Consider the following 57,671-nt stretch of genomic DNA (forward strand, 5'->3'; position numbering starts at 1 on the left):
ATAAAAGTCGAATCCAACCACCACTCTAGTCCAATCCCTTTTACCAAATCATTTCCGGAAGTATCCTGAAAACTTAAGCCAAAATTATAGGTAACAGTTTCCGGTTCATGGTCGGGAAAGAGAAAACAGGAAGAAAAATTCATTATCACAAATACTAATAAGCCTGATATTTTTAACGTTTTCATAGCATTTATATTTACGGTTTAGTAATATAGAAATTTTGCCTTGAATGTTGGTAATTGCCATTGCCTGAATTTACATCGTTGAAAGCAAACCAGGCATCGTTTTTTCCACCCCAACCCCAATTCATATGGAAATACAGATAAACTATTCCGCCTAATAAGCCCGGAGAATTGATTGAATTCCAACCCGGGGTGAAAACTCCGTTTCCATTAGGTTGCCACTCTGTAAAATATTCTATCTGATTAGTTGTTAATCTACGCGCGCCATCGCAAATCCAGTAATGGCTATTGCCGATATATTCGAGAGACCCGGGAAGAAAAGAAAGATTGGTAGCATTACCTCCCATAATAACAGGTCTTTTATAAGTAAGAAGTTGTTTTTCTACTGATTCGTAGTTATGACTGGCGCGAGTCACGTTATAGCCGAGAAGTCTAATACCACTTTCCATATCGCCGGGAGTCGCCCAAGAACCGAAAGAATCATAATGCACGTTCACAAAACCACCAACAAGTCTAACCAAAGCAGCTTGGTCTGAACCTGATTTTGGAGATACAGGAATATTGTTCCAGTTGAAGGTATAACCGTTCAGTGTGAATGTTGAAGGATATTGATAATACTTCATGACTTGAGCAACCGCTATGGCGCCACAACCGGCGGAGTGGCCGTCACACAAATCATTAAAAGGCGGATTTTGATGCCATTGGGTAGACAACAAAGGGCCAACCTGTTCGTTCTTATATATATTTCTCCAACCAACAACTGAACAATTAAATGGTGATTTATTAAATTCTGCGCCATAACATAAATCTTCATATACCCCAAAAAATCCGGCATCTTCAAATATCTGTTTAGTTTGAGATAATGGTAAAAAATTCCAATCTTCGCCCATATATTGCATTTGGAGCTCATCACATCGATTCCAACAAGCTATCTGTCCATTGCTGGCACTTTTGAGCCGTGCATCCTGTGCTTCCCGAGGTGAAGAAATATCTGCTGTTTCGTAACTTTTCCAGAGATTTTGCATTGCAGTCTTAATCGTGTCATTTAATGCATCACTTGTTTTGATTGCTTCTTTTGTTTCCTCCAACCAGTCGGATATACCATCCATGTCGGGTGTTATCTCAAAAGAATTTTTGTCCGAGTAGGCCAAAACCGGATAATAATTTTTTGTAGTTCCCATGATAACAAATCCCCCATCCGGATAATTTATAATATACATTAAAGGGTTGCTACTTTCTCTTAATGTTTCAACCAAAGCACTACCTTTCTGAGCTTTCAAACCACTTCTTGTTGAAACATTACCTTCGGTTAGCTTACTGAAAAACAAATCAGCAACCGCTGTGGCCTTGTCCAAAGAAACAAATGTTTCTTCATTAACTTGGTCTGAAACCTCTTGCGTTTTTGCAAACTCATAATCTAAATTTAAGTCATCTATTTCGCTACATGCAAATAGTAAAATCGCAGTACATAGTAAGGCTACTACTTTTGAAGAAAAGGTTGTTTTCATGCGTAAATAATTTAGTTAAAAGTGTCGTTTATAGCCTGTGCGAAACAGGCATCTTGTCCCTTGTATTGAAAATAGTGAAAATCTGCTGTCTGGCTATTTCCGGTGCGGGGAAAGGCTATTATTAGTATTAACATTGCCAAACAGGTGTACAAGTCTTTTGTTCTCATATCTAAATTACATTACTTATAATTTACAGTTCTACATGAAAGGCGCTAAAATTGTCAAGCATCGGGACGAATATGCCGCTTTTGTTTATACCGGTTTCCTGACTCTGAAGGTGCTGTTTCATGTTTTATTTTCCGGCCTACCGGCTGCTTATAATTACAGAACCACTATCAAGCCTTTCGCTCCTTGCTGTTAATTTCATCTCACCTTCTTTCCCTTTTTTTCCTCGTATAATTACCAGTGCAAGCCCCCCAAAAGCACTACGCTCTTTTGACGCGAATAAAATCATATCAGCAGGATTTCCATTGTCGGTAGCAACAATTTCTCCGGTTCCCGAAATTTCAAACCATATTTTATTGTCAGCGTTTGGAACAAGATTTCCGTCGCTGTCTAAAATTCTTACCGTAACAAACGAAATATCTTTACCATCGGCATCAATTACATTTCTGTCTGCAGAAAGCGCTATTTTTACAGGTATACCTGTGGTTTTCACTTCATGAATAGCCCATTGCTTACCGTCTTTGTAAGCGACAGCTTTCAATATGCCAGGCTCATAAACAACACTATCCCAACGTAATCGGTATTCAAACTTATCTTTTTTCTTCTTTCCCAGCGATTTTCCGTTCAGAAAAAGTTCGGCTTCGTCGCCCGAGGTGAAAATATGAACAGGCGTTATCTGCCCTGTCCTGCTTTCCCAATTCCAATGCGGTAAAATGTGAACTGTCGGTAACTCGGGACGCCAACGCGATTGATAGAGATAAAATCTATCTTTTTTAAAACCTGCCAAATCAATTATTCCGCAATAGGAGCTACGTGAGGAATAATAAGGTGTTGGTTCACCTAAATGGTCCCAACCTGTCCAGACAAACTCGCCTGCGACAAACGGATGATTGTCTTGCATAGCAAAAACCTTGTCGGCTGACGAACCAAAAGGAGAGGTATAAAGTTCATAAGCACTTACTTGCCTCAGTGTATCATTTCCACCCGAACCTTCGCTTACAGGCGCGCTATTTCCTGCGAATACCGGGAAAAAATATGTACCGCGCGAACTGAGTGCCGAGGCTGTTTCACTACTGACAATCATTTTGTCGGGAAATTTCTGATGAAAAGCAGGATAAAGCGGTGGTGTTCTTATCCCCTTCAGATGAGAATATGCCGCCGCATCTCGTATTCCTTCGCCTTGATAGTTAAGTGAAATAATATCCATCGTTTGCGGGAAAGGCATATCAGGTTTGGCAAAATTCATCGAAGCGGTTGTTGGTCGTGTACTATCTTCGTCTTTTACAAGAGCCGCTAATTTCCATGCGACAGCCGCACCCGATTCGTCTGTGTACTGTTCGCCCACTTCATTGCCAAAACTCCATGCAATAATGGAAGGGTGATTTTTATCTCTGCGAATAAAAGCGCGGATGTCCGCTTCATACCAGTCGGGGAAAATAAGGTGGAAGTCAAGTGGATTTTTACCTTTTTCCCAACAATCGAAAATTTCGTCAATTACCAGAAACCCCATTCTATCAGTTAGTTCAAGTAATTCAGGTGCAGGAGGATTATGGGCCAAACGAATAGCATTACATCCTAATTCGCGTAACATTTCCAACTGTCGTTCAGCTGCCCGAAGATTGAACGCTGCGCCTAAAGCACCCAAATCGTGGTGCTGATTTACACCTTGAATGCGAATCTTTTCACCATTTATCAAAAGCCCTTCTTTTGCATCGAACTTAATATCCCGGATGCCGAATCTTGTTTCGTATGTATCAATTAATTTATTGTTTATGAATAATCGGTTTACAGCCAGATACATATTTTGCTCCTGTTGTGGATATACCCCCCAAAGCAAAGGATTCTTGATATTTACGGTATTTCTGATTTTCGATTTTTCTCTTGCCTCGATAACGATATTTTGCTTCGGAAAAGTTGCAACTTTATTTCCTGATATTTTTAAGTTATTGTCCAACCGATAAATGTCGGTCAGGATTTCGACGTCTTGATTTTTTGTTGAGTTATTGTCTATATCAATGGAAATAGTTATTGTAGCGGATTTCTCCGAAATATTTTCGGTCTTGATGAATGTTCCCCAATGTGCTACATGAACAGGGCTTATCTTTACGAGCCAAACATTGCGATAGATGCCTGCACCCGGATACCAGCGTGAAGAATTTGTAGGATTATCCAGCCGGATGGCCAACTGATTATCTCCTTCAAAATTCACAAAAGGTGTAAGATTAAGGCGAAAAGAATTGTAACCGTAAGGCCAGCCTCCAACCAGATTCCCATTGAGCCAAACCATTGCGTAAGACATCGCTCCGTCAATGTCGAGGTAAATCTCTTTGCCTGAATCACTTTTCGGAATGTCGATTTTCCGTCGATACCAAGCGACACCCTGAACCGGTAATCTTCCCATTCCACCACCGACAATAGCATTTTCTTCGGTGTAAAAAGGTTTGTCAATTGCCCAATCGTGTGGCAAATCGATATATTGCCAGTTACTATCATTAAAATCGTTTTTAACGAATGGGAAATCTTTGCCCGGATTACCGTCGGGACGCTCATAATGTTTATTTTTGTCTTTTATAAATTCGTTTGCTGTTGGCAAGATATACATTTTCAATGATTTATTCGAAGCGTTTCCATGATTTTGCAAAGTGGCGCGAGTATCGGCATCCTTAACATCGTTTTTGTCAAAAACAGCCGGGCGCTCATCATAAATCAAGCTGTCGGGATTGTTTTCATAACGAAAGAAACGCCAACCTTCATTAATGTCGATCTTCTCCCTGTTTTGCCCGAAGGCAAAGGAAACAGAACAAATTAAAATTAAAACGAATACGGATTTTTTTCTCATTATCTTTTGTATTGTAAGTGATTACAGATATTTATCGTTTATTAATGCATCTTGTCTTATCATACACTATTTGTCATATTTTACCAAATGTCGAGTGCCATTCGCTTCTTTTGTCCGGTTTACGGTGATTTCCCTACTGATCCTGAAATAATCAAAATCTGCATATCCTCCGGTATTTTTTGTTGCGTAATTGTATAATCCGAAACGATAGCCCATAAAATGGTCCAATGTGTAACTCATCTTCAAAGGTTTTCCTGCCGAGAACCACTTCTCCCCGTCAAGACTGTAATAAAAGTATGCCAAATTGGTTTTCTCCCTGAAATCACAATCTACTTTAAAGTAAACTATTTTTTCCCCGAAGGGGATTTCTTCCTGCTCTACCGGTTTGCCCGACGAGGTATTGTTCATATATATAGATTTCCGGCTACCGCTCACCTTTATTCCTATTTGCCCGTAATGGCTTTGCAAAAGGCACAAACCGGCAAAGTCACCGTCTTGCATTCCTGAAACATCCATTTTGATCGTTCCCGAACAAACGGGGCCAATGGTGCGCTGTGTCAGTGTGTTTCGTGCTAATTCGAGATTATTGTCGAGGCGTCCTGTCGTCAGGCGCAAATAACCGTTTTCCACTTTCCACAATGTATTGTCCGGATTGTGATTCCACTGCCATACAAGTGGTAAGGCCCGGTCGCCTTCTTTCCTGTCAAATTCGTCCGAATTCACAATCCCGGGTATTAACCCTTTATTACCGGGTAAGCCGGACTCTTCAGAGGCCTTATCACCGATGCCGATTTTTGGAAATCCGCTTTCCCAATTCATCGGAAGAAGATAGGGGATTCGCCCTACGGCTCCGTAATCGCGGAAAAGGTAAGCAAACCATTCCCCACCAGGCGTTTCGATAATACCGCCCTGCGCTATCCCTGAATTTTGGAAAGCCAGGCGGCCCTCCCATTTTCCATTCAGGCTGTCTGCCCGGTGAACAACTTCCGTCCGCATCCCGCCGCGAGGCCATGTTATATTGAAAAGATAGTATTTTCCACCGTGCCTGAAAAGTTGCGAACCTTCTGCTCCCAAAGCGATATCGTTGCCTGCCGGCGCGCTCGCATTTTCGATCAAAACACGGTTTGTGCCGGGCTTTATTCCCGAAAAATCGGGTTCGAGTTCAGTAATGGATAATTTTCCATTTCCGTAAATCATATAAACCTTACCATCATCGTCAAACCAAAGCGTGTGATCGTGCAGGGAAGGTGTAAACGTCCGTGTTTCCCACGGGCCGTTTTCAATATCGTCAGTGATATAAATATAAGTTTTGTTGGTAGTCTGTGAAAAAGTGGTAATGTAAAATTTCCCGTTGTGATAACGGATGCAACTTGCCCATGAACCGCGCCCGTAAGCGTTTTTGCCGTTGGTAAGATTCATCGCGTCGATATTGGCTAAGGTATCATAAGCGTAATTTACTATTTCCCAATCAATCAAATTACTCGATTTCATTATCGGAACACCCGGTACCATGTGCATCGTTGTGCTGCTCATATAGTAAGTGTCGCCGACACGTACCATCGACATATCGGGAACATCGGCAAAGATAAGCGGATTCTTTGCAGACTGGGCATTGACGAGCAATACAAAAAATAAAAAGAGAATGCTTAGATCGAGTTTTTTCATGGTTCGCTTAAAAATGGGGCTGCTTTATTCACAGCCCCTTATTTATCACAGTTTCAGTTTACCCGCGACTCTATTTATTATATCCCGGATTCTGGTAAGCCGCTTTTTCGGCATCACTCATGGTCATGGCATCGAGTTGTCCCTGCGGAATCGGACGCAGATAATGGAATGGTTGAATGTTGCGTTTGTATTCCACTTGTGTGTGATCACCTACAGCCGAGCCACAAATGGTGTATGAAGAGGCATATTCAGTCCATTTTTGCGTGCGTACCAAGTCGTACCAGCGGTAGCCTTCACCGTAGTATTCGCGGCTGCGTTCGGCTAGAATATAATCGATGTCGATATTGGCAGGAGTCGCCGCCGTCATGGCCGCACTGTTGTCTGCTATTTTTGTTCCGTCTCCACCCATGCTCCATTGTCCGTTGTTGCTGTATCTCCATTTTCCGGCGCGTACACGCAGTACATTTACCAGGTCGCGCGCACTCATTGAACCGGTCGCTCCCTTCACGGCGGCTTCGGCTGCGATCAGATATAGTTCAGAGAATTTGGCAATGTTCCACGGACGAGTGCTTCCACCATTCGGTTGTCCCAGACCTCCGGCGTTATCGGTACGGTAAGGACCCAGCTTCCAAAGGCCTGGATAAAAAATACGACTAATACCACTTGGGTTAATAACCCAGTCGGCCCGGCCCGGTAATGTACCGCCTCCTATGCTGCTGCTTCCAGCACCGCTTGGATACACCACATTCGGGTTTTCCTCATCCAGAAATGTGAAAATTGGTTCGCCGCTCTTTACCGGCATACCGTTAGCATTGATGACCGGATTTTGCCTACCCGCTACTTTATCCACGTTGCACGGGTATACAGTCACGAAAGTTCCATCATATCGGCTGTCGTTGGTTTTATCGGCAAAGGTGTTGGTAAATACTTTGTAAGGCGGGGCTAAAGCGGTCCAAGGACGGCCTCCCCACTGGACTGCTTCACGGTCGACAGAAGTTATACCAGAGCTCCTTACTAGGGTATAATTGCAGGTAGTAAACCACCCTGCGAAATTATCCGGTGCACCACCGGTAGCATACGATAAACTTGATCCATTGTAATATTCATCCTGGATGTGGTCGCTGTACAATACAATTTCATTATTGCGGTCGTTTTGAGCCAGATTTACATCGTAGAATGTAGGTTGTAACCTGAAAGGACCGGGATTACTGATTCCGTCGAGAGCGACATTATAGGCCTGCTGGAAGTACCAGGCGGCATCGTGCCCGTCCGGGTCGGTACGCTGACTATCAGGATAAGTCGGAATATTGCCGGGGTTTTGTAGCCACCAGCCGTAAGTCAAATAAGCTTTCGCCAAATACAGGCGAGCTGCTGTTTTGGTCACGCCTCCGGTAACACGGCCGGCATCGGGCAGATTGTCAATAGCTGTTTTCAGATCGGGGAAAACGGCTTGTGTATATACTTCAGGTACGGTGTTACGTACCGATGTCCGCGATGGAGTAGTATTGAATTTCAATACACCCGAACCCAGATCCAATGGTACTCCGCCAAAGGTTTGCACCAGCATAAAGTAGTCGAATGCCCGCCAGAAGCGTGCTTCCGAAATCAGAGATTCCGACTTGCCCGCAGCCGCCGCGTTTTCGATTATGCCACTGGCGGTATTGATATTGGAATATACTGCATTCCAAAGTGCATCCCCGCGACTGGTAGAAGCATTCAGGTTTGATGAAGAACCGATAGTCAGATCGGGATCTATACTGTTGCCATTGGAATTTTGTGCAAATGTATATTCATCTGTACCGGATTCACATACCATATAATAATATTGCCCGTAAAAATAGCGTGTATGCGCATACAGTGAAGTCAGCCCGCCCTGTATACCCTCTTCGGTTTTGAAGAAATCGGGGGTATAGTCGGTACGTGGTGTTTCATCCAAAATACTATTGGAACAGGAAACAGTCAATAAAGCTAAGACAACAGTCCCCAAAATGTTTTTGAAATTTATATTTTTCATATCTTAAGATTTGATATTAAATAATTAGAAAGATACATTCAAACCAAACAATAAGTTACGGGTTTGCGGCGTGTTTGTTCCTACCGTGAGCATCGTGTTTGCCCTGTAAGGGAGACTTCCGGTTACTGCCGCATTTTCGTTTCCATAAGAATTGGTCACCGGGTCCAAGCCTGTTTCTTTGTTATACGGAGAGAACAGTACAAATGCGTTCTGCAACGTAAAGTACAAGCGGGCGTTGCTGAGACCGATCTTTTTAAACCAGTTGGCGTTCGGGTCAAAATTGTAGCCTAGCGTAATTTGGCCTACCTTAAAGTAGGAAGCGTCAAAATATCCCAGCGTGCTGGAGTATCTCTGATTGTCTCCACTCATGGCTACACCCGGTTTCGGATATTTGGCACCGGTATTTTCCGGTGTCCAGTAATCTACTTTTACGTTTCCGCGACGTCCTGACAGCATATTCAGATAACCGTTGGTAGCGTGAAGCGTACTCACCAGAATACCGCCGTGCTGATAGGTACCAATGATATTCAAATCCCAGTTTTTGTAAGCGATCCGTGTTGTGAACCCGCCCTGCCAGTCGGGATCGGCGCTGATTACCTGACGATCGGCGGCGCCAATGGCTCTAACCGGTGTTCCGTCTGCATTGTAGTCGCCGGTATATTCCACTTTAATCATGCCTACGGACCCACTATTATTTTCTAAAATATCCAGATAAGGATCGCCTTCTTGCCACAATCCGATTTTTTTATAATCGAAAATAGAATTCACCGGATATCCTTCAAACCAACAGTTTGAAGGATCTTCCTTCTGTCCGGAGGCGAGTTCAGTGATTTTGTTTCGGTTGGTATAGAAGTTGACGCCGGCTTCCCACGACCATCCGTCCTTGTTGTCGAAAATGACACCGTTCAGGCTTATTTCAACGCCCTTGTTGCTCATCTTTCCGATATTGGCCAGATAACTGCCTACGCCGGCTGTAGAAGGCAGATTTACACTCTGAAGAATATCGTCGGTCCTGGCATCGTAATATTCGATTGTTCCCGACAGGCGGTTTTGCAAAAAGCTGAAATCTAAACCAAAGTTCCATGTTCTTGTATATTCCCAGTCTAACTCGGGGTTAGGAGTTGTGGCTACGTAGAAACCGGTGGTTTTGTCGTCACCGAAGTTGTATGGACGGGTACCCAGGCTTCCGAGTGTTGTGTAGGGGTTGATTGATTGGTTGGAAGTTATCCCCCAACCGATACGCAGTTTAAGGTTATCCAAGTAACCGGAGGTACTTTCCATAAAGCTTTCTTTCGCGATGTTCCAACCAGCGGAGAAGGCCGGGTAGCTGATCCATTTGTGTCCGGCCGCCAATACGGACGAGCCGTCCCAGCGCATAGAGGCTAGCAACATATAGCGTGAATCGTAGTCGTACATTACGCGGGCCATATACGATTGCAATCCGCGTTCCCAAAAGTCTTGGTTGTCGGGATTATATACAATTTTGTCGGATGGAGCACGCCCTATATTCCAATATTGGAACTGGTCGGACGGAAGATCGGTTGCGCTTACTAATGAGCGGTCGTAATGGCTTTGTTCGGATGCATATAAGCCGTTCAATGTCAGGTGATGCTTTCCAAACATTTTTTCGTAGGTAATCAGATGCTCGATAGCCCATTTGTAATATTGATTTTTGTCCAAAGAAGCGCTAGATGCCGCTGCCGTAGCACTGAAGACATTTGCCCCTCTATATTGTCCCCTTTGGTTGCTGCGATAATCCAGACCCAAAGTAAGTCGATAGCTCAAACCTTCTACTCCCGGAATCTTCACTTCTCCGTACAGCGAGTTATAGGAACCGAACCCGCGTTGATTGTCCGCATACGAATCGCCCAAATTCTCAACTGTATTACGCGTATAAGTCCAATAATCATCCATAAAAGAATGTATTGTAGGCTTCAAACTGCCATCTGCATTATACGGATTAATCAAAGGCGAAGTAGCCAGCGTATTATACAATCCGAGATTCTGTCCGTTGGTAATGTTATAGTTGTTGTTGGTAGTCAGCCCGAAACGCAGGTATTTGCCAATATTCTGGTCGATGGTGGCACGCAGGCTGATACGGCTGTAGTCTTGTCCCGGAACCAAGGATTGATCTTTGTAATAACCGGTACCTACATTGTAGCTGCCGGAATCGTTTCCTCCCGAAATGCTTACATAGTGATTTGTGGTTATACCATTTTTGAACATCAGATCCTGCCAGTCAGTATTTGTTCCCAGTACTTCATCGGTTCCCATTGTCGGGTTACCTTCTGTGTCTTTGTAGATTCCTGCATCTTTGCGCAGCTGGTACAGTTCATCTCCGTTCATCATTGGATACCGGTGATAAAGCGTTTTCACACCATAATATGCATCATAGGTTACTTTGGGTTTGGTTCCTATATTTCCTTTATAGGTGGTAACGATGACCACACCGCCCGCTCCGCGCGAACCATAAATAGCAGTAGCCGAAGCGTCCTTGAGGATGTCGATGCTTTTGATGTCGTTCGGGTTAATGTCCCCGATCGTTCCGCCAAAGGGTATTCCGTCCAGTACCACCAGCGGTGCGTTGTCTCCGGTAAGCGAGCGAGTACCGCGAATGCGGATTTGCATATCGGCGCCGGGCTTGGAATTTGCCTGCGACAATTGTACGCCTGCCACACGTCCTGCAAGGGCAGAAGTAACGTTTCCTGTCTGTATTTGACGGATTACATTCCCCTGCATGGAAGCCACCGAACCTGTCACAGCTTCTTTTCGTTGAGTACCATATCCTATTACCACTACTTCTTCGAGCATCTTGTTGTCCTCTTCGAGTATTACATCTATACGATTCCTGCCAGAAACGTTTATCGTCTGCATTACAAATCCGATAAACGAAAAAGTAAGTTTACATTGAGGGGATACTGAAATGGAAAATTTACCATCAGTATCGGTCATAGTACCATTAGTGGTACCCGATTCTACTACACTGACCCCGATAATGGGTTCTCCCGCAATATCTTTCACTACTCCATTTACAGAAATGTTTTGAGAAAAAGCTAAAGTCGGGATAAGAAAAAATAAAAATAAAAGTCTCAAAGACTTAAAAATTCTTGCATTTCTCATGATTAAGATTCATTATTTACTATTATTAATAGGTTATTTTCTTTTCGATTCTGGAAGTTCTAAGTTTTCATAGATATAAATAATTTAGAATTTAAGGTATGGCGCTGTATTAGTCAATCCGCTTAGATTTTATGTAGTACAAACTTATAAAGATCTATTTTTTTTATGCAGAATAAGTGTATCATATAATTTCGTCTGTGTAACATCCGCTTTTTAACTATAACATATACTTTTCTCTACGTTACATTCGCTTTTGAAAATTACATATTCCTTATTATTTTTTTATATTTGCATCTATACTGCTTCTAATATCTGGATAGCCATGACAACAAAGAACACGAGGATAAAAGTATTTGTTCTGATATGTATTTTTTTCCTTGTCGCAAATTCCTATATATTTTCACAAATAGGTAGATTCTATTCCCCTGACGAAGACTTATCAAACAGTCTTATTAATCAGGTATATCAGGATAAGAAAGGATTTGTGTGGATTGCGACCGAAAACGGATTGAATAAATTCGACGGAATGAAGTTCAATATCTACAAGCATTCATCCGAAGATTCAACCTCCCTGAAAAATAATTATGTACGAACCATATTCGAAGATAGCCCCGGTAATTTCTGGGTAGGATGTATCAATGGCCTGATGAAATATGACTGGGCGACGAATTCATTCAGGGAAATAAAAATGTACAAAGAAAGAAACCTGGTTTCGCCTCATATCACCCGCATGATAGAAACCCGGAATGGAGATGTTTGGGTGGCAACTTCGGGTCAAGGGATATTTCTCATCAAGAAAGGAGAAAGAGAATTTCGCGCGAATCTGCAACTGACAAACCTGCTGGTTAGTAATTATCTGAACTCGATTTTTGAAGATTCGAAAGGGAATCTTTGGATAGGTTCTGAAAATAACGGGCTGAATCTCTACAATCCTGTTACAGGTCAGATAAAAACGTTTACTGCCCCTGCTAATATAAGTAGCAATAATATTTCATCCATAACAGAAGACAAACAAGGTAATATATTTGTAGGCACATTAACAGGAGGGCTGAATAAGTATAATGAGCAGACAAAGACATTTGAAGCAATAGGTTCCGACAATAATGCGCAGTTACTGATTAAAGACTTGCTGCTGACCAAAGAAAATATATTGTATATAGGCACAGACGGGCAGGGATTGAAGCTATACAACAGGGAGAGGAATATTGTTGAAGATTATAAAATCAGTTCTGCTCCATTCGATTTTTCGAAAGGGAAAGTTCATTCGATTCTTCAGGACAGGGATAATAACTTTTGGCTTGGTATTTTTCAGAAAGGGATAATATTTATTCCCGGTACGGAGAAGAAGTTTGATTATTACGGATTCAAATCATTAAAGAATAACCCTATCGGTTCCAGTTCGGTAATGTCTATCTATAAAGACAGGGAAGGCATCACATGGGTAGGTACAGATAATGAAGGAATATACGGAATTAATAATAAAGGAGAAAGGATTGCTCACTTTATGCAGACTTCTTCACCGTCATCCATTTCAAATATCATACTTAGTATCTTTGAGGACTCTAACAGTAACATGTGGGTAGGTTCATATACTAAAGGACTGGCAAAACTCAACCGGAAGACGGGAAACTGTGAATATATTCCGGAATTGCTAAATGAAAAGATATACTGTATCGCCGAAGACAGCGAGAAGAACCTGTTGATAGGTACCTATGGTTCCGGCTTTTTCAGGTTGAATCTGGCAAGTGGGAAAATGACTCATTATGAATCGCGGAAAAGTGAGAATGATGACTTTTCTATAGATGAACTGAGTAATGATTGGATCAACGATATCCTGTTCGACAGTGAAGGGCTGATTTGGATCGCACATTATAAAGGAGTAAGTTGCTATAATCCGAAAAAGAACACCTTTTTGAATTATCTCAGTCAGAATACAATATTGCCACATACAGTGGCATATACCCTCTTTGAAGATAAGGACGGTAATATCTGGATAGGGACGTCCGACGGATTGAATATCTTTAATAAGAAAGAGCAATCGGTCAAAAGCTATTCGACCAGAGACGGATTACCCAACAATGTTATATGTGGTATACGGGAAGATAGTGAACGTAATATCTGGATAAGTACCTATTTTGGTATTAGCAAGTTTATTGCCAGCGAAAACCGCTTCATCAATTATTATACAGGTGACGGCTTACAGGGTAATGAATTCACTCGTGGAGCAAAGTTTGAGGATACATCCGGTAAAATATATTTTGGTGGTATTTATGGGGTCACCAGTTTTTATCCAAAGGATATAACCGAGGCCAAGAAAGAGTTAAAAGTGTTGATTACGGATTTCTTTCTATTCAACCGGGCAATAAAAATGGGAGATAAATCGGGCGGCAACGAGATTGTATCTACATCGGTTATGGATGCAGATCAGTTTACTTTGGCTTACACAGACAATACATTCAGTATAGAATTTTCGGCACTGGAATTTTCGAACCCTGAGCGCATTGTATATCAATATATGATTGAAGAAATCAGTCAGGACTGGCTTAATTCCTATCCCGGTATGGGACGTGTTACCTATACAAACCTGAATCCGGGGACATATACTTTCAAATTAAGGGCGAAAGACCATGATAATTATTCGGATGTAAAAACAATAAGGATAATAATTACACCTCCGTGGTATCAGTCTCCATGGGCATATGCCGCCTATGCAGTGTTGAGTGTCTTGTTGATTTTGTTTATTGCAAATTATATCTATACCCGTATCCGTCACCGTCAGGAGGAAATGAGGCGGCAGCATCTGGAACAGATAAATGAAGCCAAACTACAGTTTTTCATTAATATTTCGCATGAAATACGCACTCCGATGACTTTAATTATAAATCCATTGGAAAAGTTGTTATCGGAAAATAAAGATCAGAAGTTGCAAAAGACTTATGTGATGATATACCGGAACGGCCTGCGGATTCTTCGTCTTATAAACCAACTGATGGATGTTCGTAAACTGGATAAGGGACAAATGCAGTTGCATTTTAGAGAAACTGATATTATAGGATTTATAGACGACCTGATGATGACGTTTGAGTATTCAGCTCAAAGAAAGAATATCAGTTTCAATTTCAGGCATGAGGTGGATAAGCTGAATGTGTGGATCGATTTGAACAACTTCGATAAAGTCTTACTGAATATAATATCAAATGCTTTTAAATATACACCGGATAATGGTAATATAACTATTGATCTATCTACAGGCCAAGATGAAAATGTAAAGGGAGCATTGAGGAGATATTTTGAAATTTCAGTAACGGATAATGGTATAGGCATCGATAAGGGTAAAATAGAGCAGATTTTTGAACGTTTCTATCAGATAAGCAATGATTTTACTAATTCTAATTTCGGAACAGGTATAGGCTTGCATCTCTCTAAATCCTTAGTGGAGTTGCATCATGGAACCATCTTCGCCGAAAACAGACCGGACATGCCAGGTACTCGTTTTATAATACGGCTACCTTTGGGTAGCGATCATCTGGTAGCCAGGGAACTGGAAGATGGAGAAGAATATAAAGTTGCGGCCGAAAGAATTTCTCCGACCTATGTCTCGAATGAACTGCTGAATAAAATAGATGTTGAAGGTGGCGATAAAAAAATAAAACCCCGGACGAAATACAGGATTCTGGTAGTTGAAGATGAAGATGAAATCCGGGAATATATTAAGGATGAATTGTCGTCTGAATATCGGATTACAGCAAGTGAGAATGGAAAAGAGGCTCTCGATCTGATATTGACGGAAAAACCCGATCTGATAATCAGTGATGTGATGATGCCTGAAATGGATGGTATAACACTTTCACGTAAGGTGAAACAAAATATAAATATAAATCATATACCGATCATTCTGCTCACTGCAAAATCGACTCCCGAAAATAAAATAGAAGGTCTGGATATAGGCGCGGATGCTTACGTTTCCAAGCCTTTCAATACAGACCTATTGAAGAGTACCATAGCCAATCTGATTGAAAACAGGGAGCGGCTGAAGAATAAGTTCAGCGGACAACAGCAGCCCGAGGATAAAATACAAAAGATAGAACTGAAGTCTTCGGATGAGATACTTATGCAACGTATCATGAAGATTATAAACGAAAATCTTCCCAATCCCGAACTGAATGTGGAAATGTTGGCTATGAATGTAGGAATGAGCCGTGTACATATGCATCGCAAACTGAAAGAACTGACAAACCAGTCGGCCCGCGATTTTATAAAAGGTATCCGCTTGCGACAGGCGGCAACATTGCTCTCAGGTAAGAAACTTACTATTTCGGAAGTAGCCTATGCAATAGGGTTTTCTAATCTGTCTCATTTCTCTAATTCATTCAGGGAATTCTATGGAATGTCTCCAAAAGAGTATCTGTCTGCACATCTTTCTCCGCCGTCACAGAATGAGGAATAAATTCTGTTGAGATATAGAATAATCCTTATTTATTATTCTTTTACGATAAATGTTACAGGTGGAAAAGTAAATGAAACCATCATGTAAATGAAGTTTCGGCAAAGGCTCTATATTTGTTTACTCTACATTTCCACATCTGCAAAATACGCTAACTTATAAAAATAACTATTCATTGGTAAATTTAATCTTTTGAGAAATAGGGTTATCATAAATTAGTAAGGTAACCCTGTTTTTTTATATTAAATATTGCTGTCGGCGTTTACCGATGCTGACTTGGAGGTATAGATGATATCATCTTCTTCCGTCTGATGATTGTAGATTATGTGCGTGTTTATAAGTAAGTTGAATAAAGTATATATCTTAAGTCTTTATCTAAAGGAAGAAAAAACGCTAAAACTTTACTATTAATGCGTGTTTAAATAAACTATCCGGCATTTTTGTTTGTTTAGTTAAAGAAATTATCTTTGTACGAATTTAAAAAAAAGAAGTAAAATGAAAAATTTAGTAGAAAAATTACACAAGGATTTCGCAGACTTTGCTAAAGATGCAGCTGCACAGGTTGAGAGTGGAAACAAAGCTGCTGGACAGAGAGCAAGAAAAGTATCTCTTGAAATCGAGAAAGCTTTGAAAGAATTCCGCAAGAAATCTATTGAAGCAACAAAATAATAAAAGCAATAGCATTTATTTTAAAAAAACAGGATAGTCCTATGGACTATCCTGTTTTTTATAGTGTTTTTTCGAAACGTATATTTACAATTTAGAGAACGTCTATACACCTTTCCAGCTGCACACCCCGTGAGCCCTTAAGCAAAATATAGCTATCTGCGATAGGGTTCTCTTTCAGATAATACTTTAAACTGTCCAGATCCTTGAAACGCGGATAATCGGTTATAATACGACTAAAATTATCTCCTACGAATATAACCCTGTCAAAATTGTGATGGGATACATAGTCGGCTACTTTCTGATGTTCCAGATCCGTGTCCGGGCCTAACTCCTTCATATCACCCAAGATCAGTACTTTGTGATTTACGTCCATATGATCAAAGTTTTCAAGGGCTGCATGCATACTTGTCGGATTTGCGTTATATGCATCTATGATGAGCATATTCCTATCTGTTTCTTTTAGCTGTGAGCGGTTGTTTGTAGGCTGATATTCTTCAATTGCTTTGCATATTAAAGAGGCTTTTACACCCAGATATTTACCTATAGTAATAGCTGCTAATGCGTTAGATAAATTGTATTCTCCTATAAGATTAGTCTTAACCTTATTGCGTCTGGTGCCAAATTTCCATTCAAATTCGAGAAATGGCCTTATAGATAATACCTTTCCGGATATAAACAAGTCTTCTTCCAATCCGTAATATATGGATGTAATACCTTCCGACATTTCCCGTAGCAGGGAATTGTCATAATCGATAAAGATTTTTCCGTCTCTTGTACTCCTGATATATTCGTATAATTCGCCTTTGGCTTTGATCACATTTTCATATGAACCGAAGCCTTCTATGTGGGCATGGCCAATATTGGTAATGACTCCGTAATTAGGCATCGCCATTTCAGAAAGTACTTTTATCTCTCCTACATGGCTGGCTCCCATCTCTATAATAGCTATTTCATGCTCTTTTTTTATACGAAGCAGTGTCAATGGTACTCCAATATGATTGTTGAGGTTACCCTGAGTGGCAAGAACGTTATATTCCTGAGACAAGACAGAGGTGATTAATTCCTTGGTAGTTGTTTTGCCGTTTGTTCCTGTTATACCTATCACCGGAGTCTTTAGTTGTTTACGGTGGTGGTTTGCCAGTTTTTGCAATGTATCCAGGCAATCTTCTACCAATATAATATTGGGGCGTGTAGCATATTTCGACTCATCTACAATAGCATAACTACATCCCGAATCTATTGCTTTTTCGGCATACTCATTTCCATTAAAATTGGCGCCTTTCAGTGCAAAGAAAATAGAATCTTTTGGGCTGTTGCGTGTATCTGTTGAAACTTCCGGGTATTGTTTATAAATTTTATACAGTTCCGATATCTCCATAGCACTTTTAAGATGATGTTTTTTATAACAACGTTTATTTCTCTATTATTGTTTGGTCTTTGTATGAGTCTATAAGATTATTTAAGGCTACACGAATGTAACGTTAATTATTCATATAACGGATGTTTCTTAACGTTTTTTACTTTATGAAAAACTGGACTATATTCTTATTTTCAGTCTCAATAAAGCTATTTAATTGAGGGAATATTTATTGCGTTTTAATTATAATTTATACGAAACAAAATTTCAATATTACTGCCATTCTATATCTTTATTTCAAGAGACTCTTTCATACGAAACTAATAGTAAAAACCATAACGATTAATGCAGTTAAAAGAGTTTCATCAGACTTTCTTTATAGCTATTGCCAATAGGTAATTTTTTACCGGCTATATGAAGAATATTCTTATCTATCAGCTCTATATGCTTTATTGATATAATGTAAGATTTATGTATCCGGACAAACAAGTTGGATGGTAATTTTTTTTCCAGATCTTTTAAAGAAGCCAGAGAGGTTATTTTCTGTCTGGTGGTATGGAATGTGACGTACTCTCTTTGCCCTTCTATGTATATTAAATCCGGATAATTTATTTTGTAGATTTTATATCCGCTTTTTACTACAATATTATCTTCTTCCGGTTTTTCGGGTTGTACCTGAGGTCGGGCTTGACTTAGCAAAGGACTATTTGACGTATTGATTTCCTTTCTTTCAACGACTTTATTTATTGCTTGTAAAAAACGGGGAAAAGCTATCGGTTTCAGCAGATAATCGATTACATCCAGTTCGTAGCTTTCCACTGCATATTCCGAATATGCAGTTGTAAATATCACAAAAGGTGGATTTTTGAGGCTGCGTGCAAATTCGAGCCCTGTAATTTCCGGCATCTGTATATCGGATAACAAAATGTCAACTTTTTCTTTCCGTAAGATATCCATTGCTTCAAATACATTAGCCCCGGTTCCGGTCAGTTCGAGAAAAGGTAATTTTGAAACATATTCCGACAATAACTTGCGGGCATGATATTCATCGTCTACAATGAGTACTTTAAGCGTTTCCGTCATAACTTGCATTTTGTGAAGATTCAAAATCTATAGACAACTCAATTTTAAACGAATCCGGATTGTTGAATATTTCCAGGGAATATCTATTTTCGAAATAAAGATCAAGACGCCTTTTTACATTCTCAATCCCTATCCCGCCCCCATTAGCCAGAGGCTTATTTTTGATCAATGGCTGACTGTTTTCGGCAACGAAGTATATTTGTTTCTTTTCCACCTTCAACAGGATATGAATAAAGCTATTTTTATCAACTTCTAGAGGCGTATGTTTGAAGCAGTTCTCCACCAAGGGTTGGAAAATCATTGGAGGTACACAAATATTTGTATCTTCTTCGTTCTTGTATACAAAAGTTATATCCTTATCGTTCTCGAACCTGAGCTTTTGGAAATCAATAAAGTTATGTATATACTCAATGTCTTTCGATAGAGGTGTTAGTTCCGTTTCACAATCTTCCATTACATAACGCATCATCTGAGCCAGTTTCAACACATATCCTGATGTATATTCATCTTTGAAGTAGGTCATTGAGTATATGTTATTCAACGCATTAAATATAAAATGCGAATTAATCTGGGATTTCAGTACCCGTGCCTCCAGCATTTTCTTTTCGGATAAGAGCTTCTCTTTTAACCGGGCGTCTTCAGCACTTTTCCGGGAAAAGAAAATTATGTTGGCAATGGCATATATCAGTATAAAAATAGTCGTAAACCTTGAAATAGAAAAAACAAATTTAAACTCTTGATCTGTTTCTATAGCTAACTCTTTCAGCATATATAATTCAAATCGAGCGCAGATATTGGCAAATAATACAATCAATATAATCGAAAAGATGAAATAGAGGATTTTCCTTTCTTTTATGAGTAATCTGGGAATTAAGATATTGTGAGTTGTATAATATATTGCCACCATACAGATAAAGTTTAACGTACCTACTTTTAGCGACCATTCAACACTTATCCAAAGATTCTGTATAAATCCGACCGTATAGATAACCGACCAGATAAGAATCGACTGAGCTTTGGCGGATGAGCGTATATAGCTTAATATTTTATTCATATATGTAGTATTGGAAAAACTTATTAAATGTAATAATAATACGAATATAAAAGCAAATATATTCAACCAACCCGGCGATATTATCAGCCAAACCACTGAAATCTTCAATAAACAGACTTTTTCTAAGATTTTTATCTATAAAACCCGGTCGTTGAATGTTTTCAAAATATTGATACAGATAGTTTTGTGGTTGGTTGAATAATTTTTGGGATGTTCCAACCCTTTTCGAATTTTGCAATCAAATATAAGTGTACTTACAATCTCAATTTATAATGTAATGGATAAAGTTAAAATGATGAATATGAGGGGTGTGAATGTCGATTCACTAATTGGACATGTCTTTAAATTATGGATGAGAACCAAGAAACAGATATTGGATGAATTCGGCCTTACCGGACCTCAATATGAAGTGTTATCTGCAATTTACTATCTGGGAAATTATAAGAAAGAAATTATACAAATAGATCTCTCCGAAGAGACAGGAATTGATCCCATGACTATTTCTACTATACTCCGTAATCTGGCGAAGAATAATATAATTACCCGTATGCGGGGGACAAAAAATACCCGCGTAATATATATTGAATTCACAGATGTGGGAGAAGCGCTGTATACGATGGCGTCGACAAAGATGTCTTTATGCTGTAATAATATATACCGCAATATTGACGAAAAGAATCTTACCAGCCAACTCTTAGTACTTTCTAATGAATTAAACAAACTAAATAATTAAATGATGATGAAAGCGAAAATGATTTTTAGTGGAACAATAGCTCTGTTAGCATTTGCCTCATGCGGCAACAGTAATCAAGCAAATCAGGAAGCAGCTCTTCAGGAATACCCTGTAATAGCTTTGAACAGGCAGGTGGCAAACATGCAATCTGTATATCCTGCAACGATCAAGGGACAGGAAGATATAGAAGTAAAGCCTCGTGTGGATGGTTATATAGAAGCTATATATGTAGATGAAGGCTCAGTGGTAAAGGCCGGTCAGGCGTTGTTTAAGATCAATTCTCCTGCGTCCGAACAGTCCTTAACTTCTGCCAAAGCCTCTGTAAATAGTGAGAAGGCACGGGTTAATACAGCAAAAGTGGATGTAGACCGCTACCGCCCTTTGGCCGAAAAAGGAATTGTGAGTGAAGTACAGTTATTGACTTACGAAAATGCTTATGAAACGGCTTTGGCTACTCTGCAACAAGCAGAAGCAACACTAAAGAATGCACAGGCAACAATAAGCTGGACAACAGTAACCAGCCCGGTAAATGGGGTAGTGGGTTCGATTCCATACCGCACAGGCAGTCTGGTAAACAGCTCGAATACGTTAACAACAATAGCTAATACGGGAAATGTTTACGCATATTTTTCTTTGAATGAGCGTAGATTGATGGATTTTCTGGATGGTGTAGAAGGTTCTACTCAATCTGAAAAGATAAAGAATATGCCTCCGGTCACACTCGTTCTGTCTGATGGATCGGAATATGAAGCAAAAGGACGTATAGAAACTATAACCGGAACTGTAGATATAACAACAGGCTCTGCAAACTTCCGCGCGGAATTTCCTAACCAGTCAGGCAAATTGAGAAGCGGGACTAGTGGTAAAATAATTATACCTAAAGTTTTGGAGGATGTTTTTGTTATACCTCAGAAGGCGACATTTTCTCAGCAGGATAAAGTGTTGGTTTTCAGGCTTCAAGGTGACTCTGTAAGCCAACAGATAATATCTGTTCAAACAATGCCCAACGGGCAGGACTATGCAGTAACCGGTGGACTGACAGATGGGGATAAAATAGTATCTGATGGTGTAGCAACTCTTAGAAACGGAATGAAGATATCGGTCAAAACAAACCTGACAGCTTATAATTAACAATTAGCAAATAACATTAATAATAATCCCGGATTTTATCTCCTGTAATTCAGGAGGTAGAGGGAACATATACCTATTAAAATAAAAGAATATGCTAAAAACATTTATCGAACGTCCTGTATTATCCACCGTGATATCCATTATCATCGTGGTGTTAGGTATAATCGGAATGAATATGCTGCCTATCGAGCAGTACCCCGATATAGCTCCTCCTACCGTACAGGTAGAAGCTTCATACAGCGGAGCAAATTCCGATGTAATAATGAACAGTGTGATTATACCATTAGAAGAGGCAATTAATGGTGTTGAGGGGATGACTTATATGACCTCATCAGCCGAAACAGGTTCGGCCAGTATAACTGTTTATTTCAAGCAGGGAACAGATCCTGACATGGCAACCGTGAATGTGCAGAACCTTGTGAATCAGGCTTCATCTATACTACCGGCTGAGGTAACGCAGACCGGGGTAACAGTAAGAAAGCAGCAAACAAGTAATATCCTGATGATGTCTTTTGTATCTGACAATCCGGATTATGATGCTAAATTCCTGCAGAATTGTGCTAACATTAATATTATTCCTCAGATAAAACGTGTTTATGGAGTTGGTAATGCATCTGTATTTGGTGCAAATGATTATTCGATGCGCATATGGTTGAAACCAGATGTAATGGCTTCATACAAAATATCGACCGACGAAGTTATCGGCGCACTGAAAGACCAGAATATCGAGGCGGCCCCGGGTCAATTGGGTGAAAATAGCAATCAGGCGTTTCAGTATACTTTGAAATATACAGGGCGATTATCTTCGACAGAAGAATTCGAGAATATTATTGTCCGTTCTTCCGAAGGTAAAATAGTGCGGCTAAGTGACGTAGCCAAAGTAGAATTGGGCTCATTAATGTATAGTGTTACTACCTCTACAGATGGTAATGCAGCTATTATGATGGCTATCAGCCAGACGGCAGGCTCGAATGCACAGGAGGTTATAAAAAATGTAAAGGCAGAATTGGATAAAGCGCAAAATGATTTGCCTCCGGGATTGAAGATCACTTACCTGATGGATGTAAGCGACTTCCTTAATGCATCTATAAGTAAGGTTATTACTACCTTGCTCGAAGCATTCCTGCTCGTATTTCTTGTCGTATTCGTATTTCTTCAGGATTTCAGGTCTACACTTATACCGGCTATCGCTGTTCCTGTGGCTATTGTAGGTACATTCTTCTTCCTTTGGATAATGGGTTTCTCTATCAACTTGCTTACTCTCTTTGCTTTGGTACTGGCTATCGGTATAGTGGTAGATGACGCCATTGTCGTAGTCGAGGCAGTGCATGCAGAGCTGGAAAGTGGAGAGAAAGATCCGAAAAAAGCGGCCATTAAGGCAATGGGTGAAATCGCTCCGGCTATTATTTCTATTACCCTGGTTATGTCATCGGTATTTATCCCTGTCAGCTTTATCGGTGGAACGAGCGGTATATTTTATAAGCAATTTGGATTGACTCTTGCAGTTGCTATTTTTATTTCAGCAATAAATGCATTGACACTGAGTCCGGCACTTTGTGCTCTGTTTTTGAAGCCGCATGACGAAGACCATAAGAAAAAGAATTTTATACAAAGATTCTATTATTTCTTTAATATAGGGTTCAATGCAACCACTTCAAAATATAAGAAATCTCTAATATTTTTAGGTAAAAAGGGGCATCGTTGGATTACGGTCAGTATTATACTGGTAAGTTCTGTTATACTATTTGGCTTAATGAAAGTAATTCCTACCGGGTTCGTACCACAGGAAGATAGTGGGGCCGTAATGGGGATGATAACCCTTCCTCCCGGCTCATCACTGGAGAGAACCGATTCGATAGTGCAGATAGTCAATGGTATGGCAAATGAGATACCAGAAGTGAAAAATATAGGTAGCCTCAGCGGGGTAAGTTTCATGAGTGGAATGGGAAGCTCGTATGGATCTGTTATCATCAAAATGGATCATTGGGACGATCGTAAAATTACAGCAAATGAAGTCGCTGCAATTATGACGGAGAAAACAAAAGCGATAAACAATGCGACTTTCATGTTCTTCGGTACTCCTACTATCATGGGATTTGGTTTGAGTAATGGGGTTTCGGTAAATCTACAGGACAGAACTGGCGGAGACATTTATAAGTTTTACGATGTTACCAATGATTTTATTGCCAAAATGAATCAGCGGGAAGAGGTTATGATGGCTATGACAACGTTTAATCCTAATTTTCCACAAAAACAGTTAGAAGCCAATATTCCCAAGATTAAGGATGCGGGTATAACTCTTAGTGATGTAATGGGAACGCTACAGGCATATATTGGTAGCCAGTATATATCAAATTTCAACCTGTATGGAAAGCAGTTCAGAGTAATGGTGCAGGCAGCACCCGAATATCGTTCGAAACTGGATGATCTGGATGGCTTATTTGTAAAAACTGCAAGTGGAGAAATGGCTCCGGTAACCGAGTTTCTTACTATAACTGATGTTACAGGACCGGAGACCCGTACACGATTCAACTTATATTCTTCGATGGAACTGACAATTATTCCTAATTATCAGGGAGGGTTCAGTTCGGGAGATGTGATCAAAGCAATTGAAGAAGTAAAAGACCAGGCGCTGCCTTCGGGGTATAGTTACGAATTCTCGGGAATGACACGTGAAGAAGCTGAAAGTAGTAGCCAGACCGTACTGATATTCGGACTGTGCTTGATATTTGTCTATCTGCTGTTAGCAGCATTGTACGAAAGCTATATTTTGCCATTGGCGGTTATATTTTCATTACCTGTCGGCTTGGCCGGGGTATTTATCTTCCTGTCGGCATTCGGGTTAAGTCAGGGTATCACCAATAATATTTATGTACAAATATCTCTGATTATGCTAATCGGATTATTGGCTAAAAACGCGATATTAATTGTAGAATATGCGATACAACGCCGTCAACAGGGTATGAGTATTATCGATGCAGCAGTAAATGGAGCAGTTGCCCGTTTCCGCCCCATTCTGATGACATCTTTTGCCTTTATATTCGGCTTATTGCCATTGGCAATATCTTCCGGTGCGGGCGCAATTGGTAACCGTTCGATTGGTATCAGTGCTATCGGAGGTATGCTTATAGGTACGCTTATCGGAGTATTGATAATCCCGTCTCTTTATATCATATTCCAGTCTATACAAGACAAGGTTAGTAAGTCGGGGATGATAAATTCGAATGATGAATTTATAACACAGCAAAATCAAAAATAATTATGAACAGAAATAAATATACAAGAGGAATCATTCTATTGGGGCTTATAGCCCTGATAGGATTACCATCCTGCGGAGTGATGAATAAATACAAAACACCCCAACCGGATTCTAAAAATCTATATGGTGAAATGACATCATCCGATACTACTACCATAGCCAATAAGCCATGGAAAGAATATTTCACCGATACCTATCTCGTTACTTTAATTGATGAAGGCATCCAGAATAATTTCGACTTACAAATAGCCTATACCCGCATTCAACAGGCCGAAGCTAGCCTGGGTATGGCCAAGGCGGCATATTTTCCGGATGTATCTCTTGTAGGACAGGTAAATCACTCTCGTAGCAGTAATGGACAGAATGGGAAAGACGTGCTACGTTATCATTCCACAGACTATACGCTGGGAGTATCTGCCAGTTGGGAATTAGATATCTGGGGAAAGCTTAACAGGCAATCGAAAGCTAAATATGCCCAATTTTTGAGTAGCTACGCTTACAAGAATTTGATTCAGACATCTCTGATTGCTAACATTGCCACGTCATATTATTCCTTACTGGCCTTAGATGAAAAGTTGGCGATAACTGTAGAAACGATAAAACTTTTGGAAGAAAATGTAGAAACAATGGAAGCTCTGAAAAAGTCCGGACTACAAAATGGAGCTGCAGTAGAGCAAAGCAAAGCACTATTGTATAGTACTCAAACCAGCGTTCCTGATTTAGAAAGTCAAATAAGGGAACTGGAGAATTCAATTTGTACTTTACTTGGTCGTAAGCCGGGGACTATAACTCGTTCGGCAATCCATTCGCAACAGTATCCTCTTCAGCTTGAATATGGTGTTCCTGCTCAGATGCTGGCAAAACGTCCGGATGTGCAACAAGCGGAATTATCTTTCCGGTCGGCATTTGAACTGACAAATGCGGCTCAGGCCAGTTTTTATCCATCTATAACCCTGAGTTCCGGTACAATTGGGTTTGGAACAAACAATACTTTGTCAAACTTTTTCAAACCGGAGAATATCTTTGCAAGTATAATCGGAGGCTTGACGCAACCCATTTTTGCAAAGAAACAGCTGACCGGTAATCTTAAAATAGCGAAAGCACAGCAACAGGAAGCGTTATTGACCTTCGAACAAACGGTATTGAGCGCTGGGCAGGAAGTTACAGATATTCTATTTTCATTTGAATCTTCTCTGAAGAAGAATGAAACTCGTGAAAAGCAAATAGAGGCATGTCAGAATTCTGTTTATTTTACGAATGAGCTTCTGAAAGCGGGAGACGCAAATTATACAGAGGTACTCAATGCAGAACAGAATCTTTTATCAGCACAGTTGAATCGGGTAAATGACAAACTTGAGCAGTTGCAATATTCTGTCAATTTATATAAAGCACTGGGTGGCGGAGTCGAATAAGGTTCCGGACTGTTGATAAAGAATAAGAGGGTGTGGCAATTTCCTGTCGACGCACCCTCTTCCTTAAATAATGCTTATCCTTTTATAAAGAAATGTTCATTTTCCCGGCTCCATGTTTTAAAGCCTCTCGATTTCAGGATATCAATAATCGGTATGGGTTTAAATGGAGTAACTATCTGCAATATCTGTTCACCTTCTAACTTCGACGACAGTTTCAGAATATCCTGCATGGGACTCTCGCCGGATTCTATTACAGGGCGGGCATCGAACCGGAAACTTATTTTACTTTCATCGAACCAAAAAGGTGCGGCTACATCTTCAATATTGTCCGTATCTGCATCCATTGCAATCTCCGATAACCCGGCGGCTTTTCTTAGTTTTTGGATTAACAGGGGCGGGGAAATCCCTGCGACTCCTGCTGCCTGTTGCAATGATGTAACTTTGGCAATGGTACGGCGTAATACAGGATTCTTCAACTTAGAGAAAACCGGCGATAATTCCATTAGTATATCTTCCAACTCAGGATAAGATTCCAATAGGCTGGCAACTTTGGTCTGAAGGTTGATATCCGTTTTCATTGTTACTTTGTTCCATAAGATAACAGACGCTGGTCTCCTTCGAGTTTCCTTAAATCCGTTATATCCTGTGTAACCTCCATCACTCCCAGATATTCGCCGTCATTTCCCCGGAGTGCTGTATATTCAATATAGACGAAACGTCCCATAAACGAAGAGATCCAAAATGCTGCTACATTTTCTTTTCCGCTTTTAAAATCATTTATTATCTGCTCTACAATATGTACACTACCCGGAGGATGGCAAAGACGTACATCCCGGCCGATTATCGAGCGATTGCGTTCAAAGACTTTTTTTGTTCCGTGTGAGAAGAATTTCACTTTATCATCTTTATCCACAAAAGTGACGTCGATAGGCAATGTTTTGAATATTGTTTCCAGTTCTTTTGTAGTAAAGTTTCCAGAAGAGAGGTGTATAGCATCCCCTTCTTTATACGTAAGTTCCCCCACTTCTACTGATTCAGGAGTCCATTCCGTTTGCGGATCGTACAGACTAAACCCGAATTGCGGAGTTTCCTTGTATATCTGGTACCAGTCTTTATCTGTGAGTGTATCGAGACACATTGGCAACAATATCTCTTCTTCCTTCATTATCATACCCTCGAGGGCGTCGATAGCAGGCAAAAGAACCAGCAGGATCAGGGTAGTGACTTCCCCGGCAGAAACATCCTTTGCCAGAAGAGCCTCATGGGCCGCCTTTAGCAATTCACGGGTTTCATCATGTTTTCCCCACATTACTTTCGGAGGCCCTGTAATACCCGCTTTTTCCAGAAATGGGAATAGGAGGTATTCCTTCCGTTTGTAATGTTTATCTACATCCGACAGGTTATTAAAGACACCTTTGAGTTGCAAAAGATATTCTTTCACTTCTTCATCTTTCAGCTTATTACCTTTGTCAAACAGAACTTTTGCCTTTTGGATATATTCTTCCAGTGCCCGATTCTCCCGCTTGAATGTATCTACCGGATGTCCCGGCTGTACTGTTTTTGCTGCTGATGTATCTATACTTCCGTCCAGTACAGCAGTGTGTATATCGCAAAAGCGCAGGACTTCTTCTTCGGGTAAGCCTTCGGATATAAGTTCCTGTTCTACTTCCACTACTTCGTTATAGGGAACAGAACGCAATAGTTCAACTAACCGTTTCCGGACTATTTCGGGAGCTTCATTATTATGTAACTGAAGGATCAGATGCTTGAGCAACTCTTTCCTTTTCTGCGAATTATTTATTACTTCACTCATGGTTATCCTCTTATCATGGTTAATAACATCTTGAACCTTTCTACAGCAAATAAGGCATGGGAAATGTTGGCAGGCATAATGATGGTTTCCCCTTGTTTGAGCAATACAGGATTGCCACCTATTCTGATTTCTACTTCACCGTCAAGTACTTGTACCATTGCATCAAATGGTGCTGTGTGTTCGCTCAACCCCTGACCTTTATCGAAAGAAAACAGGGTAATATTTCCAGCATTGCTTTTTAGTACTTGCTTGCTGATAACTCCTCCGTCAGAATAATCGACGAGTTGGGATAAGTTTAAGACTGTTCCTTTTTCAAATATATTATTCATCTTCTTTATTGTTTTTAATTTGACAATGTGAAGGTATTATGATAATAACAAATAATCTGTCACATTTGTTACACTAAAGAGATTTTGGATAAATACACGAAAATTGGCAACTTTTTAGAGAACAGCCATCAGTTAACAATGAGTTTCTCGCAAAAATGTTAAGGCACAAAGTCTATCCCATCACTCATAATTCATCACTCATCGCTATATTCACTTTTGTTAACTGTGTTTAGTTAAAACCTGACACTTCTGACACTTTTTTTACTATTTTCATCTTGTATGTTTTGCGTTCATTAACTATGTGCTGTTAAAAAGTAACAGAGGTAACAGTTTTTGCAGTTATCAGTCATCAACCCGTAAGATGTAAAAACTTTGCGCTTTAGTGGCTTTGCGTGAAACAAAACAGGACGCCAGCCAACCCATAACTCTTAAAAAAGGTAACAAAAGTAACAGTTTTTTAGCCTTTGTGCCCTTTGTGCCTCCCTTCGTGTACTTAGTGGTAAAACTCTTTACCACAAGGGGCACAAAGATTTACACAAAGAACACTATATAGAAAGTAACTTTTCAGTTAACAGTCATCAGTTAACAATGCTTTTCTCGTAACTTGTAACTGCCCAAAGGGCGAAGTAACTTGTAACTATAAAAAAGTAACAAAGGTAACACGGAAAGTAATTAATAATGAAGAATGAAAAATTAATAATTAGCTTGTCAGTCATCAGTCAGCAACTTGTATCTCGTGTCTTGTTTACTTGTATCTCATATAACTTTCAACTTATTACTCAATACTTACTACTTTGATAAGGTAACAAAGGTTACACTATTTCACTCATTTGCTAATATGCTATTTTTACTACACTTTGTTCCGTTGAACGATGTTTCAAATCTGCTAATTAATTCTTTCAAAGAACTCTTTTTCTTGTAAACTAGTAAACTGATAACTAGTATACTTCAAAATACATAGATAAACTTTTTACTAAAAGATTAGATTTCGGTATGCCTTATAAGAGATTAATTCTGAATAATAGGAATAAAATTTAGTCATAAAAAGCCCCTAATACCGTATAAATATTTATTTAAACGGTATTAGGGGAATATTAAAAAGTTTCCCGTATCTATAAAGAACGGTTTCCTATAATTTTTTCAGTCCTTTAGTCTCATTTTTATCTGTAACCGGTATTATACTAATCGCATACCCTCCGCCCGGAGCTGAAAGTTGTTTTAATCTGGATTTATTATTTACGATAACTTTTCTTATTTCATATGCCTGCGGATTAGTTTTATAATGAGCCTCCTTTGCATCTGAGTATATAGTAGCTATGTATTGTTTATTCGCATCCAGAAAATCAAAGCCGATATTAGATGTAAATCCTTTTTCCCCGGCTACATTCCCTACAAACCAGTTATCTTTTCCTTTGGCTTTACGGGCGACCGTTATATATTCTCCCGGTTCAGCTTCCAGATATTTACTGTTGTCCCAGTCAAGAGCTACATCTTTGATAAACCGGAAGGCATCCATAAACTTCTCATAGTGTTCCGGAAAATCGGCGGCCATTTGCAAAGGACTGTACATTGTTACGTATAATGCTAATTGATTCGCTAATGTGCTGTTTACATGTGATTTATTGTTGGGGTTAATCTTTTCGATATCCATTTCGAAAATACCCGGAGTATAATCCATAGGGCCACCGATCAGGCGGGTAAACGGAAGTACGGTCACATGGTTCGGTTTGCTGCCTCCAAAAGCCTGGTATTCTGTGCCCCGTGCAGACTCGTTCCCTATAAGGTTGGGCCATGTACGGCTAATTCCGGTAGGACGGGTGGCTTCGTGGGCATTTACCATGATCTTATGTTCTGCCGCTTTTTCTATAGCATGCTGATAATGATTGTTTAGCCACTGGCTGTAATGAAACTCACCACGCGGTATCATATTTCCTACATAGCCTGATTTGACTGAAGTGTAATCATTATCATTCATGAATTTATATGCTGCATCCAGGTGGCGTTCATAATTACGGATAGAGCCGGAAGTTTCATGATGCATCATCATTTTTACTCCCTTACTTTTTGCATAGTCGCGAATCGCTTCAAGGTCAAAGTCGGGATAAGGTGTAAGAAAGTCAAAAACATAATCTTTTGGATTTCCGAACCAGTCTTCCCAACCGATATTCCATCCTTCTACCAATACGGCGTCAAAGCCATGCTCTGCGGCAAAATCGATATATTTTTTCACATTCCCGGTTGTCGCACCATGACGGTCATGAGGTTTTACTTTAGAATAATCTGTAACCCCAAGTTGCACACTTGGCAGGTCGTAAGTATAAGACCATTCACTTTTTCCGGTTATCATTTCCCACCAAACGCCAACATACTTCACTGGTCTGATCCATGACGTATCTTCAATCTTACACGGTTCGTTGAGGTTCAGGGTCATATTCGATGCCGGAATGTCCCGTGCATCATCACTTGCTATAATAGTACGCCAGGGTGTACTGCATGGAGCCTGCATATGTCCTTTCGATCCATTCGCATCCGGTGTCAGCCACGATTCGAAAACAAAGTTTTTATCATCCAGATTAAGGTGCATGCAAGCATAGTTGATAAGCGCAGCCTCGTGCAGGTTGATATATAAGCCGTCATCGGTTTTCATCATCAGGGAAGTCTGTACTCCTGTCGGAGAAAACGGTGTTTGTGAAGCATTTGGTGTAATCGCATTTTTCATTAGGCCTCTGATCTCTGAAAGACGGGAAGTCGTATAATCATATTCTTGTGTATCATAATCGCCCGGTATCCAATAAGCCGTATGGTCGCCCGTCATGGCAAACTGGGTACGTTCTTCTTTAATAACAAAATAGATCAGATTCTTTTGTTGAGAAAATTCATAACGAAATCCCAGACCATCGTCGAACAAGCGGAAACGGATGATCATTTCACGGTCTGTTCCTTCCTGATTCAATGTCACAGCTAATTCATTATAGTGATTCCGGATATCTTTAGTTTCTCCCCACACAGGCTGCCATGTTTCATCGAAAGAGGAGCTTTTTGTATCCGCTATACGGAAGTTGTCATACAGCGAGATCTGAGGGTCATTAGTCCCGGACTTTATATCCATTTCCGCACCAAATTCAACTTTGGTTGTATTGCCCATTAGTTCCAGACCCAATTTACTTGGCTTTATTATTTGTTTTCCTTTGTAATCAAGCTGATAGCTGGGAATTCCTCCTTTCTGCAAATAGAATCTCATCACGAAATTACCATCAGGAGATTTTAAATCCTGAGCATGAACTAATCCTCCTAATAAACAGATGCTTATTAGCAAAAGTATTTTCTTCATCCTTATTATTTTATTTGATTGATATATTTACAGTTTTTCTATTATCCGGTACTTTTACCCAGCATTCTTTCGTTGCCTCATTCCACGACCATTCTACTGAAGAAAAATCTGTTTCCTGTTTATTCAGGATTATATTTTCTTCTACATTTCTGACAACCTTGTTATCTGCGGATATGCTGTTCGGTTTTGCCTCCAGGTGATATTTGAGAACGATATTTCGCTTCTCCGATTGCCGGAAACCTTTGTCTTTTGGTTCTATCATAGTTTTATATCCGTCACTCAATGTTGTACATACGAAACCTGTCTTTGAATAAATATCTTTCAGATAGTCCAGATTTTCACCCTCATCTTCATAAAGCTCAAAGCTGGCATTTTCATCCTCATAGTTAGGGAAAATATGGATAAACAGAGGGTAGTCCTTCTTCTCATGTATATACTGCATTACAGGCATCATCGGGATAATCGAACCCTTTTTTACAAATACAGGGATTGTATTCAACGGTGCACGATAGGCAACTGTTTGTCCTCCCAGATAGATTGTCTTTTTATCATTGAAGTCGATCCATTCCCCATCAGGTAAGTAAACACGTTTTACCCGTTCTCCTTTTTTCAGCACAGGAGCCACTAGTATTTCTTCTCCAAAGATGAACTGGTTATCTGTTTTTATAGCTTCTGCATCGTTCGGATATTCCATAAATAAGCCTCTTGTTATCGGTAAGCCTGTATCATGGGCCCTACGTGAATATGTGTACAGATAGGGGAATAGCTGGTATTTCAGTTCGATAGCCGCTTTGGTGTTCTTTTCCACCACATCGCCGAACATCCATGGCTCAACAGCATTATCTCCCTCATGGTGAGCACGGCTCAACGGGCAGAATATACCGAACTGCATCCAACGTGTATATAGTTCACCCATTGCGTTATAGTCGGTAATATCTCCGCAGTAACCTGATATATCTGTAGTCCAGAACGGAATACCCCCCAGTCCGGCAGAAATTCCTACTGCTACCTGATTCTCAAGTTGCCCCCAACCTTCCAGTACATCATTTCCGTTACCGCTATCGTTTGTCCATCCGAATGTGTAACGTTGCAAACCGGCATAGGCCGAACGTGTCATCTGGAAGATTCGTTTATCCGGATTGCGTTTGTCAAACTGTTCTTTTACAACCTTATCCCATGTCAGGCCATATACATTATGTATCTCATCGTGCATGCCTATATGATGTTTCATATTCAGGCGGTCTATGTCTTCTTCATTGCTCCATGCTGGCTCACCCATATCAGTCCAGAATCCGCTTATTCCGTCATCTATTGGCTTTTGCTGATATTTGCCCCACCAATCGGCAACTTCGGGAATAGTGAAATCTACTACACCGCAGTTTCCTCCCCAGGGCCACGGCATATCATACGATTTTCCATTACGGACATCTTTTACGAAATAGCCTGATTTATCAGCTTCTTTCCATTGTATTTCATTCGCCTGTGATACAACAGGGTCCTGCGAGACGATCATCTTGAAGCCTTGTCCTTTCAATGATTTCAGCATCCCCTTTGGGTCTGTATAGTTTCCTTTGCGCCACTCAAAATCCTGTAAATATTGTGTCCAGCCTATATCCTGATAAATTATATCACAAGGGATCTGACGTTTACGGAATTCAGCCGCTATGTCCAATGCCTGAGCCTCTTTGGTATATAACCCCCGGCTCTGAGCGAAACCCAAAGCCCATTTAGGAGGCATGATGGGTTTACCTGTCAGGTCGATATATTGCTGTTGGATATCTTTATAATCTTTTCCGAATATGAAATAATAAACAAATGCCCCGTCCGGTGCTTCAAATGAGTAGTATTCATCTGATTCAGTACCGAATTTGAACTCGGTCTTGTATGTATTATCCAAGAATATACCATAACGGTAACTGCTCATAAAAAATGGAATGCTTTTTGCCAGAGGGTCTTCTGTGACACTGTAGCAGGGGCGGTCGCTATTCCACATCTTATACGAACGTCCGCGGCGGTTCAGGGGGCCTGTCTTTTCGCCCAGTCCGAAAAACTGCTCATCGTTACGCAGAATTTTATATGCTTTTACGGCTTTAGAATCGGCAACGTGCCCTCTCTCTTTAAAATCGCTGAAAACCAGTTTTTGCCATTTATCGAATATCTGTAACTGCATCGGGTTTTTATTTACCCTGATACGCAGCTTCGACGTAAATATTTCATAACATGCGGGTTCGTCATTCACATTGATTTCTCCGATATCCTCGAGGTTTTCATTTATTACAGCAAATGATTCATTGCTTCTTAGAAATTTTCCTGATTGGTCGAACCAGACTTTAATGACGGAGTTGCTGTTTATCGTCAGAGACATCTTCGACCCGTCTTTGCAATTGAAAATAACCTGATTCCCGTTTTTAGTATAGGAGATACATTCTCCGGCAAGTAATGTTGCCGAAGAAAATATCAAACCTGTTAGAAATAACCAAACCTTCTTTATCATAACCTTCTTACCTTTTCCTTATTAATTAATATTCAAGTACCAGCATATCCCAGTATTTAAGCGAAGGGAGTGTCAGCAAAACCTCATTGCCCGATTGAGAAAATTCAGTGTTGATCGCAACTCCTCCATTGATATCGGGAGAGGCAATCCATACCTTCGAAACAGCTTTGGATGCGGTCACTTTTACTTGTATACCGGCAACTGGCGACGGTTCTTTTTGTGTGCCGTTCGTATCTCTCCATTCCATAGAATTAGCCTGTGAAAAGTTTATCAGATGAACCACATCTTTATCTGTGAATTTCTTTCCCACCACAGCTATACTGCCTTGCGATGCAGGCCAGTTTTCGAATGAAAGGTTTCCGCCGGCAGATTGTATGTTTATTGGAGAAAAAGTGCCTCCGTCGCGTAAGATGTTCTGGTATGCAACAAGGAAATCGTAATAGTGAGTCAGGGATTCCTTTGTTTCGGATTTCATCTGCAAATTAGAATTCGGGAAATATTCATTCGCCAGATAGTGTTCTCCTAATTCGAGATGCGAGCCTCCAAAAGAGAATATCACAGCATTGGTAAGCAATATACCGGGTGTATTGATGTAACCGGAATTGTTTGACCGTGCATAATTCATATATGCAGCCAGAACAGTCGCCTTTTCATTTCCGCTATAACTATTATTATCGAGTATAACCTGAGCTAATTGGTCAAAAGTTTTAGATTCGTCCCAGACTTCCGTGTATAGGAAATCAACTTCTGATCTTGCAATGCTCTTTTGCTGACCGTATTGAGAAACTGCATTCATAACCAGTCGCTTGTCCGGATCGGCTTGTTTCATCGCCGAGATAAAAGGTTTATAAGTCTCCTCGAGCTTAACGGCATTTCCTGTATAGTCATAGACTGTTCCCCTGTTTCCCAACTGGTCGATATGATAGCCGTCAAAATCGAAAACCTTATAGACATCACCATGCCTTCCTGCAATATAATCCTGCCATTCCTTATTCCCCGGATTTGTCAGATAAATGCTACTGCGGAAAGGAGCGTCGAGGTGATGATTGTCTTTTTCGGTATGATTCTGGTCTTTGAAAAGATACCATTCTTCTTTTACGCCATCTGCCGCCGCATTGTTCAAAGCTCCGAAAGCAAGATTGTAAAACATGGCTTTCATCCCTTTATTGTGGGCAGCATTGATATATCCTTTGACTGTGGACAGATAATTAGTTCTGCCTATAAGGTCTGCCCATGATGCGGACGGATTATCAACCGTTCCGGCTAATGGACGTTGGTGGTCATACATCCAGTCGTAGAATTGAATGCCGTTGATATGATAACGGTTAAGGGCTTCGATGTTATTTTCTATTTCATTTTCGGATAGCTTGCCATATGAGGAAAGAAAACCATAGCGAGGGAACTTCTTCCAGTCCGATGACACATCGACAGCAATACTCTGGTGTATCTTTTCTGCATTACCAGTTACTTCATATATATCTACCATATACCCTTTGTAGTCGTCGGAGGGTGCAGTCCAGTCCCACGTGGCAGATGACAGGGGTTCTTCCGAAATCACTTTGCCCAAGTGGGAATATCTCACTTTTACATTGCCTGACGGCTTTTCTTTGAGGGTAAAGCGGACTGTCTCACCCGGCTTGTACGAAGCTTTATCCGTATGTAAATCTGCTTTGAAATAAGTCACACCATATACTACGGGATCATTATCCGTATCATAATAATCTTCGCAACTCCACAAAGAGATTGTCAGACAGAATATTAGATATACATAAATTTTCTTCATAATAATATTTTTAAGCAGGAGTGTCCCCGGAGAAGACACTCCTTATATTTTAATTATTGTTTTTTGATTATAATAGTTTCTTTCAATTGATTCAGTTCAATTGTATATGTACCTGATTGTGTGATTTTCCATTTATAATCTACACCTGCTCCCGGATAATTGTATATTATTTGCTCTACATCTCCTGTCGGGTTTTTATCGGCTTCCCCGGCAATGAACCAGGCACCGTTCCAGTCGTCCTGCTTATCCAGTGTGAATTTCAATTCTCCGGCATTTAATGTCCCGGTCCAGGTGAATACATATGGATTGCCCGTTGCGGTCATCGGTGTCGCACTGCCAATATTCCAGCCGTTAGGCGAAGCATCTCCTACCAGATAAATCATGGCAAAAGGAGTGAATGGCACAATATCTATCTTCATATCCCGGGTATCGAGTTTAATCTTGTAAACACCTCCTGTGATTTTCCATTTATTGTCAGGATCACCCGCCCATTTGTCTACATCGAGGTTAGTCCCTTCCGGTTGTTCATTAATAGCAGGACGGAAAAATACAGCATCCCAGTTTCCTGCGGCAGTTCCTATTTTGAATTCTCCTCCTGCCGATAGATCGTCATTGTAATGGAATACAAACGGATCGAGCAGATCTACAGTCATCGGATTGAAATTCCATCCGGTAGGATTACCTACAAACCATAGTTCGCTAAATTCAGGGCCTTCTCCTTTTGTAATACTGATAGCCATCGATATCAGGTTCACTTTGACCGTATAGGTACCTCCTTCTGTAATTACAAACTTTTCGTCCGGATCTGAATCTGATTCACGGAGTACAAGTTTAGTGTCATTTTCTCCTCTATTATAAGAAGGTAAGAATTCCCCTTGTGTTGCTATGAGTTTGAATTCTCCGGCAGAAAGCGCACCTGTCCACGAAAATGCTTTCGGAGTGTTTGTTATCGGCTTCATTTCGGTAGCATCGTCGGCGCTCCATCCATTCGGTGTAGCATCTCCTATGAGGTACAATGTTTTCGTAATAGGCTTATGAGTCTTGATATTTATGGTCTGAACAGGAGAAGTCTGAGATTCAAGATTTTCAGAAGCCACTTTGGCAATAATCCTGTATTGGAATATTGTTTCCGAAGCTGGCGTTATGCCGAATTTATCAATAAGCAGATCATTAAGTTCCTCATTCTTGTACGATTTCTCATACACGTTGCGTCCCATGTCTATGGATATCCCGTTCTCGAAATTACCATCCTGTTTGTCCATCTGAAAAACATATTCTATTGCCAGTCCGGTTCCGTTGTTTGTGCCCGATGTCCAGATGAATTTTATAGCTTCCGATGCAGGATTCAGCGCATCCAGTTCTACAGTTTCCTTTGACGCGCTTATCTCCAATGGCTGGTCTCCTTTATTATATTCCGTATTATCCTCGTCGGTGCACGACCAGAAAAGAAATAATAGTGTAAGTAATGATATTATTTTATATAATTTCATGATAGTCGGTATTTAAAAATTAATATCCTGTATTTTGTTTCAGATTTGGATTTGTGTCTATTTCTTTTTGTGGAATCGGAAAGAGCAAGTGCTTTTGTGAAGCATTTATTTTACCAATGGAATGCAGGAAATCAAGAGCATATTGCCCATTATCCCAACGTATCATGTCGAACCAGCGATGTCCCTCGAATGCCAGTTCTATACGGCGTTCCTGTCTGATTTTGTCGCGCATCTGGTCCTGAGTCAGCCCTTCCACATCGTCACGGTTGGTTAATCCTGCTCTTTTTCTCACCTGATAAAGCGACTCTTCGGCATCAGATGTTTGCCCTAATTCGTTCAGGGCCTCGGCTTTCATCAGTAATACATCAGCGTAGCGCAATACGATGATACTTGCCGAGTTTGTATTATAATCGGCTGAGATTGATAGCGGAACCAAAAACTTACGAACATTATAACCTGTATTTGACATATTGGACTTATAGGTCTTACTATCGAAAGACGGACATCCTTCATACAGGATTGTTTTGTCTTTTCGTAAATCATTATTCTCATATTGGTCTACAAATTCCTGTGTAGGCTGATTCCATCCGTAGGCTCCTCCTACCCATCCTGAATTTCGTGGCCCCATATAGGTGCTGAGCCAGTTTGCCTGATTTTCATCATCCCAGAAACCAGCTTTTGTCAGCCCGTAATATTGAACTTCGAAAAGTGACTCCGATGTATTCTTATTTTTGGCTTCACCGCCGAAACAATCGCTATAATCCGGATTTAATGTATAACCAAGGCTTTCCACCATGTTGCACATTTTGAGGCTTTCATCATACATCCCCAATGTAAGGTAAACTTTAGCCAGCATACCTGCGGCTGCTCCTTTGGAAGCACGGCCTATGTCACTACCCGAATACTCTTCGCGTGGAGGTAAAAGCTCTATGGCTTCTTTCAGGTCAGGAATGATTACTTCGTTGTAAATGGTCATCTTGTCTGTACGGGTTGGCTTGAGATTATCACCCGGTTTAGGAGTAGTAGTTGTTAGAGGCACATTTCCAAATAGTTGTACCAGAATGAAATAATAATGTGCCCTCAGGAATTTTGCTTCCCCTATACATCTGTTTTTTAAAGCCTGATCGATATCCATAGACGGAACACTTTCTAAAACCGTATTACAATACAAGATACCGGGATTGGGGCCACGCCAGATATCCAAAGCTGCAGCATTGTCGGTAGTAGTCACGAAATTGGCTATATCGACAGTCTCTATACCATCCGTACCGCCTCCTGCACCGACTTCACTGTTACCTGCAATAATATCGAGTGTCCAGATACGCATATTATAGAGCTTAGGACGTTGGAGGGGTTGATATGCCCCGTTTACTAAAGCGATGGCAGATTCTTTGTCGCTCAATACTTCTGCGCTAGGGTCTTCATAAGGTTCTTTATCAAGGAAATCCGAACAGGAGACCAGTAAAGATGCTAACATTATAAGACCTGTATATATTATTTTTTTCATGATTTTCTCTTCTTTAATATTAAATTTATAACCTTAGAATTTGACATTTACTCCAAAGCTGATCGTACGTGTAAGCGGATATGTGCTTAGGTCTATACCATTAGCTCCAACTTCCGGATCGAATCCTGAATATTTTGTCATGGTATAGAGATTCTGGCATGACATGTACATGCGTACTGTTTGTAAATAGGCTTTCTTTGAGATTGCTTGAGGTAGTGTATACCCTAATGTCAGGTTTTTTATTCTTAGATAAGAACCATCTTCAACAAACCGGCTGGAATGGCGTGCATTCTTATTCGGGTCGCTGTATACAGCCCTTGGTACTGAATTGCTGGTTCCTTCCCCTGTCCATCTGTCCAATACTTTAGCTGTTTGGTTTTGAGGTACAGCCATTCCTTCCTGCCAGATACGGTTTGCATTGTAAATATCATTACCGGCTACTCCCTGCAGGAATATTTGCAAATCGAAGTTTTTGTAAGCAAAACTGTTATTCATCGAGAATGACCATTCCGGAGTCGGATTACCTATGTATGTACGGTCATTGTCATTTATGACCCCATTATTGTCCAGATCACTGAAGCGGATATCCCCCGGTGCTGTTCCTCCCGGAACTTGTATGGAGGCGTTGTTGACCTGATCCCAGTTCTGGAATAAACCATTTGTTACATAGCCATAGAATGAATTGATTGGATTGCCTTCGGAATTTACCAATACTTTCGTCATATTGATATCATCTCCGGTAAATAAAGGTACACCTTCATTCATGCTGATGACTTTATTTTTATTGTAAGAGACATTCAAATCTGTGTTCCATTCCAGTTCTCCCGTCAGATTCCGGGAAGATATGGTTAATTCCCATCCTGTATTCCGCACTTTTCCGGCATTAATACTTGGTACATAGATATCCGAATATCCTGTTGTGATAGGCACCGCCATCGGTACCAGCATATCGGTCGTGTTTTTGATATATCCGTCTAATGACAAATTAATACGCTGGTCGATCAGTGAAAGGTCAATCCCTGCATTCCATTGCTTTACGGTCTCCCATTTAACATCCGGATTTGGCATTACAAGCGGGTACAGTGTCGATACAGGCGTTCCGTTAAATACATATTGTCCTGTTTTTAGTTTAGTAAAATAGGCGTACTCATTTATACCCCATTGATTTCCCGTAACTCCGTAACCAGCTCTTACCTTTATATCGTTTACCCATTTGTTCTTCTGATAAAAGGCTTCTTCCGACAGACGCCATGCTGCTGCAACGGAAGGGAAGGTTCCCCAGCGATTGTCTTTTGAGAAACGAGAAGAGCCATCGCGACGAACGGTTAATGTCAGCAAATATTTATCAGTATAGTTATAGTTTACACGGCCCATAAATGAAAGCAGCGCCCAGTCATTCTTCGTTCCGCCGACTGTCGGTTGGTTCAAACCGTTAGATAACTGGTTATTCTTGTCGCTCAGAAAACCTTGTACGCTGGCATTCATTTTATTGTATACATTGTTTTGGGCACTCGAGCCGATCATCACATTCAGATGGTGATTTTCATTGAAGGTATCTATATAGGTAAGCGTATTATCCCAAAGGTAAGTAAGGCTTTTGTTGGACTCCTCATAGCGGTATGATTCGGGTTGGGAAATCGGTTTCCAATCGTATTTAGGGCTAAAGTTTTCCTTGTCCCAGAACTTAAAATCTATACCACCCAGCGTTTTGAAAGTAACTTTATCGAAGAAATTGATCTCGGCAAAAATATTTCCCAGCAAATTATAGCCTTTGGTAGTTTGGCTGTTGACTTTTGCATTCCCTAACGGATTCTTAATATCTCCGTACCAATATGCTGGATTGCCCGGGCCGGAATAAGTTCCGTCTTCATTGTAAACCGGTTGTGTAGGTTGTGCGGCCATCGCATCGCGAATACTGTAGCTTCCCTGCTTTTTGGCATCATGGCTTAATGTAACATTATTGCCCAATTTAAGCCAGGGTTTTACTTTCGATTCCCCATTGAATTGTACGGTATACCGCTTATAAGAAGTATCAGTAACAATCCCCTCCTGATCCAGAATACCTGCTGATACATAATAATTACTCTTATCTGTACCGCCGGAATAAGATACGGAGTAATTCTGGATCGTACTTGTCCGGAACAATTCGTCCATCCAGTCTGTTCCTTTTCCCAATGTTGTCGGATCAGCAAAATCGGGTCTTTGCATCAGGTTCTCCGTCCCGCTATAATTTGCGATCATGTCATTGTGGTAAGACGCAAATTGACTTGCATTTAGCATATCGGGCATGCTGGTTGCATTCTGTATACCCCAATTGGCGCTGAATGATACAACACCATCACCGGATTTTCCTTTTTTGGTTGTAATAATAACGACCCCATTTGCACCTCTTGATCCGTAAATAGCTGTAGCCGAAGCATCTTTTAATACATCGACTGTTTGCACATCGTCCATATTGAGAGCGTTTAAAGAAAGGTCTGTCGGTACGCCATCTATTACTAATAACGGTTCACTGTTATTAATTGTACTTATTCCCCTTATTCGGATAGAAACATTACTGCCCGGTGCACCTGAATTTATGATCTGAACACCGGAAGCCCTTCCCTGCAAGGCTTCTCCGATATTGGCGACGGGTTTATCCTGCATCGATTTTGAATCGATGGAAGAAACTGCTCCGGTTAAGTCTCTTTTTCTCATTACGCCATAACCTACTACTACAATTTCGTCCAGCATCTCCGCATTTTCTTTCAAGGTAATTTGCAGGTTGGATTTGCCTGTTACCGGAATTTCCTGTGCTAAGAACCCTACATAAGTTATGGCCAGAATGTCATTCTCATTTACATCGAGAGAGAATTTACCATCGATATCCGTAATAGTGCCATTGGCGGTACCTTTTACTGCAACGGATGCCCCTATGATACTTTCTCCTTTTTCATCGAGGATTGTTCCTGTAATTGTTCTTTTGTTTTGAGCAGATAAGTGAAGTGTAAAAAGTAAAGTCAGAATAAGTAAACCTATTCTACTCACATATGCCCATTTCTTTTTTTGATCTTTTCTCATGGTCTATACGATTTATGAATTTTTCTTGTTTATGGTTAACATAGTTTCTTCAGTTTTGGAGACTGAAAATGGACCTAACCTCTTACATGCAAAAATATAAGCAGTTATTAAGTAAAGAAAATCCACATGGATAAAATATAGATAACGTAAATTGTTAAATATTTAAATTACAGATATTTAAATGCTTTGAAGGTGTTGAAAAATATGGATGTGGTATGCCTTAATTCTTCTTTATTATGCCTATTTTCATTACCATAGATTCAAATTCTTCGCGGGGTACGGCGGCTTTATTCCGAACTCTGGTGCGATAGCTGTAAATGGTATTTGCAGAATAGTGTAAAAAGCTTGCAATTTTGGAACTGTCGGTTATTCCCAGTCTTATTAATGCAAATATACGAAGTTCTACGTTTAATAGTTCGTTTGGTTTTAGTATAAATTGTCCGTCTCTCACCAATAGGGAGTTAAATTCCTCAACAAAGTTAGGGTATAAATGTAAAAATATATTGTCAAAGTTTTCGTAGAGTTCTTTCAGTTCATTGTCAATCATCTCTCTGGATTTTAATATCTTGTATAGTTCATCCAACTTCTTCTCCACCGCTTTTTTATTGAGTGTATTCTGATACTTTTCGAGTTTATTAATGTATGTCGAGCATAAATCAAGGAAATGTCCTATATATGCTTCTTTGATTTGATTTGCTTCTGATAGTTCATTATTTACATCAGAGAGCTCTTTGTTGACGTCATTTAGTTGATTAATAGTTGATTGTAGATCAGTGTTGAGCCCATTCAGTTTTACGTTAGTGTGATAAAGTTCCTTGCGTATACGGGCAACTCTTTTCATTTGCCTGTACACATATATTATTGCTATAATCAGAAATATGGATAATATACTGACAAGAATGAGGAATAGTTGTAGTTCAGACTTTTGTTTGTTTACATTCTCCTGATAGGCAGAGTCTATAATCGGGAATATCTGAGATACTTCATATGTTCTCAATCGTGCATTGCAGAACATTGCATCTTCCATCGACGATTTTATGCAATCATAAGCTCTTTCTACTTCACCTGTTTCATATAGGACTGAAGCCAAGGCCTGCATGGATGCATTCTCTTTGATCGCATTTTTTATATCACAGATAGCGGATATAGCATAATAGTGTTTTTGTAAACCGATGCTTCCTTCTTTTTTGTAAATGTTTGCAAGCGCATATGCAAGCACGGCTTTTTCATGAGTGTCGGATTCTGTCCGGTTTAAAAGATTCTGTAGAATCTGTCTGGCTTCTAGCAACTTATTCTCGTCGTATAGTTTTTCAGCATATACTATTTTATAGTGATTGGACTTTTCATCCAGAACATTGAGCAAAGAATCCCTATATAATTTGCTTTTTTCTATATATATGCGAGTATAAGGGTTATTATTTGAATAATAGTTGTATAATTGTTTATAGCAATCGTAATATTTTATCAATAGCCAGTCGGAAAGATTCTTGTTATTTATTGATTTAAGAATATCGATTGCTTCTATGTACATTCCCGCAACGATATATAGTGATACTAAATCCAATTGAGATTCGTATGCCCAAGCTGGATTATTTAGCTTTTCTGCTATCACAGTATTTTCTCTGGCATAATAAATTGCAGAATCTGATATGTAAGTTTTATATTCATTATAGAGTTTAAGGTTAATGTCATATCGCTGCTCCGGTGTAATATTGGGTGTTTTGAACATTTTTTTTATTTCAGATATTCCTTCTTCTTTCTCTGTCATGTAAAGCTCTTTATGCTCTACTAATTTATACAGGGAAATAAGTGTTGTATCCTGTGATATTTTTGGAAAAACAGCACTAATACAAAATAATAGTATAACGAGGGAAAGTATTCTTTTCATCTATAGTAAAGGACTTTAAACAAAGTTAGTAAAATATATCTTTGTATAGTAGAGAGAATTACCGATTTATGAGTTTTTATGTTCCATCCGCTAAATCAGGCATCCTTCCTATATGCTGAGGACAATAAATCTGGTTATAAAGAAAAAAGGATAATTCAGATTCTTTTAACGGGGTATCCCGAATGATTTTTCAAAATCAATTTTTGCTTGTCAAGGAACGGAAATAAAACTAAAAAAATGACTTTTTAGTTAATGAGAGCATTTGTCTGTAAGTGTTTGTATATAATTATTTTATGGGTGTTTCGTGTGGGGATAAGAGTAATAAACCTTTTTATATCATGCATTTTTTAGAAGTATAAATTTGGATAATAAATATTTTCTATTACCTTTGCACTCGCTTTAATAAAGCAACAGGGAGATTCCGTAGCTCAGCAGGTAGAGCACATCACTTTTAATGATGGGGTCCTGGGTTCGAGCCCCAGCGGGATCACAGAAAGATCAGAAAATCAAAGACTCATTTCTGACAAAACAAGACAAAACTCTCTAAGATAGATTCTTAGGGAGTTTTTTTATTCCCTCCCTCAGACATAATCAGTCATTAAAATACCAATATTGGACATACATTCGTTACGGAATCGTTACGGATTGAGCAAAAGACAAAGTCCGTAACGAATTAGACTGTAACTCGTTTATTTGTCGAAATTTGGCAGTGTTTTGTCCGCCTGACTTCTAACAATTAACAATAGTTTTGAACACTAAAATTTACGTGTTATGAATCTTATGAAGTCAACTTTTCGTGTATTGTTTTACCTCCGAAAAAATGAAGTGAACAAAAATGGTAATTCTTCTATTATGGTTAGGATTACTATAAATGGAGAACAAGTTCAGTTTAGCTCCAAGTTGCAAATCAAGCCTGAACTATGGGATACTAAGAATGGAAAGGCAGTCGGCAAAAGCGCAGAGTCAATGAACACCAATCGCCTGCTAGAATCTATTAGCGCAAAAGTAAACGAATTGTATTATAAACAGCTAAGTGACTATGGTTATGTTTCTCCAGAGAAAATAAAGAATATCATATTAGGTGTAGATACCGATCGGAAAAAGATGTTATTGGAATATTTTTCTGAACACAATGAGTTCTATTTATCGAAGATTGGAAAAGGTACTTCGCTCACAACTGCTAATCGTTACAAACTGACAAGACTTCGTTTAGAAGAGTTCCTAAAAACAGAATACAATCTTTCAGATATTCCTGTTTTTGAGCTGACTCCTGTTTTTGTTGAAAAATTCTCACTCTTTCTCATGAATACACATAAGTGTAATAACAATACAGCATTGAAGTTTATCCAACGATTTAGAACAGTCTTTCATTATATAAAGAATACTGGAGCAGATATAAAGATTAATCCTTTTGGCGGTTTAAAACTCCGCACAACCAAGGTTGTTAGAGAGATATTGACTCAGGAAGAAATTGATACCATCTATGAAAAGGAATTCTTAACCGAAAGACTAGGTCAAGTAAGAGATATCTTCATTTTTATGTGCTATACAGGTCTTAGCTATATTGATGCAGCACAACTAACAGAAGATAATATCAAAACCGCATTTGATGGACATCAATGGGTAATGACCAAACGTCAAAAGACGAGCGTACCCTCTAATATTCGACTTCTCGAAGTTCCACTAGCTATAATTGAAAAGTACAGAGACAAACAAAAAGATGGGAAACTATTTCCCATATGCTCTAACCAGAAGATGAACGAATACTTTAAGGAAACAGCAGCCATTTAGAAAAGGGAGAGCAAACGAAGGTAATTAAAACTTAATCAAAGGATTAAGTAAAACGGCTCTTTTAGCCAAAGGAGAATAAACGCACGAAAAAGCAAAGATGACAGCGAGTTCAGTTACCAAATCATTACCTGAGTAACTTTACGAAACTGGAGTCTATTCGACACTTATTCAATGGTTTGCGTAATTTTGCATAGCACCGGATAACTCTAAGTAAACTAAATTTGTAATTAAAAAATTAGAGTTATGGCAAGAAGTACATTCAAGGTTTTGTTTTACCTGAAGAAAAACAATCTGAAAGCAGGAAAAGCCCCCATTATGGGAAGGATAACTGTAAATAGCACTATCTCCCAGTTTAGCTGTAAGCTAAACATCAAACCCGAACTTTGGGACACCAAAGCCAACCGTGCAGCAGGCAAAAGCCTCGAAGCACAGAAAATCAACCAGCAGTTGGATAACATCAAAACCCAGATCGGCAAGCAGTACCAAAGTATCTGCGACAAAGATAACTTTGTCTCTGCCGAGAAAGTCAAAAATGGGTATCTTGGTTTTGGCGATGAGTTCCGCACTTTCTTTTCTATTGCTGACGAGTTTTACGAAAGTTATGCCAGGCGTGTCGGTAAAGACCGTACCGAAGGCTCTTACGAACAATTGCTAATCAATCGCAAACGGGTAGAGATGTTTCTTCGGGACAGATATAATTTGTCCGATATTCCCATTAAAGAAATTGAACCCCTGTTTATCGAAGATTATTATGCTTACCTACTCGAAGAACGCAAGCTGGCAGGCAGTACCCTGCTTACTGCCGTAACTAAGCTCAAACAGGTTATGCTGATTGCCCAACGTAAAGGCTATATACACGTCAACCCTTTTGCCGGTTTCCGGTTCAAGGCCAAGACCCGTGACAGAGGGTATCTAACAGAAGATGAACTCAAGCGTTTCATGGCAGTAGAGCTCCGCCGATACAAGCAACGCCAGATTCGGGATATTTTCGTCTTTCAAGCATTTACGGGTTTGGCTTATGCGGATGTCAAGAAATTGACTTTCGATGATATTCAAACTTCTTTTGATGGCGAATTATGGCTAATAGCCAAACGTAAAAAGACCAATGCAACATTTTATGTCAAATTATTGCCGATAGCAAAGCAACTGATTGAACAATATCGCCTTGTAGCTAAAAATAATTTTGTTTTTCCTGTACCAAGCCACAGCGATAATATGAACCGTTGCTTGCAACGTATAGCCAAGTTATGCGGTGTGAATAAGCGGGTTACCTCGCATATGGGGCGCCATACAATGGCAACGACAGTGTGCCTCTCACAAGGTGTACCCATCGAAACAGTCTCTCAGATGCTCGGGCACAGCTGCATAACCACGACTCAAATCTACGCTAAAATCACGAATGACAAGATAAGTAAAGATATGGCGGTATTGACGGATAAAATCGGGGATAAATATAAATTGGAGACAGACCGCTCTCAATCCGATTTCAGAAACATCAAACGAATCACCAAAAAGCAAAAAGAAATGTTGCCCCGCAAAAAGAGAGAAAACAACCCCGTTAATCCATCGACCTATATCATCCCCAAATGGGCTAAGGTGGAATAGAATAAGAACAATAAGGATCGAGTCAGCCCTTTTATTGCAGGAGAAAGTCACTTCTTACAAGGCAAACCAGTCAAGCCCGAAGCCCTACGGGTCGGAAACGAAAATCTCCATCCTATGGATAGTATTTTCGCTCCGAGGCTTGCCTGTTTCCCTGCTCGAAATGTAAAGAGGTATCCTGCAACGAAAACGACCGACCCGACGATGACGCATATCTTCAAAAGTAAACAAGCATCCCTGATTAACATCAAGAATGCTTGTTTTCATTTTATGCGTGGGGCAACTTCAACTCCCTCTCCTTAGAATCTGCATATCTATTATTCTATTTTTCATTAGAAAGGAAGCTCGGGCGATCGGTAGTTATTATGCAATACCTCTTGAAGTTCTTTCTCGGGATAAAGTATTTTGCCTCCGATAGCTGTATAACAGATCATCCGCTTATCTCGCAAAGTCTGAAGCGTGCGAGGTGAGATATGGAGATACTCCATCACTTCCTCTCCACTCAGATAACGTTCCTCTGCCAATGTTGGGCGATGCTTATCACGAACATCCTGTACATCGTTCAAGGCTTGCTCTATTTGCCCTTCGAGTTCCTTGAACTCTTCGGACTCATAATTGATAAATTTGTCCATCGCTATTTGTTTGTATACTTCATATCGGTTTTTAGCAATTCAGAAATATCCTCTTCCTTGTAGTAGACCTTACCACCCAGCATTGCAAATGGTATCTTGCCATTATTCCGCCAAGTCTGCCAAGTGCGTTTCGAGATTCCCAAAGCACGGCAGACATCTGCCGAATCCATTCATCCGTCTCTGGGATTGATACAATATAAAGCTTTCAATGCAGCCATATCAGAAGTTAATCTACTGATCTGTTGTTTCAACAGTTCCCATGTATGTAAGTCTATACAAACAATTTCCATAGTCATTCAGTTTAGTTGTTATTATTTTTCGTTTTACTCTTTATCGCTATTAAATGTACTTGCCAGGGAACGTTTTAGCCCTTCGTTGGCAGCACGGGTTATCAGCTCTCTGTTTACCGACAGATGGTCGGCTAGGATATTCGACAACAAAATAGTGGGAGTGATCTCCGGCACAATATGTTGCAATGAGGCAACAAGCATTTGCAGCTTTTCTTTCATCCGAACATCGATATAGACTGGAGTATAATCCTTGATTTTTCGTGTTGCCCAAAATCGATTGGTATACTCTTCTTCGTCTTTCTTGCGAGAAAGCTTGCCTCTGGCTGAATTAGCTACTCATGTGCTATTATCAAACATATCAGATACATCTGGTTGCTGATCTGCTGTTTTATCTTTTTTGATATCTTCACTCATAAAAATCTGTTTTAAATGTTTATAAAATAAGACTTGTTAAAATAGAATTAAGACAGACCCACTCAAGTATCTCTGATCCGATTGGTTTTACCCATAATCTTACATCTTTCGAAAGGATAAGCGGTATACGGCTGTGTATATCGCTGTTTCCGAAATCAAGTGCAAGTATAATCCATTCTCAATCCCTGCCCTGTGAGCATAACAGCTTTACCTAACAGGTTAGGATTGTATACTATTGATTATTAAATTGTTTCAATTGGGATATATACTCAGTAAGGGGTAATTGGGGAATAATGGCTATACGACAAGTATAATGTAATATGCTGGATAACAGCAGATAATGCAAATTCAATAAAGGATAGAAATATTTATAGAAAATATAGGCGAATAAGTTTTTTTAACTACTCAAGTTTATATTTGTTTAGCTCTTCGATCAGGTCTTCTATATTTTCCAATCCGACAATACTTTCCCGCTTGTTGCGGTTACGGCAGTTGAGTAGTTGTTGCATACCGATATAGTGTGCACTATCTCCGTATCGCTCTTTGTTACCCTCTGTGCGAAAGGATATAAAGTCTTTATTGCCATCGGCAACCGATACCCATTGGGCTTTGATGTATTTGTGTTCGCTCAGTTGGTCAAGGAGATAGACCAATGTCTTTTGGTTAGTTACCTGTAGTGGTTCGGAGAGTTTTCCTGAAAGTAGTTTCTTTAGTTCAGATACTTTTATTTTTGAGCGAAACAATTTGATAGATTCTATGCAGTCTGCTAATAGTGCATATTGCTCTTTGCCTAGTTTGGGTAAATAAGAACGTTTGGTAGATTTGGGTTTAGCATTCTTAATAACAACTGTTTTCTTTACTTGTGGTTCTTCCTGATGAATATCTAATTTAGGCTTTGGAAGAAGTTTCTCATATTTTGTACATAAGCGTTCGAGACTAACCAAATCTACCAATTCTCTAAAGTAAGGCAAATCGATTTTATTTAACTCTGTAGTATAGTTGCTTGGAGTTATTGTAGCTATTGGTTTTATAAATGTATGATACTGATGATAAACATCTTTACTTATCTCATCATAAAAATCACTGTACCAAAGATAGTCTTCTCTTCCGTCACGAAGGTATTTGGGCAAGCTTGCCAGAGGAGGATTGTTGCGGATGATATCCAACACTTTACTTTTATAGTGGAGCATTTCTGCCTCGGTCAATTGTGGTTGTGAGACCAGAGCAAGTGCCGTTTCATAGTTGATTGCCGCAAAATCATTGAGACTCTGCTGTACAGCCCGAAATACTTCGGGAACATTACTGTCATGATCTATGTCTTGCTCACCATTATACATGTACTAAAGATAGTAATATTACCAATAGGAGCAATAAGAGTGACTCTATTTTGTCAGGCAGTATAGCAAATAAATGCATCTCCAAGCAAAGCTATACACATCATATTGTCAATGATATAACTATCGATTTAACGATCTATATTTGTCGAAGTATCCATGTCGGATATAGCTAATTTATACAATGATATGAGAAATTTAATCCACTTTCTACCATTCATTTGCTCCGGCTATCCTTGAAGAGCAATAGGCAATACACCAACCGTATTGCTAAATCGGAAGTATCCGATAATGCACTCCCTTCGGAGTGAAAACGTTGCCACCAATTCAAAAAACAAAGAGACTCCCGCCTCTTTATTTTTTTCTCGTCGTCAAATTAGACCCTATGTTTGTAATGTGATTAGCAAAAGTATTCTTATTGGGTTAAATTCTAAATTTACAGCCAATAAGCTTGTTAAACTAATCATAATACATACCATGAAAACAACAAAGCAAATATCCTTAGATTTCACTGAACAACAAATTTACATTGGTCTGGATGTTCATCTCAGTTCCTGGTCTGTGACCATCGCCACCGACTATATTATCGGGCGTACATTTTCGATAAGCAATACCTCCACTGTACTAAGATCAACTAAAGGGAATGATACCTATGGTTCCCTGCTACAAAAGTATCTGCATACGAATTATCCGGGAGGCAATTATCTTTCTGCTTATGAAGCCGGCTTTTGCGGATTCTCTGTTCACAATGAATTAATCAGGTTGGGTATAGAAAATATTGTCGTCAATCCGGCTGATATTCCGACCTCACAAAAGCAAGAAGTGCAGAAGAATGACCGTGTTGACAGCCTCAAAATAGTATTGGCTCTGAGGGCTGGTCAGCTAAGGGGAATCCATGTACCGGATATATCTACATTGAACGATCGTATGTTGCTGCGTGTAAGAGCTGGGATAGTGCATGATATCAAACGTTACAAGAATCAAACAAAATCTATGCTCAACTTCTATGGTATAAAATACAAGACAGATTTTGACGGAGCCAATCTCTCTTTTTCCCGCAGATTTGTAGACTGGATTCGCAATATTGATCTGGGTAGCTCTTCGGGAATGGAGGCTAAGGAAGTTATGTTGGATAAAATATCGACCCATAGAGAGAAGTTGTTGCGTGTCACACGAAAAATTAGAGAATTATCGCAGAATAACAGATATAGCTCTGATTATTATAATTTGATTACTATTCCAGGGATCAGCCTGATTACGTCTATGGCAATCCTTACTGAAGTAGAAGATATAAAGAGATTTAGCAACACCAAGAAATTTATTGGTTATCTGGGATTGCATCCTACATACAGGGCGAGTGGCGAAACACAACAAAACGGGGAAATTACCTTTCGTCACAACAAGTATCTGCGGGTGTTACTCGTTGAGAGTTCTCATATTGCTGTCCAGAAAGATCCGGCAATGATGCAAAGCTTTATACAGTACAGGAAAGAGGGCAAAGAATATAACGTGGCCATCATTAAGATAGCACGAAAACTGGCTTGTAGGATTTATTATATCCTTCGCGATAAACATCAGTACCAAACAGGAGTAGTAATATGAAAACCTCCTTTAATTATAAAATCCATATATCAACTTCTTTTACCTGCAATAGACCACTATACCTTGCTTGTAGATAAACTACGTCAAGTAGATTGTGGCAGTTGCACCTATTCGCTAAAAGGGGTAATGCGATTAAAATGTGAGATCAATATTATTTGCTCCACATTGGATACGCTAATAGAAGGATGTTGATATAGGATAAAGGTTTTTTTAGCCATATAGACAGTGTCAGCAATGAAGAAAGGGAGGCTAAAGATACCTCCCCTAATTTCTGCATTACTGCATACTGTCAGAGAATCTATTGCTGTCAGGTTGCTCCTCAGCGGAGCCTGAGTCCTCTTCAATTCCCTAACCCTAAAGTAAATAAATTATAATGATGTTGAAACTTTTTGCTAAATTATTTGGATTACAACATAGAAGCAAGGTAATCGCACGGGTTACCCGAAAATTGCTTCGCACATTTTCGGACAACCTTCGTGCATACCTTGCCCTTGCAGGGGGCTGTGACCACGCGGAAGATAAATCCGGAGTACCTTGAATTTATCTTCCGCTTCAAAACCCGCTCCCGCCGGTCGCGGATTTTGAGGTCACTGAACAGCCCTTTTCCATTGCTCCCGCTGGTCGCAACGCCAAAGAGCTGTGTGGCAATCCTTCACTTCATCTCCCGTTGGTCGCTTTTGTTACGGCTCGCCTGGATGCAAAAAAGCATCTAGAGATATTCCATAACCATAAAAGGAATCGTTATGGAAAGTAAGAAAAAGGAGAATAAATTGGGAGCGAAGTCTCTCCGCAGAGGAAGGCCAAAGAAAGAGAAGAAGAAACTTTCTGTTTCTATAAATCTCAAACTGACGGAAGAAGATTATAATATCATAAAAGAGAGAGCCGAAAAACTGGGTATGAAAGCAACGCAATATGCCCGTGAAATGACACTTAACGGAAGTATAAAATCACGATTTACATTGGAAGAACTCAATCTGATGCGGAAGCTGGCTGGTATGTCTAATAACCTAAACCAGACAGCCAAACAAGCCAATAAATCAGGGTTTACACAGGTCAGTATAGAATTAGCACATATTGCCTTTCAAATAAGGGAACTATTAGATGATTGCTAAGAATATCAAAGGTAAATCATTCAAAGGCTGTGTATCATATGTGATGAACGATACAGCAACTTTACTTGAAGTGGAAGCTGTCTTGGCCGATAATACAAAGGATATTATCCGCAGTTTCGCTATGCAACGATCCGGCAGGAAAGAAATCAAACAACCTGTCGGGCATATTCCTATATCCTTTTCTCCCGAAGACAAAGGGAGAATGACCGATGAATTTATGCTGCAATTAGCCAAAGAATATATGCAGGAAATGGGCATTCAAAATACGCAATATATTATTGTCAGGCACGATAATACAGATAATCCCCATCTGCATATTGTTTACAACCGTATTGACAACGAGCTAAAACTTATATCTGTCAATCATGATTATAAGCGGAATATCAAGGTCTGCAAGAAGCTAAAGGATAAATATAACCTGACTTACGGTAAGGGAAAAGAAAAGGTAAAAAGGGAGAAACTGGATAATCCCGACAAGGTAAAATACTATATTCATGATGTGATAAAATCTGTTTTTACCAACTTGTAAGAATCCGGCTGATTTAAGATTCAGCCTACAGAAATTCGGCATTGAGATTGAATATAAACACAAACGGACAAACAATGAGATTGAGGGCGTATCGTTCTGGTACAATAATATTGCTTTCAAAGGCTCGCAGATTGATAGGAAATTTAGTTTCGGGAATCTCAAAAAGGAGTTCGAAAAGAATATAGAATTGTTACGAGAACAGGCAAAGAAAGCCCAAGAACAGCCCGAAAAGGAACTTCAGAAAGTACAACAGCAAACTAAAAACAAATCTAAATTACCAGCTATTGGCGGAGTTGAACTATCTTCTGAACAATGGAAAACTTTAAAAGAAGGAGGCTTTATCTATCTGGAAAATATGAAGAAAAAAGATGGAAATGGACTATTCTCATTATACGTTTTCCTGAATGATGAAAAGAATAAAGCTTTTTTCAGTCGTCAAAATCCAAATGAATTTGTCAAATATGGTAGATACGAAATGCGTATCAGGGATAAAATACTTATTGAAAGCGGCTATATTACCAAAGCTAAAGTCAAATGGTATGGCATCGGAACTTTTGCCTATCCTTACCTCTGGAAAAGTGATAAATCAGATATGGAATACAAGGAATCATGGGACGATCCACGATTACCCAAACCTCAAAAAGTCGAAAAGAAACCAGATATGCCTACAATAATCCAGAAGAAAAATAAGGGGAGGAAAATATAAGGATTTTCTTAATTGAAAATGTGTACTTTAATTTATTCTTCAATAATTGTCAATTATTACTTACTTTTGTTTAATTAATCTCTAGAATATTAAATTTGAATTATTTACCCAATCACTATTATGAGAAATTGCCTTTTTATTCTATTCTTAATATTGCAATTTAGCTGTTCTTCGGAAATTAAAAATGAAACAGTAAAAGATAAAGAACATAATGAAGAGGTTTCAATAGCCAATGAATGGAATGACCAGGCCCAGCGTTACTATGAAGAAGAAGGTCCGAATAGTGCGAACTATAGAAAAGCTGCGTTGTTGGCATATGAAAAGGCTATTGAACAAAATGATGATTTGCAGATAGGATTTGCATTGATGTATTTGGGTGAGCTAGCGGCAATCGATGAAGGAAATACAGGACGAATAAAGAAAAGTCAGGAAGCAATTAAATATTTTGAAAAAATAAATGCAACAGAGTATATAGCACAAGGTTATGATAATATTGGCTTGTCTTATAGCATGATAGGAAAATATGAAGATGCTATCTTAAATCATAAAAAAGCATTGGAAATACTTGAAAGTGCAGAATATGAAGATGAATCAAGGTTGTGGTACTTTATGTTTAATCTTGCGTTGGCATATTCTGGTAAAGGAGACGCGGAAACGGCTCTTTTTTATTATAAAGAAGTTGAAAAATTAGCTTCGTTAAATAATGATTTAGAAATACTTTATGAAACATACAATTCCTTTGGGGCTATTTTCGATAAAACAGGAAAATATCAGGAGTCAATCAAATACTATGAAAAAGCTTTGACCTATTATGAAAAAGAAAAAGATATAAATAGGGCATGCCATCTTTTATTAAATCTTTCTGTACTATACTCAGAACGGAATAAGATTGAACAAGCATTATTCCTTTCACGGAAAGCTATGAAGCTCATTTCTGAATATCCAAATGAAATTTATTATGCAGACAGAGCATATAGAGAGCATGGTTCATTTTTGATAAATGCAGGATTATATCAAAATGCTTTGGATACATTATATTTGGCAAACGCACACACAAAAAATGATAATGAAGAACAAATCTATCTGAACCATATAGCTTTGGCTGATGTTCATAGCGAATTGAATAATTTGGATTCCTGTTCTTTTTATTTGCGGGAAGCCGAAAAATTATTAAATAAGAATGAAGAGTTACCAAGCATAAGATATCATCTTATGGCTGAGTCTCACCTATTCCACCTGAAGGATTTCGAGAAAAGCATCTTTCATTCGGAGGCATTCTTAAATGTGGATGATAGTTTACATCGGATAGGAAAAATAAATACTTTAAAAGTTCTAAATCATTTATCTGAATCATATAAAGAGGGTAGAAGTGACTATAAGAATGCATTTAAATATAAAGAAAAAGCTTATGTATTGAGAGATTCATTATATAAACAAGAGCATAGTAATGCGATTGATGAGTTCTATACAAAATATGAAACAGCCCAGAAAGACTTAGAGATAAGTCGGCTCAATGAAGAAAAACAAAAGGAACGTTTTCAAAGAACATTAATTATTTCAATAAGCTCATTTATAATTATACTGCTTTTTATCGCTTTCCTTTATAATAGAATAAAGAGATTGAATAAAGAAAAGGAGGCCCTATTATTAGCACACCAAATAGAACAGAAAGAACAGGAATATCAAAGTTTGTTGAAAGATTCGGAACAAAAACTAACAGAGCAGTATATTGCAGGACTTGAATCGGAAAGGACAAGGCTAGCCAAGGACTTACATGATGGTATTGCCAATGATTTACTGGCTGTATGTATGCATTTGGAAAATAATTTGGATCATACTTCTGCAAAGAAGCAACTTCATGATGCATATAACAATATACGCAACATATCTCACAATCTAAATCCTCCTATAATGGCAGATGTGACTTTTGTAGATATCATGCAAAGCTTTGTCAGAAAATACAATACTCTTTCGGATATAAAGCTACACTTGAATATAGCTACAGATGAAGAATGGAACGATTTGCCTTCGGTATATGCTATAGCATCCTATCGTATAATTCAGGAGGCTGTAAGCAACTCGATAAAACATGCCAAAACAGAGAACATATCAATTGATGTTATCTATACAGGGCAAAATTTATCTGTTAATATCTTAGATGATGGTGTAGGATTTAATCCTCAAAAAATCAAAAAAGGTTTGGGATTAAAGGATATGGAAGATAGAGCAAGAGTGATGCAAGGCTCATTTGAAATACATTCAGTTATTAACCAAGGAACTAAAGTATGTTTCACTTTTAATATCCCTTCTTATCTTTAGTTTGTTTCCTTACCGGGAATCCATTTGTCAGAGCTTTGGTTATAAGCTCTTCAGAACTGTTTACAGAAAATTTATCAAAGATACGGGCTTTTGTTTTAGGTACAGAGTTTTCTTTATAGGGAGTCTCTTTCGATATTTCTTTGTAGGTTTTCCCTTTTGCCAGCAACTGGATTATCTCCATTTCCGAGTCCCTGAAACTAATATCTATTTCGTTCAACAAGTGAGAATCCGGGTTCAAGTCATTATATGGAACCGATAAATACCTGAATCTTTCACATATATATTTCTCTCCATCCAATACTGCATCGATTGCACTTTTCAGAGGTTCCAGATCCGGGCCTTTCAATACGATTCCATTTACATTTGCAGCTTTATAGTTTATTATATCCCATATGCCTTCATGCTTAGTATATATTATAATTTTAGCCTCAGAGTCATATTCTCTTATTTTTTTTACAAGCTTTAATCCACCAATATCTTGTAATTCAATATCGATAATATATACATCATACTTCTGTGCCTGTATTTGTTTCAAAGCCGGAATACCTTCACTAAAAGTCATTACGTTAAGCTCGGGCATACAAGAATTCAGATAGGCTTTGATTCCCCATAGGATTCCTGCATGATCATCTATAATTAAAATTTCCTTTACCGGTTTTTTATATTCCATGGCTCTGCAATGATTAATGTATATAAATGTAGACAATCTATATGCGATAAATTCTATTTATTTGACAAAGTAAATTAAAATTATAAAAATACAATAATATATATGATATGGAGTAAAAAAAATAAGAATATTAATAGGGTGAATGATAAGGTATTCATCTATAAAAGCGAATTGGAATATATTTCAAAATGCATATTAGACTGTCCTGATATTGAAACGGGAGGTAACCTGTTCGGCTTCTGGACACACTCTGGAAATCCTATTATACAATATGTGATAGGGCCGGGAATAAAGGCCAATCATGAAACTACTTTTTTTAACCAAGATAATGAACATCTTT

39 protein-coding genes, 1 tRNA gene and 1 pseudogene (2 of these 41 running past the window's edge) are annotated in these 57,671 nt (G+C 39.3%); 16 read left to right on the forward strand and 25 right to left on the reverse strand.

The window, feature by feature from the left end; all coding sequences use genetic code 11:
• The 6 genes from IR083_RS21730 to IR083_RS21755 all read right to left on the reverse strand — a co-directional run.
• Nucleotides 1–185 carry the 5' end (the start) of a hypothetical protein gene (locus IR083_RS21730; RefSeq protein ID WP_194225899.1) on the reverse strand. The gene continues 433 nt to the left of window position 1, outside the view, so 185 of the gene's 618 nt are visible here — the first part of the coding sequence; the start codon lies at nt 183–185; its stop codon lies beyond the left edge, outside the window.
• Nucleotides 186–196: 11 nt separating this feature from the next.
• On the reverse strand, nt 197–1,690 hold the full coding sequence (locus tag IR083_RS21735) for a C10 family peptidase (RefSeq protein WP_194225900.1): 1,494 nt from the start codon (nt 1,688–1,690) through the stop codon (nt 197–199).
• 304 nt (nt 1,691–1,994) lie between these two features.
• Nucleotides 1,995–4,694: a beta-galactosidase GalB gene (gene galB, locus IR083_RS21740; RefSeq protein WP_194225901.1), complete on the reverse strand. Its 2,700-nt coding sequence runs from the start codon at nt 4,692–4,694 to the stop codon at nt 1,995–1,997.
• A 66-nt stretch (nt 4,695–4,760) separates the two neighbouring features.
• Nucleotides 4,761–6,359, reverse strand: a complete 1,599-nt coding sequence (locus IR083_RS21745; RefSeq protein ID WP_194225902.1) for a glycoside hydrolase 43 family protein — start codon at nt 6,357–6,359, stop codon at nt 4,761–4,763.
• Nucleotides 6,360–6,429: 70 nt separating this feature from the next.
• On the reverse strand, nt 6,430–8,373 hold the full coding sequence (locus tag IR083_RS21750; RefSeq protein WP_194225903.1) for a RagB/SusD family nutrient uptake outer membrane protein: 1,944 nt from the start codon (nt 8,371–8,373) through the stop codon (nt 6,430–6,432).
• Between the two features lie 24 nt (nt 8,374–8,397).
• Nucleotides 8,398–11,493 (reverse strand): SusC/RagA family TonB-linked outer membrane protein, encoded by a 3,096-nt coding sequence (locus IR083_RS21755; RefSeq protein ID WP_194225904.1) that lies wholly within the window; start codon nt 11,491–11,493, stop codon nt 8,398–8,400.
• A 322-nt stretch (nt 11,494–11,815) separates the two neighbouring features.
• Between IR083_RS21755 and IR083_RS21760 the strand changes: the two genes are divergently transcribed.
• Both IR083_RS21760 and IR083_RS21765 read left to right on the forward strand, forming a co-directional pair.
• Entirely contained in the window at nt 11,816–15,940 is a 4,125-nt protein-coding gene (locus IR083_RS21760) for a two-component regulator propeller domain-containing protein (protein WP_194225905.1), read from the forward strand.
• A gap of 492 nt (nt 15,941–16,432) precedes the next feature.
• The gene (locus IR083_RS21765) at nt 16,433–16,606 is read left to right on the forward strand and encodes a histone H1 (RefSeq protein ID WP_006799072.1); all 174 of its coding nucleotides are present in this window, start codon (nt 16,433–16,435) and stop codon (nt 16,604–16,606) included.
• A gap of 91 nt (nt 16,607–16,697) precedes the next feature.
• Here the strand turns inward: IR083_RS21765 and IR083_RS21770 are convergent, their stop codons facing one another.
• The 3 genes from IR083_RS21770 to IR083_RS21780 all read right to left on the reverse strand — a co-directional run bounded on the left by IR083_RS21770 (nt 16,698) and on the right by IR083_RS21780 (nt 20,100).
• Nucleotides 16,698–17,984 carry a UDP-N-acetylmuramoyl-tripeptide--D-alanyl-D-alanine ligase gene (locus IR083_RS21770; protein ID WP_006799073.1) on the reverse strand — a complete coding sequence of 429 codons (1,287 nt, stop codon included), beginning with the start codon at nt 17,982–17,984 and terminating at the stop codon, nt 16,698–16,700.
• A 330-nt stretch (nt 17,985–18,314) separates the two neighbouring features.
• Nucleotides 18,315–19,046 carry a LytR/AlgR family response regulator transcription factor gene (locus tag IR083_RS21775; protein ID WP_194225906.1) on the reverse strand — a complete coding sequence of 244 codons (732 nt, stop codon included), beginning with the start codon at nt 19,044–19,046 and terminating at the stop codon, nt 18,315–18,317.
• Nucleotides 19,030–20,100 (reverse strand): sensor histidine kinase, encoded by a 1,071-nt coding sequence (locus IR083_RS21780; protein ID WP_194225907.1) that lies wholly within the window; start codon nt 20,098–20,100, stop codon nt 19,030–19,032. Before IR083_RS21780 ends, IR083_RS21775 begins: the two co-directional genes overlap by 17 nt.
• Nucleotides 20,101–20,377: 277 nt before the next feature.
• On the opposite strand from IR083_RS21780, the gene IR083_RS21785 reads away from it, so the two are divergent.
• The 4 genes from IR083_RS21785 (at nt 20,378) to IR083_RS21800 (ending at nt 26,635) form a co-directional block, all read left to right on the forward strand.
• The gene (locus IR083_RS21785; RefSeq protein ID WP_194225908.1) at nt 20,378–20,833 is read left to right on the forward strand and encodes a MarR family winged helix-turn-helix transcriptional regulator; all 456 of its coding nucleotides are present in this window, start codon (nt 20,378–20,380) and stop codon (nt 20,831–20,833) included.
• Nucleotides 20,834–20,836: 3 nt separating this feature from the next.
• A complete protein-coding gene (locus IR083_RS21790) occupies nt 20,837–21,964 on the forward strand; it encodes an efflux RND transporter periplasmic adaptor subunit (protein WP_317174787.1) in 1,128 nt (375 codons plus the stop codon).
• Between the two features lie 91 nt (nt 21,965–22,055).
• Nucleotides 22,056–25,223: an efflux RND transporter permease subunit gene (locus tag IR083_RS21795; protein WP_194225909.1), complete on the forward strand. Its 3,168-nt coding sequence runs from the start codon at nt 22,056–22,058 to the stop codon at nt 25,221–25,223.
• Between the two features lie 2 nt (nt 25,224–25,225).
• Entirely contained in the window at nt 25,226–26,635 is a 1,410-nt protein-coding gene (locus IR083_RS21800; protein WP_194225910.1) for an efflux transporter outer membrane subunit, read from the forward strand.
• A 74-nt stretch (nt 26,636–26,709) separates the two neighbouring features.
• On the opposite strand, the gene IR083_RS21805 is transcribed toward IR083_RS21800, so the two are convergent.
• From IR083_RS21805 to IR083_RS21850, 10 genes are all read right to left on the reverse strand, one after another.
• Nucleotides 26,710–27,213, reverse strand: a complete 504-nt coding sequence (locus IR083_RS21805; protein ID WP_194225911.1) for a DUF1858 domain-containing protein — start codon at nt 27,211–27,213, stop codon at nt 26,710–26,712.
• Between the two features lie 2 nt (nt 27,214–27,215).
• Nucleotides 27,216–28,448: a DUF438 domain-containing protein gene (locus IR083_RS21810; protein ID WP_006799081.1), complete on the reverse strand. Its 1,233-nt coding sequence runs from the start codon at nt 28,446–28,448 to the stop codon at nt 27,216–27,218.
• Between the two features lie 2 nt (nt 28,449–28,450).
• The gene (locus tag IR083_RS21815) at nt 28,451–28,777 is read right to left on the reverse strand and encodes a cupin domain-containing protein (protein ID WP_194225912.1); all 327 of its coding nucleotides are present in this window, start codon (nt 28,775–28,777) and stop codon (nt 28,451–28,453) included.
• A 1,129-nt stretch (nt 28,778–29,906) separates the two neighbouring features.
• The gene (locus IR083_RS21820) at nt 29,907–32,108 is read right to left on the reverse strand and encodes a glycoside hydrolase family 97 protein (protein WP_194225913.1); all 2,202 of its coding nucleotides are present in this window, start codon (nt 32,106–32,108) and stop codon (nt 29,907–29,909) included.
• Between the two features lie 10 nt (nt 32,109–32,118).
• On the reverse strand, nt 32,119–34,602 hold the full coding sequence (locus IR083_RS21825) for a glycoside hydrolase family 31 protein (RefSeq protein ID WP_194225914.1): 2,484 nt from the start codon (nt 34,600–34,602) through the stop codon (nt 32,119–32,121).
• A gap of 25 nt (nt 34,603–34,627) precedes the next feature.
• A complete protein-coding gene (locus IR083_RS21830; protein ID WP_194225915.1) occupies nt 34,628–36,385 on the reverse strand; it encodes a glycoside hydrolase family 66 protein in 1,758 nt (585 codons plus the stop codon).
• A gap of 53 nt (nt 36,386–36,438) precedes the next feature.
• On the reverse strand, nt 36,439–37,875 hold the full coding sequence (locus IR083_RS21835; RefSeq protein ID WP_194225916.1) for a SusF/SusE family outer membrane protein: 1,437 nt from the start codon (nt 37,873–37,875) through the stop codon (nt 36,439–36,441).
• A 19-nt stretch (nt 37,876–37,894) separates the two neighbouring features.
• Nucleotides 37,895–39,382 (reverse strand): RagB/SusD family nutrient uptake outer membrane protein, encoded by a 1,488-nt coding sequence (locus tag IR083_RS21840; RefSeq protein WP_194225917.1) that lies wholly within the window; start codon nt 39,380–39,382, stop codon nt 37,895–37,897.
• Nucleotides 39,383–39,415: 33 nt separating this feature from the next.
• Nucleotides 39,416–42,442, reverse strand: a complete 3,027-nt coding sequence (locus tag IR083_RS21845; protein ID WP_194225918.1) for a SusC/RagA family TonB-linked outer membrane protein — start codon at nt 42,440–42,442, stop codon at nt 39,416–39,418.
• Nucleotides 42,443–42,662: 220 nt separating this feature from the next.
• Nucleotides 42,663–44,330 (reverse strand): DUF6377 domain-containing protein, encoded by a 1,668-nt coding sequence (locus IR083_RS21850; protein ID WP_006799089.1) that lies wholly within the window; start codon nt 44,328–44,330, stop codon nt 42,663–42,665.
• Nucleotides 44,331–44,747: 417 nt separating this feature from the next.
• On the opposite strand from IR083_RS21850, the gene IR083_RS21855 reads away from it, so the two are divergent.
• From IR083_RS21855 to IR083_RS21865, 3 genes are all read left to right on the forward strand, one after another.
• Nucleotides 44,748–44,820: transfer RNA gene (locus IR083_RS21855), tRNA-Lys, on the forward strand.
• Nucleotides 44,821–45,101: 281 nt separating this feature from the next.
• Nucleotides 45,102–46,121 (forward strand): site-specific integrase, encoded by a 1,020-nt coding sequence (locus tag IR083_RS21860; RefSeq protein WP_006799174.1) that lies wholly within the window; start codon nt 45,102–45,104, stop codon nt 46,119–46,121.
• A 243-nt stretch (nt 46,122–46,364) separates the two neighbouring features.
• Nucleotides 46,365–47,726, forward strand: coding sequence for a site-specific integrase (locus tag IR083_RS21865; protein ID WP_006799175.1), 1,362 nt, complete (start codon nt 46,365–46,367; stop codon nt 47,724–47,726).
• 84 nt (nt 47,727–47,810) lie between these two features.
• Here the strand turns inward: IR083_RS21865 and IR083_RS21870 are convergent, their stop codons facing one another.
• The 5 genes and pseudogenes from IR083_RS21870 to IR083_RS21890 form a co-directional block, all read right to left on the reverse strand.
• The gene (locus tag IR083_RS21870) at nt 47,811–47,990 is read right to left on the reverse strand and encodes a hypothetical protein (protein ID WP_169312439.1); all 180 of its coding nucleotides are present in this window, start codon (nt 47,988–47,990) and stop codon (nt 47,811–47,813) included.
• A 65-nt stretch (nt 47,991–48,055) separates the two neighbouring features.
• Entirely contained in the window at nt 48,056–48,355 is a 300-nt protein-coding gene (locus IR083_RS21875) for a helix-turn-helix domain-containing protein (RefSeq protein WP_006799176.1), read from the reverse strand.
• Nucleotides 48,356–48,357: 2 nt separating this feature from the next.
• Nucleotides 48,358–48,525 carry a helix-turn-helix domain-containing protein gene (locus IR083_RS21880; protein ID WP_083820955.1) on the reverse strand — a complete coding sequence of 56 codons (168 nt, stop codon included), beginning with the start codon at nt 48,523–48,525 and terminating at the stop codon, nt 48,358–48,360.
• Nucleotides 48,526–48,678: 153 nt separating this feature from the next.
• Nucleotides 48,679–48,942, reverse strand: a pseudogene (locus IR083_RS21885) (DUF3408 domain-containing protein); the annotation flags it as partial.
• A 518-nt stretch (nt 48,943–49,460) separates the two neighbouring features.
• A complete protein-coding gene (locus tag IR083_RS21890; RefSeq protein ID WP_006799179.1) occupies nt 49,461–50,396 on the reverse strand; it encodes a hypothetical protein in 936 nt (311 codons plus the stop codon).
• A 474-nt stretch (nt 50,397–50,870) separates the two neighbouring features.
• Here IR083_RS21890 and IR083_RS21895 point away from each other — a divergent pair, with 474 nt between their 5' ends.
• The 6 genes from IR083_RS21895 to IR083_RS21915 all read left to right on the forward strand — a co-directional run bounded on the left by IR083_RS21895 (nt 50,871) and on the right by IR083_RS21915 (nt 56,661).
• On the forward strand, nt 50,871–51,995 hold the full coding sequence (locus IR083_RS21895) for an IS110 family transposase (RefSeq protein WP_194225919.1): 1,125 nt from the start codon (nt 50,871–50,873) through the stop codon (nt 51,993–51,995).
• A gap of 373 nt (nt 51,996–52,368) precedes the next feature.
• Entirely contained in the window at nt 52,369–52,533 is a 165-nt protein-coding gene (locus tag IR083_RS21900; RefSeq protein WP_157256594.1) for a hypothetical protein, read from the forward strand.
• Nucleotides 52,534–52,738: 205 nt separating this feature from the next.
• Nucleotides 52,739–53,107, forward strand: a complete 369-nt coding sequence (locus tag IR083_RS21905; protein WP_194225920.1) for a plasmid mobilization protein — start codon at nt 52,739–52,741, stop codon at nt 53,105–53,107.
• Entirely contained in the window at nt 53,097–53,636 is a 540-nt protein-coding gene (locus IR083_RS24725) for a relaxase/mobilization nuclease domain-containing protein (RefSeq protein WP_242052508.1), read from the forward strand. The genes IR083_RS21905 and IR083_RS24725 overlap by 11 nt, the downstream gene beginning before the upstream one ends.
• Before the next feature lie 187 nt (nt 53,637–53,823).
• Nucleotides 53,824–54,342 (forward strand): DUF3945 domain-containing protein, encoded by a 519-nt coding sequence (locus IR083_RS24730; RefSeq protein WP_242052509.1) that lies wholly within the window; start codon nt 53,824–53,826, stop codon nt 54,340–54,342.
• A gap of 120 nt (nt 54,343–54,462) precedes the next feature.
• Nucleotides 54,463–56,661, forward strand: coding sequence for a tetratricopeptide repeat-containing sensor histidine kinase (locus IR083_RS21915; protein WP_194225921.1), 2,199 nt, complete (start codon nt 54,463–54,465; stop codon nt 56,659–56,661).
• On the opposite strand, the gene IR083_RS21920 is transcribed toward IR083_RS21915, so the two are convergent.
• Nucleotides 56,639–57,331: a DNA-binding response regulator gene (locus IR083_RS21920; protein WP_194225922.1), complete on the reverse strand. Its 693-nt coding sequence runs from the start codon at nt 57,329–57,331 to the stop codon at nt 56,639–56,641. The genes IR083_RS21915 and IR083_RS21920 overlap by 23 nt on opposite strands.
• A gap of 102 nt (nt 57,332–57,433) precedes the next feature.
• Between IR083_RS21920 and IR083_RS21925 the strand changes: the two genes are divergently transcribed.
• A protein-coding gene (locus IR083_RS21925) for a Mov34/MPN/PAD-1 family protein (protein ID WP_194225923.1) crosses the window boundary here: on the forward strand, nt 57,434–57,671 show its 5' portion. It continues 704 nt past the right edge of the window; 238 of the gene's 942 nt are visible here — the first part of the coding sequence; it begins with the start codon at nt 57,434–57,436; its stop codon lies off the right edge, out of view.

Origin of the sequence: Dysgonomonas sp. GY75, from assembly GCF_015234155.1 — a bacterium.
In the GTDB taxonomy this organism is placed as follows: domain Bacteria; phylum Bacteroidota; class Bacteroidia; order Bacteroidales; family Dysgonomonadaceae; genus Dysgonomonas; species Dysgonomonas gadei.

Coding starts and splice junctions, on each gene's coding strand:
- IR083_RS21800 (WP_194225910.1), top strand. CDS start 25,226: ATGAACAGAAATAAATATACAAGAGGAATCATTCTATTGGGGCTTATA.
- IR083_RS21825 (WP_194225914.1), bottom strand. CDS start 34,602: ATGATAAAGAAGGTTTGGTTATTTCTAACAGGTTTGATATTTTCTTCG.
- IR083_RS21765 (WP_006799072.1), top strand. CDS start 16,433: ATGAAAAATTTAGTAGAAAAATTACACAAGGATTTCGCAGACTTTGCT.
- IR083_RS21900 (WP_157256594.1), top strand. CDS start 52,369: ATGATGTTGAAACTTTTTGCTAAATTATTTGGATTACAACATAGAAGC.
- IR083_RS21810 (WP_006799081.1), bottom strand. CDS start 28,448: ATGAGTGAAGTAATAAATAATTCGCAGAAAAGGAAAGAGTTGCTCAAG.
- IR083_RS21875 (WP_006799176.1), bottom strand. CDS start 48,355: ATGGACAAATTTATCAATTATGAGTCCGAAGAGTTCAAGGAACTCGAA.
- IR083_RS21895 (WP_194225919.1), top strand. CDS start 50,871: ATGAAAACAACAAAGCAAATATCCTTAGATTTCACTGAACAACAAATT.
- IR083_RS21850 (WP_006799089.1), bottom strand. CDS start 44,330: ATGAAAAGAATACTTTCCCTCGTTATACTATTATTTTGTATTAGTGCT.
- IR083_RS21790 (WP_317174787.1), top strand. CDS start 20,837: ATGATGAAAGCGAAAATGATTTTTAGTGGAACAATAGCTCTGTTAGCA.
- IR083_RS21905 (WP_194225920.1), top strand. CDS start 52,739: ATGGAAAGTAAGAAAAAGGAGAATAAATTGGGAGCGAAGTCTCTCCGC.
- IR083_RS21890 (WP_006799179.1), bottom strand. CDS start 50,396: ATGTATAATGGTGAGCAAGACATAGATCATGACAGTAATGTTCCCGAA.
- IR083_RS21795 (WP_194225909.1), top strand. CDS start 22,056: ATGCTAAAAACATTTATCGAACGTCCTGTATTATCCACCGTGATATCC.
- IR083_RS21775 (WP_194225906.1), bottom strand. CDS start 19,046: ATGACGGAAACGCTTAAAGTACTCATTGTAGACGATGAATATCATGCC.
- IR083_RS21735 (WP_194225900.1), bottom strand. CDS start 1,690: ATGAAAACAACCTTTTCTTCAAAAGTAGTAGCCTTACTATGTACTGCG.
- IR083_RS21835 (WP_194225916.1), bottom strand. CDS start 37,875: ATGAAATTATATAAAATAATATCATTACTTACACTATTATTTCTTTTC.
- IR083_RS21840 (WP_194225917.1), bottom strand. CDS start 39,382: ATGAAAAAAATAATATATACAGGTCTTATAATGTTAGCATCTTTACTG.
- IR083_RS24725 (WP_242052508.1), top strand. CDS start 53,097: ATGATTGCTAAGAATATCAAAGGTAAATCATTCAAAGGCTGTGTATCA.
- IR083_RS21755 (WP_194225904.1), bottom strand. CDS start 11,493: ATGAGAAATGCAAGAATTTTTAAGTCTTTGAGACTTTTATTTTTATTT.
- IR083_RS21815 (WP_194225912.1), bottom strand. CDS start 28,777: ATGAATAATATATTTGAAAAAGGAACAGTCTTAAACTTATCCCAACTC.
- IR083_RS21760 (WP_194225905.1), top strand. CDS start 11,816: ATGACAACAAAGAACACGAGGATAAAAGTATTTGTTCTGATATGTATT.
- IR083_RS21750 (WP_194225903.1), bottom strand. CDS start 8,373: ATGAAAAATATAAATTTCAAAAACATTTTGGGGACTGTTGTCTTAGCT.
- IR083_RS21865 (WP_006799175.1), top strand. CDS start 46,365: ATGGCAAGAAGTACATTCAAGGTTTTGTTTTACCTGAAGAAAAACAAT.
- IR083_RS21770 (WP_006799073.1), bottom strand. CDS start 17,984: ATGGAGATATCGGAACTGTATAAAATTTATAAACAATACCCGGAAGTT.
- IR083_RS21880 (WP_083820955.1), bottom strand. CDS start 48,525: ATGGATTCGGCAGATGTCTGCCGTGCTTTGGGAATCTCGAAACGCACT.
- IR083_RS21820 (WP_194225913.1), bottom strand. CDS start 32,108: ATGAAGAAAATACTTTTGCTAATAAGCATCTGTTTATTAGGAGGATTA.
- IR083_RS21780 (WP_194225907.1), bottom strand. CDS start 20,100: ATGAATAAAATATTAAGCTATATACGCTCATCCGCCAAAGCTCAGTCG.
- IR083_RS21805 (WP_194225911.1), bottom strand. CDS start 27,213: ATGAAAACGGATATCAACCTTCAGACCAAAGTTGCCAGCCTATTGGAA.
- IR083_RS21915 (WP_194225921.1), top strand. CDS start 54,463: ATGAGAAATTGCCTTTTTATTCTATTCTTAATATTGCAATTTAGCTGT.
- galB (WP_194225901.1), bottom strand. CDS start 4,694: ATGAGAAAAAAATCCGTATTCGTTTTAATTTTAATTTGTTCTGTTTCC.
- IR083_RS21920 (WP_194225922.1), bottom strand. CDS start 57,331: ATGGAATATAAAAAACCGGTAAAGGAAATTTTAATTATAGATGATCAT.
- IR083_RS21745 (WP_194225902.1), bottom strand. CDS start 6,359: ATGAAAAAACTCGATCTAAGCATTCTCTTTTTATTTTTTGTATTGCTC.
- IR083_RS21860 (WP_006799174.1), top strand. CDS start 45,102: ATGAATCTTATGAAGTCAACTTTTCGTGTATTGTTTTACCTCCGAAAA.
- IR083_RS21785 (WP_194225908.1), top strand. CDS start 20,378: ATGGATAAAGTTAAAATGATGAATATGAGGGGTGTGAATGTCGATTCA.
- IR083_RS21845 (WP_194225918.1), bottom strand. CDS start 42,442: ATGAGAAAAGATCAAAAAAAGAAATGGGCATATGTGAGTAGAATAGGT.
- IR083_RS21870 (WP_169312439.1), bottom strand. CDS start 47,990: ATGAAAACAAGCATTCTTGATGTTAATCAGGGATGCTTGTTTACTTTT.
- IR083_RS21830 (WP_194225915.1), bottom strand. CDS start 36,385: ATGAAGAAAATTTATGTATATCTAATATTCTGTCTGACAATCTCTTTG.